Genomic DNA, 57,671 nt, shown 5'->3' with positions numbered 1-57,671 from the left:
AGGGCCTTCCAGTCCATTGATATGAATATCGCCGGTATTACAAACACTGCAATTCAATTGTGGTCTTACACCGTTTACATTTTGCAATGATTCAAAAATGCTTGGAGAAGGATTTTTCTTAAAGAACTGTGGTGTATAAACTTCTACCGAAACCGGGCTCTCTAACTTTGTAATGGCCCTCATGGTTCCCGTAACGACTACAGCATCTATTTCTTTTTGGGTTGGTGATAATAATATAGTCATATTATCCTTTGCAGCCGGCAGCATTTTTTTTAACTCATAACCAACAGCCGAAATAATCAATGAATCATTGGCTGGCAGCTGAATGGAAAATTTCCCCTGGCCGTCACAGCTCACCGAATATGACGAATCTCCCCGTTGAATAGTGGCGCCGGCAACCGGTTCTCCCGTTGCCACACTCAACACTGTACCGTGAATGGTGCGCTGTGCCCAAACATTTACACTAAAAAAAACACCCAGGAATAGTACCAGTATTTGTTTCATAAATTAAGAGTAACTAAACTAATTTTTAGGCTAGACTAAATATTTATTTAGCCAAATGTAAACAAAATATGGGCATTTGCAAGCCTGGGTGAAAAAAAATTCTGTACTGCTTTGCAGGATGCCTTCATGACTTGAAATTATTCATGCAAAAATTGTTATGATGGTGTTGCTGCTTAGATATTTCTAAGACATATAAAGGATAATAGTTGTCCGGCATCACCAGATCGGTGGGCGAAATTTATTTGACAGCTTACCCATAAGGGCGGAATTCCCTGCTTATCAATGATAATGTGAAGATAATCCGGCGATAAAAGATTTTAGGCCATTTTAATTTCCTAAGCAGCAGTTCCTCCTGCCCTCTTGTCTCTTTTGAAGTAATAATCCCGCCTTAGCTGCAAAACAGTTTGGAATTGACCACATGAGGGACCGATCCTAAGGTCGCATATACATGGATCCTGCCTAATCGCTCCACCCCGAACTATTTTGATATGTGACAGCTTTTTCGATCAGTCCTGTTGTTATTTATTTGTTCACTTCAAAATTAACAACATGCAAAAGTTACATCTTAGGCTATTTCAGTTGCTGATGTGCCTGCTAGCCCCTTTATGGCTATTTGCCCAGGTAAATGTTTCTGGTACCGTTACCAATAATAAAGACAATCCTGTTGAAGGCGCATCGGTAAGAGTGAAAAACTCTAATTTGGGTACATCCACAAATGCCAACGGAAAATTTAGTCTCACTCTCCCTGCTGAGGGTGGAGTGCTGGAAATTTCCTACATCGGATTAAAACCGCAATCCGTCCCTGTAAGCAATAGTATTGCTGATCTCGTTGTAAAGATGGAAGAAGACGTAGGCAACCTGGAAGAAGTTATTATCACAGGTTTGGCCTCCTCCGTTAGACGAGCCAATCTTGCCCATGCTGTCGGTACTATTTCAGCGAAACAATTGGTTGGTACCACAACACAGCCAACGGTTGATGGAGCATTATACGGCAAATTTGCCGGAGCAAATATTTCAGCTAATTCGGGGGCGCCAGGAGGTGGTATTTCTGTAAAGCTGCGGGGAATAACATCGCTGGTGGGCAACTCGCAACCGCTGTTTATCGTGGATGGCGTTTACTACGATAACTCCTCTATCCAGGCAGGCCTAAATTCTGTTTCCAAAGCAGCCGGCCAGGGCAGCACCGATTTCCAGGACAATCCATCAAACAGGGTGGCGGACCTGGATCCGGAAGATATAGATCGCATTGAAATATTAAAAGGTGCCTCTACTGCCGCTATCTATGGCGCTAGAGCGGCAGCCGGTGTAGTGATCATCACCACTAAAAAAGGAAAAACCGGTAAGCCAAAAATTGAAATTGGTCAGTCAATAGGCTGGCAAATGCAATTGAAAGAACTGGGACAACGCCAATGGGATACCACAAAAGTTCGGGCTGCTTATAAACAAGCGGGTGTTGATGTTTATAATGCAAACGGAGGAAAGATTTATAACTACGAAGAAGAATTATATGGCAATAATGGATTTATGAGCAATACCCGGTTAAGTGTCAGCGGTGGAAATGATAAGACATCTTACTATGCAGGGTTTACCTATAGAGATGATGAAGGGATAGTAAAACATACCGGTTATCAAAAAACGTCCTTTCGTCTCAACTTGGACCAAAAGGTTACTAAATTCCTGGATGTGTCTCTTAACGCCAACTACGTAGAGTCAGAAGCAGATCGGGGATTTTTCAATAACGATAATACGAGTACTACATTAGGCGTATCGTTTGTAGCCACCCCTTCGTGGGTTAATCTTTACCCCGATGCAAATGGCAACTATCCCAATAATCCTTTAGCGCCTTCTAATTTTATTCAAACCCGCGACCTGATGACGAATAATGAAAAAGTTAATCGCATTTTATTAGGAGGAAGGGGCACATTAAAAATTTTCGATACAGAAAAACATAATATCAAATTGATTGCGTTGGGCGGCATTGATTATTATACACTAAATACAAATGGCATATTCCCCGCCGTATTACAATTTCAAAAAGATGGTAATGGTACCAACGGCGCTTCTATTCGTGGAACAACTGTTACCCGCAATTCAAATATTTCTGCTATTGCCGTGTATGATTTCAAACCCGGCAATGACATGAAGTTTACTACCCAGGCCGGCATTAATGCTTTGAATGTCGATTTGAATACAATTGTCAATACAGCCACACAGCTAATTGGCACACAAACCAATATTGATCAGGCCGGTTCTTTACAGGCGGAACAAAACCGGATCATATCAAAAGACCGTGGCTTTTTTGTGCAAGAAGAATTTTCCTATAGAGATATTCTGATTGCCACACTTGGTTTAAGAGGCGATAAATCGAGCCGTAATGGAGATGCTGACAAGTTATATTATTATCCAAAGGCATCCCTGGCTTTTAATATTCTTCCGCTCACTTCCTGGGAAATCGTCAGCCAGTTGAAAGTTCGTGGCGCTTATGGTGAATCGGGAAACTTCGCACCTTTTGGCGCTATTTATACGTCATTAGTGCCCACTAATTTTAATGCCACTACCGGGTCCATAGTTGACGTAACCCGGGGAGCCGACAACCTGGTGCCGGAAAGACAAAAGGAATTGGAACTTGGTTTTGACGCCGGTGTCCTGAAAAATCGTATTGGCTTGGAATTCACTTGGTATAATAAAGATGTAGAGGACCTGCTGTTAAAAGTGGAGACGGCCAGTTCATCAGGTTTTACAAATGAATGGAAAAATGTTGCTGCTATTGAAAACAAAGGTGTTGAGATTGGTATAAACGCAGTTCCGGTAAGCAATAAAGACTTGAGATGGAGTCTTCAGGCAAATTGGTGGAAAAACAAGGCAAAAGTTACGCGGCTGGATGTGCCTGCATTCAATGACGGGGCCTTTGGCGCTACATTAGGTACTTACCGGATTGAAAACGGTAAAAGCCCCACACAATTAGTAGGTATTGGCGACCCTGCCATTGATAAAGTTGATCCTGTTACAAACCTGGCTGTGTATGGTGATGCGGAACCGGATTTCAATCTTTCTTTCTCTAACAATGTTGTGTGGAAAAATCTTGAATTATCTGTCTTAATGCATTGGAAGAAGGGTGGTGAAAATATCAACCTGAGCACATTGCTCAGCGATATTTTTGCTACATCGCCCGACTATGATAAAATATCGCAGGATCCAACCGGGCAAAAAACAAATGGTGCATACCGGCTTTCAATTTTGGGTGTTACTGCCCGGCCCTGGATAGAAGACGCCTCCTATTTCCGGGTTCGTGAAATAGGGCTAAGCTATACTTTACCCGGCAAGTGGTTCAAAGATATTGCCCGGGTAAAAGTTGGTTTTTCGGGTAGAAACCTGATCAACGTTTTCGACTACAACAGTTATGATCCGGAAGTATCCAATTTTGGTATTGATGCTATTTCAAGCAATGTAGAAGTAACACCTTTCCCATCCGCCAAGAGTTTTCATTTCAATGTGAGTGCTACTTTTTAATTGCTAACACCAAAAACTTGATTATGAAATGAGCCATGATCCGCCACGGCCGATCACTAACCTGGATGATTATTATGGCGAACCTATCTGCCGACAGGCAAGATTCCATTTGGCTAAAAAACAACAAAAAATAAACAAATGAAACAGCAAATTAAATTATACCGGTTTATCATTTTAGTGGGTCTTTTTTTCTTAGTCCTCATGTGGACGTCCTGTGAGGTTGAACCAATTTTAGATCCAAACAACCCCAGCATTAGCGGTATAACGCAAAATGCATCATTGGGAGAAATACAAAACCTGGTTGTAGGAACCGAAGCCACCATGAGAAATGATATTAACTTTTATTTCGATGGGGTTTCAGTGATAGGCAGAGAATATTATCGCTATTCTACTTCAGATCCACGATTTACTTCAGACCTGTTGGGCAAAGGAAGTGCTACGCTGGATAACAATACTTTTTATACCACTAACCCTTTCGATGCGCGGTATCGTGTTGTAAAAAATACAAATATTCTCATCGAAGCATTAACAAACACAAAGGCCGCTATTACTGATGCGCAACGAAAAGCTGCCATCGCCTATGCGAAAACTGTAAAGGCACATGAACTGCTGCTGGTGTTCAATCAGCAATATGATAATGGCATCCGGGTTGACGTGGCTGATCCTGACAATTTAGGGCCTTTCCTTTCAAAAGACGAGTCCCTGAATGCGATACAGAGTTTACTGGATGAAGCCAATGCTGATTTAAAAGGGAATGCTGCTTTGTTTCCCTTTTCAACCACATTGTATAGCAACACAGCAAGCGAATTTTCAAAATTTAACCGTGCTTTAGCTGCCAGGATCGCAATTTATCGCAAAGACTGGGCCCTCGCCAATACGACTTTGACCGAATCATTTTATGACTTAAATGGAGATTTCAAAAAAGGAGTCTATTATCTTTATTCAACAGCAGGGGGAGACTTGTTAAACCCGATGTTTTTCCCACTCAATACTCCGCCTGCTGAAGCCCGCGTAGTGCAGCCAACGTTTATCACAGATGCTGCAGCCGGTGATACGAGATTGAATAAAGCACCCAAACGCACTTCTACCGCAGCACAGGATGACTTATCAAGCGACTATGATTTTTTCGTTTATAAGTCTAATGTAGATCCCATTCCTATCATACGCAATGAAGAACTGATCCTCATCTATGCAGAAGTACAGGCACAGCTAGGCAATACGGCTAATGCCACATCAGCAATCAATAAAATCCGGAATGCGGCATCATTGGGAAATTATGGAGGAGCAACAGATCTAAACAGTCTTATTACAGAAATACTAAAGCAACGACGTTATTCTTTATTTGGTGAAGGCCATCGCTGGATTGATATGCGACGTTATGATCGCCTGAGCCAGTTGCCCATCGACAGGCCCGGTGATGATGTATGGCCACAGTTTCCACGTCCGGCAACTGAGTTATAAATTATGTAACAAAAGCTTTAAGGGATTTCATTGCCTGTTTTCATCACATGACTAGTAAGCCATGTGATGAAAACTTGCAGCATGTTTAAAACTCATTCGCCCCTCAAATTTGTTTTCAATAGCTGTGCATTAAAGGCAACGATGATTGTACTGAGCGACATCAGCACCGCACCCATTGCAGGGCTCAATATAAACTTAGGATAGAGAATACCGGTGGCCAATGGAATAGCAACCAGGTTATAGCCCACAGCCCAAGCCAGGTTTTGGATCATCTTATTGTAAGTGGCTTTCGCAAATGCGATCATCCCAACTATATCTTTTGGATCGCTGTTTACAAGGATAACGTCGGCTGTTTCGGCTGCTACATCCGTTCCCGAACCAACAGCAATACCTACATCAGCCTGGGCCAGTGCCGGCGCATCATTCACACCATCGCCTGTCATGGCTACTAATTCACCTTTAGCCTGAAACTCTTTTAGCTTTTCCTGTTTTTCATGCGGCAACACATTGGCGAAATAGCCATCCATCCCAAGCTTACCGGCAACAGTTTTAGCGATCGCATCATTGTCACCTGTAAGCAAATAAGATTTAATTTTCATTTGCTTCAGGTCAGCAATCGCTTCGGCTGAAGACTCCCGTACAGCATCAGCCAGTGTAAATATTCCTGCAGGTTTGCTGTCAATAAGCAGGTAATTAATTGTTTCAACCGACGGATCAACAGAAGAAGGAGTATTGGGAACAACCAGGTTGTTTTGTTTAAAATAATTAGGTCCTGCCGAAACAACCGACTTGCCGTTTACGGTTCCTGTTACGCCGATGCCCTGAATATAACTGAAGTCTTCGACGGGCCAGCCTTGCAAACCTTTTTCTTTTGCCTTTTTTGTCAAGCCATGTGCAATATGATGTTCAGAGTTTTGTTGTACCGACGCAGCATATTTCAAAAGTTCATCCTCCGTAAAACTGTTACCCAATGGGATTACCTGCTGTACTTCATGAGAGCCTTTGGTAAGTGTCCCGGTTTTATCAAAAATGATAGTATCTAATTTTCTTGCTGATTCAAAAGCGGTACGGTTGCGAATTAACAAGCCATGTGTTGCTGATAAGGTGGTAGAAATTGCAATCACCAGTGGAATGGCAACCCCCAGGGCATGTGGACAGGCGGTAACCATTACTGTTACCATCCGCTCTAACGCAAAAGCGAAATCGCCTTTCTGCGTCAACCAATAAATAAACGTGGCAACACCTACTGTAATAGAAACGATGGTTAGCCATTTGGCCACTTTATCTGCAAGGTTTTGTGTCTTTGACTTAGAAGCCTGGGCAGATGAAACCAACGTAATGACCTTGTTAAGATAACTATCATTACCCGTGGCCGTAATTTTCAATTTCAATGCACCATCGCCATTAATCGAGCCGCCAATCACTTTCTGATTTTTTTCTTTTTTCATCGGCACACTTTCCCCGGTTAACATACTTTCATTCACATAAGAGCTTCCTTCCATTACCTCTGCATCAGCAGGAATTTTCTCGCCGGGCTTCACAAGAACCACGTCGCCATTTCGCAAGTCTTTTAAACCAATGTCCACCACTTCTCCGTTCCTCTCCACATGCACCGTTGATGGCAACAGGGCAACAAGACCTTCCAGCGCTTTGGATGCGGCCATCTGTGACCGCATTTCTAACCAATGACCGAGCAACATAATATCAATCAGCGTGGCCAGCTCCCAGAAAAAATCCATCCCCTGCAAACCGAATACAACCGCAACACTGTAAATAAACGCTACACTGATAGCAAGAGCTACCAGCGTCATCATGCCGATGGCCTTATCTCTTATTTCACTTACCATGCCTTTCAGAAAAGGCATGCCACCATAGAAATAAATAAAACTGCTGAGCAGCAATAAAAAATATTTATCACCGGAGAATTTTAGTTCAAACCCCAACCATTGCTGGATCATGTGGGATAACAATAATACCGGGATAGTAACAAGCAGGCAGATCCAGAAACGTTTTAAAAAATCGTGGGTATGGTGACCCGCATGTTTGTCGTGAGTTGCATGCATTTCATGCTGCGCATGCATGGAGGAAGTTTCAGGTTCATGACGGCGGCTATGGGAATCATCACCATTTTCATTGCGTTTAACTTCGTCAGCCGGTACCAAATTCATTCCACACAGGGGACATTTTTCCGGGTTTGGTTTAATTATCTCAGGATGCATGGGGCAAGTATACTTCTGCTCCGGATGCCCGTGATGTTCGTCGTGATGGTTACTTTGTTCCATAAATAAAGGCTGTTACCAGGGTGTTCTGTAATTTCCAACTACAAGTTATTCGTATTAATGTTTATGAATACCAGGCCGTAGTTGAAGATAAACCTGGAAGCCGACAGGAATATCACCATAAAGCGGCTTCAATTCCTTTGCCGGAAAATTTATAGTCGCCTTTGTTCCGGCTGTCAATTCAAAAATACTTTTTTGTAATACACTTCGGTTATATCCAAGGGAAAACACATGCACATTGAACGTTTCATGCCCTAATTCATCCTCCAGATCGAGCTCCTCTGTTGACTTTTGCAAAAACTCGTATCGGCTAAACAATGCATTTTTTCCAAACTGGTAGTTGTCTTCCAGTAATAGCGAATGCTCTTTGTGATTCTCTCCTTTATCGTTCAAACCCCATATTAATGCAGCGCTGTAATGTTTATCGGTGCTGATTGATTTAGCATATAAGACAGATGCAGTAGTACGGGTGATATCAACGCCCGGCTCCAGCGCCTCAGGTTCTTTGATAAAACCCTGCGAAAATTGCAGTGCCCAGTTGGCCGTTGGGTTATACGACAAACGATAAGAATAGCTATTGAATCTTGCTTTATCAAAATCGTAACGATCTTCATCCGGTTCCCGCCCGGTAAATGACGAGCCTTCCACTTTAAAGTTTTTATACCGGAAGCCCAGGGTAGCTACTCCAAAGCTAATATGCGTGGCATCCTGCCAGTGATGCCCCAGCGGGGCATCGGGATTGTTCATCGATGATACGCGGTGCATAAATGCAGGTGAACCCAGGGCCGGTTCACCGGGATAACCGATATAGCCAAACACATCCATGTCCTTATTGATCATTTGTGTATAGCCAATACTCAATGCCGAGAAAAGATCATGCGGATGTTGCTTATCAACCAATCGCTTTCCATTCCATCTTTCACCTGACTGCAATAATAACGGGTAACCGTCACCTCCTTCTGTCAGGCGGTCAAGACTGATCATTGCAGTCAAGTTGAATAAACCTTTTTTCCCAACCTTTCTGTTCATCATTGTCATAAACCAATTGGGTGCATCGAATTTACCATCGCCTCTATTACCGCTGTTGAAAATATCAGTCTTAGTATAGCGCAGAAAAATATTTCCATGAAACATCCAGTCTGTTTTCGGCGTTTGCTTCATCCACATATACATCGGGCTACTGTCTGGGTTCCAGGAAGTACCTGAGGCATTGCGGTTCATGGAAAGATTCCTGGAAAAACTATGTGATGGGGTTGATTGCATGTCATTCATATCATGCGTAGTATGGCCTGCATGATCTGTTTCTTTCTTTACAGGAGCTTTCTTTTTTACTGTGCTCTTTTTAGCAGGCACTGTATCTTTTACCGGTTGATGATGTTCATGTTGAGAAAAAACCGGCTGGATCGAAAAAAACAATCCGGTTATCAATATCAAAAGACTTTTCATTTGCAATATTTTTTTCAGTTAATAATTTTAAAAAGCTTAATCAATTTTATAATTCCCTGTTTACTTTATTTTATACCTCCATCCTATGTAGAACAGTCTTCCACTTACAGGTCCCCAGACCATGGATGCATCAAAATGAGGGCCGAAAGGCTGATCCGCAGCTATAATAGCATCTTTCTGAAAAAAGTTGGTGAGGTTTTCACCACCAACATATAAGTCAAAGGGGCGTTTTTTCCCAAAGGTTTTGCTTACCTGTGCATTCATCAAAAAATAATCAGGGGATTTTGTTCCACGCTGGTATACTTCAGGATTGCCATTGGTCCTTGTTATTCTTTTACTGCTGTTGTAGTTGATGGTATAATCAAATTTCCATCCATTCAGATCATAAGCGAGGTTGGCAAATGCCCTGTGAGGCGAGGTAAACGGTTTCTGCAATAGCTTATCACCATAAGTTGTTTTCACATCGAAATAGCGATAAGCCAGCCTGACATCCAGCTTTCTTACCGGTTCCATATTCAGTTCAGCCTGGAAACTGTTGGAGTACGATTTTCCCTGCAGGTTATAAAAATTTACTTCCCTGATATTTTCCATATCAACCACTACCTGTTTATCAAAATCATTGCGGAAATAATCGACACTAATCATTGCATCACGCTGAAACAGTTTTAACTTCTGATCGATAGTGATGCCCTTGTTCCAGGCCACTTCGGGATCCAGGCCATAGGCTTTACCAGTCAAAGCTCCAATAATGTTTACCTGTCTTGCACTCACAAACAATCCTGAATTTTCCGCGAAAATATTAGCAGTGCGCTGACCTCTGCCTGCACTAAAGCGAACAGTAGTACCTCTCACCGGTTCAAAACGGACATGCAGACGTGGTGTGGCAAACCAACCAAACAAACTGTTATGATCGGCCCGCAAACCCGCTACAACATTTAGTTTCTCCACAGGTGTATAAGTATATTCAAAAAAGGCACCCGCCACCTTTTCGGTTCTTTTGTATGCGTTTGCATTAAATATTTCATCGTAGTTATCGGCTACAAAACTCATCCCCGTTCTGAATTTATGCGCTGTGGTACCAATGATGGATTGGTAAATAAGATTGGCATAAAAATTCTTTTGTTCCGCGTTGTAAGTTGTTAACCCAAAATAAGAATCCTGGTCATGCTGAAAAGCCGACAATTGCAAACCAATACTCTTGTATTTTTTGCCCGGGAATACATAACCAATTTTTGCAAAGCCTTCATATCGCCGGGTATCAATTCCCAGCCCGTAATGATGGGTTGAAAATTTATGCTCCCGGGGTTTAAACATCACATCACCACCGGTTCTTGTATCATCTAAAAACTTTACGCCAATTTGTGCCATGAAACCTTTATTGTCTTCATATTTCCAGCGATTGATGGCACTGAACAAATTTCCAACAGGCAGATCACGAAAACCATCCTTATTAAAATCGATTTCCTTATTGTTAAGAAAAGCATTATGCAACAATAAGGCAGTGCTCCATTTCTTGCCGATCTTTTGCGAAAGAGTCAGGTTCAGATCGGTTTTGCCCATATTATTGACGTAGGCGTTGGCATAAAGCTTTTCCATTTTTTCAGGCTTTCTTAATTCTACATTAATCTGCCCTGCTATGCTTTCGTAGCCGTTTGCAACCGATCCAATTCCTTTGGTTAACTGTATCGATTCTACCCAGGGGCCGGCGATGGTGCTTAAACCCATTGGCGTAGCAATACCTCTTGGTCCGGGTAAATTTTCAACCGTAAGTTGGGTGTAATTGCCACTCAAACCCAATAGCTGAATTTGTTTGGCCCCTGTCACTGCATCGCTATACGAAACATCAACAGAAGGATTGGTCTCAAAACTTTCACTCAGGTTGCAACAGGCCGCTTTGAATAACTCTTTTTCTGTCATTACTTGTGTGCGGATGGGATTGATAGCAGATAAATATGTTGCCTTCTGCCTTGCTGTAATTTTAACCTCGCCCAATTGATTGCCCGACGCTAATACCACCATCAGGCTCCTGCCGCCGGTCACCATGATCGTATCAGGCTTGTACCCTACATAACTTATGACAAGACGATCGGAAGCTCCGTCCTGTTTAATTTTAAATACACCAGAAGAATCTGTCATAGTTCCATTTCCGGTATTCATCCAATTTACACTGGCTCCCTGCAATGGTTTAAACACCCCCTTTTTATCTTCCTGCAGCACCACACCTTTCACGGGGTCAGGCACATTATTCGCTCCGCTTGTGACCTCGCCTTCTGTTTCCCGGTAATGGCAGCAAGCGGGCAGTTCATTGTACACAGCATCATTTGCTTTTCCCAATTCGGTATCATGACCTGCTGCTGCTATGCGTCTATGGACTTTTTCAAGTGTAGTAGCTGATGGTTCATACACCAGCGACAGAATTTTCGTATTTACATCCCAGCTGGCGGAGCTTATCCCTTTTCCTTTGGCGGCCTCTTCAATACGATGCTTACACATTTCGCAGGCGCCCTGCACTTTTAAAAAAGCAGTATTATCTTTTGTTACTGTAGTTTTCTTGCTTTCCTGCGAATAAGAAAGGTGATTTGCAAGCAGGAGCAATACAATAACTGCAGCGATATATTTAAACAATTTCATTGTATGTTTTTTGATTTTATTAAATATGATTTACAGGCAAGCATTCATAGATGCATGCATAAGAGTCTGATAAATCACCAAAATCAATTTCTGTAGATACAATGTTTTTTATAGAGTGGAACAGAGGAACCAGGAGAAGAAAGGGTTTGCCGATAACCGAAACCGCAATTATCAACAATGGAGGCAACGGGAGAAAATTCATCCCTGGATGGTTCTTCAGTGAAACTTTTAAACTTTACCAGGGAAGGTGGCTCGTTTTTATAATCTGTCTTAATTTTAAACTCCACCTGCCTGTCATCACAACAGCCTTTCTTTTTGATATTGTCCTTCACCCCGCAGCCGTGGTCATTGGCAGGCATAAATTTTACTGTATCAACCTTACCGCAGCAATAGTGAACATGCAAGGTCATTCCAAAAGAAGAAAGACCGTAGCCCAACAAGAGTAATATGACAATTAGTTTTTTCATCCTGTGTTTTATAACATGACTACGATCATAATCGCACTCATCGCCACCATCAATAAGTCTTCAAACAATGTCACTTTGCTGAGTGGTAGTTTAATAACGGTACCTAAACATGCACATTGAAAAGTTGTTTTTTTCAACAAACTTTGAATGACGCCAATGCTGCTTACTCCCATTATAATCAGTGTTGCAATATTTGTACCTACCGGAGCAAAACCGGTAAAAAAGGAAATACCGAGAAGCAGTTCAACAAAAGGATAAAGAAATCCCCACGCCGGTATCTTTTTTGCCACGATATCATAGGTTTGATAACCCGCCGCGAAGCCTTTCAGGTTCATCAGCTTGAAAAAGGAAAACACCAAAAAGAAGCCTGCCATAAAATGGCTCATCCATTGCATCCAGTTAAATGACCCCTGCACATATTGTATCAACAAGGTAATTCCGGCGATGTAGCCAAAGATCAGGAAAATGGGCAGGTAAGATTTTCCCTCCTCTACGTCGGCCACCGATGACTGCATAGCTGTTGCCATAGCATTACCATCTTCGGCAATGGAATAATTCCCGGCTTTGTTTACTGCCTGTTGTAATACAGCCGTTGAAACATGCTTACTCATTGTAATAGTCGCTTGTGGCGATTGTAATTGTACATCTGCTGATAAAATATCGCCCAACTTTAATAATTCGCTTTTGACCCTTGCTACACAACTGCCGCAGGTCATCCCGGTAATCTTGTATTCGTGTGTCATACTATTGTTATTTTGATAGGACGAATTTCACGCAGAGATCGCCTGGCACTGTTACACAATCCTGAGGATATGTTATATAATTTTTAAAGGCTCAAACCTTATCGAGAGGCTTACGGTGGTGCTCTTTTAACTGCCTGAACTGAGACACGGTGAAGCCCGTTACTTTTTTAAACTGGGCAGATAAATGTGCCACACTGCTATAACCAAGTTTAAAGGCCATTTCGCTTAAGGTAAATTCATTGTAAGCCAACCACTCTTTGACTTTTTCTATTTTTTGCAGAATAAAATACTGTTCGACTGTTGTATTCTCAATGGATGAGAAAAGAGTGCTGAGCCAATGATAATCTCTATGCAGCTTCGATGACAAATAATCAGAAAGATTCTTGTTCATTTCATCCAGTTCACCGTAATGTACCAGTTCGATAATGATTCGCTTAATATCATCAATCAGCTTTGCCTTCTGGTCGTCAATCCAGGCAAACCCTTCTGCTTCGAGAGCTACTTTTATCTTTTGGATTTGTTCCTCGCTTAACTCTTCTTTCAACTCTACCACGCCTAACTGAACAGATTCGGGAACTGCACCTGCCTGCTGAAAAATGTTGGTCACCGATTTGATACAGCGATCACAGACCATATTTTTAATGTGTACTTCCATTGATTTTTTTCTTCCGTAATGCATTCAGAAAAGTCCGTTCAAAACTAACAAGCCAGCTATTGTCGGTCATACGCTGCATATCACCCTTCAACTGGAAGCGGTAACCGATGTTCAATTTTGCATTACTGTTAAAGATGAGCTGAATGGCTGGCGCCATATCAACAAAATAAGCTTTCCTATCCAGGGATTGTTGCGCCAGTATCTCAGTGTACAAATTCAGGTTAGTTTGCCGGTAATCGGTATACTGGAAAGGCAATAATAAATAGCCTCCCGACAGAGAGTAATTCATTACCTCGTAAATACGGGATGGAATGTAAACCGCTTTGTCATTTCTCGATTCATCCAGTACCTGCGTATGGCTCACTGTTCCCGATAAGGCAAACTTGTTCCAGAGTTGTGTAGCAATTACACCCAACTGTACCCCGGTCTTATCTCCCTGTAATGTTACTTCATCGTAATGGAAAGGGCTTCTGGTATAACCGGCATCGGCAAATACAGCCATTCGGAAATGGGAATGCAATTCATCCTTTGACAGGAAACGATACTTCGCATACAGGTAAACAGACTCCCATCTGAAATCCCGGGTATGCATATCGGCAAAGGTTCCACCTACATGCAGCATCCAGTTTTTATTGATCCCAAACATTAACTCGGGAATATAACGTTGCATAAAGCGGTTGCCCGTTTCAGGTCTTTTTCCTACATAGTTGGCGGTGATCTTTGCACCTAACGAATGAGCAGGCATATTGGAAGCCGGCTCCGTGTAAACGTACAACTCCTGTGCCCTGACAACTGAAGAAAGAAAAAATAGAAACAGTACAGCGGTTGTCTTTTGCTTTTGTGTTTTCATGATCATGTAAGCATCACTCCTCCAATAACTCCTGGATTCCTTTTTCCAATTCCTTTCCTTCCGGGTCGATGGCTACCACATCTCCTTTTTTATTGATTAAAAAGGTAGTGGGCAACACGGATATATTCCAGTCAGCTGCGGTTTTAGCATTCCAGCTTCCGCGGGGATCATTTACCTGCACCCAACTGATCTTATCTTTTGCAATGGCTTTTTTCCAATCACTTTTATCTTCATCCAGCGACACACTGAATATCTCGAAACCTTTTGCCTTATACTTGCCATATAACTTCACCAGCTTTTTATTGGCAGCACGGCAGGGCATACACCAGCTGGCCCAAAAGTCGAGCAATAAAACTTTTCCTTTTAAAGAAGCCAGCGTAACCGAATCACCTTTAACATCCGGTAATTTTATTTGCAGCCGGGGATCGTTTATGTTCGCTACTTCCTGGGCAATTGAATAAAAAGCCGAAAACAGGAGAACTATGATAGGAATGATTTTTTTCACTATTTAAAAATGTTTAATTTAATTTCTGCATTTGAAAATTAAGCTTCCGGCATTCCTAAATTTAAAAAGCTCTATTTCAACCTTACAATTTTGATACTTAGATCGTGACGTGATATACTCTTGCTTCGGCTGGCACTCCCTCCTTTACACAACAAGCCGCGGCCTTACCCGTTTGCAGGCAACTCATCTTAGTGGCACTGCTGATTTTTTTGAATTGCTTGCCCGTCAGGAAATTCTTGTCCACTATCGTAATTGTTTTTTCACCTGTCAACAACTGGTCACTGACATTCAGGAAATGAAAAACAATTTTGCCGATTGCTATATGTTTATCATTTTCAATTTTCACATCATTGAAATTCCCTGTCATTTTAAGGCTGCCGATGGAAAAACCTGCATCCTCTACGGCTTCCCGCAGCTCATCTATTTTTACTTCCTGTCCTTGCTTAAATACTATATTGAAAGCAGAGTTCTTAATGTCCGATTTCACTGATTCAACAAAAGGCACTTCCATCAATGCCTTGTTGATAGCATTGCTGCACATGGCGCATGTGAGGCCTGTCGCTTGAAGATTCGCCTTTGTGAATTGGGCCTGAGATGAAAACACCTCCAGCGAAATCATCACTAAGATCATTATCTTTTTCATCTGGTTATCTTTTTATTGTCTTACCGAATACAATTGATCAAAGAATTATGACGGCCGTTAACCAACACATCGTCGCTCATTTCACCCCGAAAAATCTGTTGACCTGAAATATTATTTGTATCACCAAAAGAAAAGTATCCCCTACCGAATAGGGTATGGTAAAGAATACTTTTCATTTCGATCAGGCTATACCTTAATGACTATGTGAAGCCTTGCAGCATTCTTTACCGTCATGGCCGGGCTTTGTGCATTTGCCATCTTGGCAACAGTCCATTTGAGCATCTGTTTTTTTGCAGCAATCTTTACCATCGTGGTCCTCTTTACTGCATTTACCATCCTTGCAGCAATCTCCGTCCGACCCAGTCTTCAGGGCGGGCATTTTTGCATCATCGCCGCTTGCGGCTGTACGATCATATTGGCAACAGCCATGCAACTTATTATAAGCTTCATTGGTAGCTTTTACATCTCTTGTGTCATAACCCACTGCGGCAACAGCTGTTTGAATTTTTGCGGCATTGGTGGTAGAGCTATTGTATTTTACTGTAAGCGTTTTTGCATCCACATCCCATTTGGCATCAGCAGCACCAGCTGTTTTTGCAGCTTTTTCAATCTTGGATTTACACATACCACAGTTACCCGATACCGGGATGGTTTCCGTTTTTGACTGTGCGAAAGAAGCCGTTGAAACCATTAATAAAGCGACGAAAGAAAATATTTTAAGTGTTTTCATTTGTATATTTTTTATTTTTTTGAGGTATAATAATAGATAAAATATTGCACTAATTAAAGTACACGACACAAGCCTGCCGGTCAATAGTTTACTGTCATTGGCTTACTAAGCGTAGCCTCTAGTGACTAACCGTCTTAACTGATCAATGACATATTATATCTCAAATTCTGAAAACTCCGTTTTGCAGGTATGTATCCTGCGCGGATAGTAAAGGTGGGGAATGATTCTGATGATGTCTTTGATCACCGGTATTATAGAAAGAAGTGACAATAAATTCAGATGGCTTTTGAACGAGAGCCGTAAAAGATGGAAAATCAAAACTGATTACAGCATTTGTTTTCTGATCGTCATCGATCTTCACGATTTTCACCTCATCCCGGCAGCAACCATGCGATGTTTCGATATGCATGCCGCATTTGGGGCACTCTTTTGTTTCAGCAGCAAAAAGTTCAGTGGAGGCCAGCCGGTTCATACAATAGTGAAAATTGACGATCACGCCTGTACTTAAAGCGAGATAGCTCAATAATACTATGGATACCAGTATCTTTTTCATGAACAATACAAAGATAATCGCAATTATGGATAATTAAAATCCACCCTTTACACTTTGTCTTTTTTGGGGATCAGTTAACAAAACTCCAGTAAACGCCCAGGCGCAACAATAGACCGGGATAATAATAGCCGGGGGCGGCTAAATTATTGTTGGTGAAGCCAAATTCACGATTCACAAATTGAGCTGTATTCAGGTTTTCAGCCCTGAAATAAAGCTTAAATGATTTAATGCGGAAATGTACATAGCCGGCTATATCCGGCATGGTGTTTTCGATACGGGTGCTATCCTGGTAATAAAATTGTCCCAACACCGGCGAATAACCATCCGCCTTATATGACGTATGATAGCGAATCTCTGAGCCAAAAGCGATGTCCAGGTTTTTAAATCCAAGATTTCCTTCATAGCCAATCCTGTTGCGGGTAAAGATCAATGGTGTATTGACCGGTGCATTCCCGATCTTTCGCTGGAAATACACATCCGCATGCCACCACCAGCGTCTTCCCAGGCGTATTGATTTTTGCACGGCGATCTGCAAAAAGTTGAACAAGGTAGGCTCCTGCTGCAACTGGTAATAGTTCGCCAGGTAAGTATAGTTTGTAATAAGGTAGTAATGACCGGTTAATTTCAACCGGAGAGCAGGTTGTAATAATGAAGCAAATAAATGCGTCGTATTCTCTTTTTTAAAATTGGCAGGATCGGCTAAATAAAATTGGCTGCTTTCATTAAAAATAAAAGAAGGCGTCCTGTTTACGTTCTCAAAAGCCAATTGCGCATAGCCCATTCTTTTACCTACAAAACGTTGCAGGCTGGCATAGGCGTAATAATCGCCTGCATTCTCGCCGGTAAAATACAATTTTCCATTCGCCTGCATATCCCACTTTTGGTTGCGGGTCCTGTTTCTATATTCTGCATGGCCGATCAGATTGTAGAAATTTTGATTGCCTGTACTCTTTGTCAACGAGATATTCTGGACCGCTGCACCCACTTTGAAAAACTGGTGCAGGTTCTTTGCATCGGGGAACTGATAAATAGAAAAATCATTGATCATTTCTTTCCACTGGTCCCGCAACTGGAACGTATCAACTGCTGCACTTAATGTCGTATCATAATTATCTTTATAGTAGGCAGAGTCTACTCCATAATTACTGAAATCATATTTACGCTGGCTGTATTGGATGGTATGTTCAAAGCGCAACCTTGGATAAAACAGCGGAACAACTGTTGAGTCGGTTACCAAAGAGTCTTTTTGTCCAAAATCATACTGCTGGCGCAACAAAACACTGAACTCACTATAACGGTTACCGGTGCCAACATCCGTACTGAAAAAATTGGTGGTGTATGAATTATCGCCGCCAATCCTGGTTGGAATATTAAACCGGTCTTTAAAATCAGGATTATCCAGTGAAGATTCATCTATGCCACCATTTTCGCCGGCCTGCAATTTGTTACCCAACAAAATAAGGTAAGCATTATAACGCTTGTTCACCGTTTCGAATCTCGACGTTAGCAGGTAATTATTATGATTAGTCTTTTGATTTTTAAAAGCTCCCGGTGCATTGATCAACCGGTATTGAAAGGCAAAATTGAAATTGGGCTTCACATTTTGCGTATGCATCAATTCAATCACCTGTTCCGACCGGCTGGCCAGCATATAATTGAGTTCTGAATAAGGCCGGGTGGTGTTGAAAAACCTGGCTTTCTCCAATGTCCATTTATAAGTATCAAAAGCATGAAAGCCCGGATCCCAGCCTGGGTGCATCTGCGGTGAAAACAGGATAGATCGGGATGCAGTTCCGTTATTTCCCAAAAAAATATTGGTAGCCGGAATTGGAAAGCGTTTTGAAAAATCCACTATCGAAGAATCGAGTGTATAGTTGCGGGTAGAGTCGAGATAACGAAAACGGATGGTAATGGAATCTTCATTTTTATCCCGCCGTTTCAAGCTATCGGTGCTGGCGCCTCCTGAAAACTTGCCACCCAACTGACCGAGACGGCTGCTACCCTGTCTTATCAGATTGCGTTGAGAAAAAGCATCTACAGCCGAGAGAAGAAGCAGGGTTACTAACAGGTATGTAATTTTCTTTACCAGTTTTTATAGGTTTAAAGTTTACCGGCCCATTCAATAAGATTCTGAAGCCTGTAATGATCCGCATGCAAATTAAGGCGGCAAATGTAGAGTTCTTCTATTAAAATGTTAAAGGGAGCCATTTAAAAATATTGCGTCTTTTCAACTATCACCTGCGGGCCAATTCTCCCGGATCAAATAACTGCTATCAGTTCCTTAAATAGCAAAGCCAGTTTCGGCTCCGCCTCTTTGGCTGCCTGCAACACTTCTTCGTGGGTGATAATATTTTCTTCTTCACGGATACCCAGGTCCGTTACGACACTAATTGCAAACACCTGCATGCCCATATGATTGGCCACGATATTTTCCTGTACCGTACTCATACCTACCACATCGCCACCAATCACTTTGATGAGTTGGTATTCGGCCCGGGTTTCAAACGTCGGACCCGTGACACCTACGTATACCCCTTCCTTAATATCAAAATTATTTTGAATGGCAATGTCCTTTGCTTTCCTGATCAGCGACCTTTTATAAGGTTCGCTCATATCGGGAAAACGTGGACCGAGTTCAGCGATATTTTTTCCAATCAGTGGATTTGGTGTAAAAAAGCTGACATGATCTTTGATGATCATAATGTCGCCAACTTTATAAGATGGATTTACTCCTCCAGCCGCATTGGATAATAATAATGTTTCTACGCCCAGCTTCTTCATCGCCCGAATGGGATAAGTCACCTGTTCGGCTGCATAACCTTCGTAAAAATGAAACCGTCCGGCCATGGCCACAACTGATTTGCCATTGATCTTGCCAAACACCAGTTTGCCTTTATGGCCTTCCACCGTTGATACGGGAAAATGAGGGACATCTGCATAGGCTATTTCTTTTTCTACCTCTATTTCATCCACAAAGTTGCCGAGACCGCTGCCCAATACTATACCTATCGAGGGTTTGTTTGCATATTGGTTTTGTAAGAATTGTACCGTTTCATCTAATTGCCGTAAAATATCCGTAGCCATGTTTTGATAATTAAGCACTGCCAACCATCAGGCAGGCAGCAAACGTAATGAAAATATGCGAGTCAGGGCTTGGAGGCCAGAGGTTCGAATGAAAACGTCAACTACCGGAAATTCCAGGGCTCATACTTCCGACTTCCGACTTCATCTTTCCCTTATCTTCGCAGCAAATTTTTTTAGACCATGAATCTCCACGAATACCAAGCGAAAGAATTACTGAAAAAATACAATGTTACCGTACAGGAAGGATATGCCTGTACCTCCGTACACGAAGCCGAAGAAGCCTATCGGCAGATCAAGACACAATACGGCAGCAGCTTTGCCGTAGTAAAAGCACAAATACATGCGGGTGGCCGTGGTAAGGGCACAGTAAAGGAAACCGGAATCAATGGAGTAAAAGTGGGAAAGAACCTGGAAGATGTAGCCGATATTGCTAAAAAAATACTGGGCGGCACCCTGGTGACTATTCAGACAGGATCTGCCGGCAAAGTGGTAAATAAAGTGCTGGTGGCACAGGACATGTATTATGATGGACCTAGTGACAGGAAAGAATTTTATCTATCCATCCTGCTGGACCGCAGCAATGGTCAAAATGTGATCATGTATAGCACGGAAGGCGGTATGAACATCGAGGATGTGGCACATGATACCCCAGAAAAAATATTTAAGGAATGGGTGCATCCTTCCGGTGGCCTGCAAGGTTTCCAGGCAAGAAAAATTGCCTTCAATCTTGGATTGAGCGGCGAAGCATTTAAGAACTGCGTAAAGTTTGTTACCAACTTATACAACGCTTATGTGGGTTTGGATTGCAGCATGCTCGAAATAAATCCGCTGTTCAAAGCAGCTGATAATAAAATCGTGGCCGTTGACTGCAAAATGAATTTGGATGATAACGCTTTGATGCGTCATGCGGACCTGGCTTCTTTACGGGATACAACAGAAGAAGATCCCACCGAAGTAGAAGCTGGTAAATACAATCTGAACTTTGTAAAACTGGATGGCAATGTAGGTTGCATGGTAAACGGTGCTGGTTTAGCGATGGCTACTATGGATATGATCAAACTGAGCGGTGGTGAGCCTGCTAACTTTTTGGATGTAGGTGGTACCGCTAATGCACAAACCGTAGAAGCCGGTTTCAAGATCATTTTAAAAGATCCTGCCGTAAAAGCAATTCTCATCAACATTTTTGGCGGTATCGTTCGTTGCGACCGGGTGGCACAGGGTGTGATCGATGCTTATAAAAATTTAGGCAATATCAATATCCCGATCATTGTTCGCCTGCAGGGAACCAATGCTGAAGAAGCCAAGAAGCTGATCGATGAAAGCGGGCTGAAAGTTGAATCAGCCATCCTGTTGAGTGAAGCAGCTGATTTGGTGAAGAAAGCGGTGGCGTAAATACGAAGTAAGAAGTATGAGATACGAATCCCGTTCATAAAAGTGGACGGGATTTTTATTGGATAATTGCTCTGTTGAAAATTCAACTAGATTTGAAGCAGCTATCTATGTAAACGCTAAAGGCAGATCGCCATACCTTTATTTTAACTATGCAGAATGGAAAACGTCAACTTTAAACAATTACTTGAATTCATGAAGAGGATTCCGGCAATAAAACATTCAATAGCTACTGGCGTTTATGATAATCAAAATTGGTGGCTTAAATTTTCGATTGATATAGAAGATGAGTTAGCCTGGAATGTAGTTCAGGAATTTGGACATATCATAAACTATCTGTCACTAAATGAACGATTACCGGTAGTGTTTTATCCTGCTTCAGCGCCACCTTATTTAAATGGCGGTCCAAAGGATTTTTTATATTGGATTATTGAATCAAATAGTATTGACTTTACTCCACAAGATTTAAAGGAATGGCTTGAAGGCAGGCTCCCAGATCCAGTTGACGATATTAAAGAATGGACTATGGATGTTTAATTATTTTTGAATGACAGTTGATCTAATTCTAAAAAACGTTTCCAAACATATTACCCTTGAGGGAAAGGAAGCGGCTTTATTTACGTCTCTCCTGATTTATAAAGAAGTTCCCAAAAAGACTTTGCTGCTGACCGAAGGACAGGCCTGCAAATATTTAAGCTATGTACATTCCGGCGCCCTGCGTTCTTATTGCCTCGACAAAGAAGGCAAAGAATCGACGATCATGTTTGCCGTAGCCGATTGGTGGCTGACAGATATGTATTGCTTTTTGAACAATAAGCCCGCTATAATGTATATCGAAGCGATTGACGACAGTTGCATCCTGCAGATCAGCAAAGAAAATTTTGACAAGCTGTTTTACAACATTCCCAAATTTGAACGCTTCTTCCGCATCCTCATGCAAAACGCTTATACAAGAGAACAACTGCGCATTATCGAAAACTTAACGCTAACCGCCGAGGAACGATATGATCGCTTTTTAAATAAGTATCCACAGATTGCACAGCAAGTTACCCAGAAACAAATTGCTTCCTACCTGGGCATAACGCCGGAATTCTTAAGTGCTATCCGCAAGAAGAAAAGTGGCAAATCTATTTCTTAATCTATCTTAATTTTCTCTTACCATTTTCTTGCTTGTTTTGTAAAAAAATCAACCATGCTTATTCTCATTGCAGGACCTTACCGCAGCGGAACAAACGATGATCCCAAACTGATGCAACAAAATCTTGACCGGCTGGAATCGGTATCTCTCCCACTCTTTCGCAAAGGACATGTGCCCATGATCGGCGAATGGGTGGCTTTGCCATTGATTCACCTGGCGGGTTCTGCCAAACCCGGGGATGCTGCCTGGGAAGAAATTCAATATCCTGTTGCTCACCGCCTGCTCGACAAATGTGACGCGGTTCTTCGCCTGGAAGGCGCCTCCAAAGGAGCTGATGAAGATGTAAGAAAGGCAAAAGAGAGGGGGTTGAAGATTTATTACAGCATCGATGATGTTCCTGAGGAAAAATAAATCCGCTCTGCGAAACTTCTAGTTTCGCAGCTTTATTTTATTGCCTTTGGCAATAATCCTCCCCCTTGGACCTGCTCTTTAATGAAACGAGCCTTTTTTTAAAACATCGCATACCATAATTTCTCACCAACTTTGCAACAGGTCAACTCTTTTTAGATATTGACCCAACGTTTTTGCCCGGTTTATACTACTATTTCAATATCGTAACCGGTATGGACCATCCAACCCAACTGATACAGGCTTGTATTGCAGGTGACCGTCATTCGCAAAACCTGTTGTATAAGTTGTATGCGGGCAAAATGCTTGGAGTTTGTCTGCGCTATACAAAAAACAACCAGGAAGCAGAAGAAATATTGCAGGAAGGATTTGTTCAGACATTTAAATCGCTAAAAAGTTTCAGACAGGAAGGCTCCTTTGAAGGATGGATAAGAAAAATAATGGTGCATTGCGCCATACAACATTACCGGAGCAAACCCAAAATGCACCTGGTACTAAATATTGAACCTGTCAATACCGAAGACTCCGCAGCAGAATCCGTCATCAGCCAGTTATCAAAAAAAGAATTATTAAGCATGGTGCAGTCATTGCCGCCGGCCTGCCGGATTGTTTTTAACCTTCATGTATTTGAAGGAATGAAGCACCGCGAAATCGCGGAGCTGCTAAACATTTCGGAAGGCACATCCAAATCCAACTTATATGATGCAAAAATTATTTTACAAAGAGCGGTAACTAACAGTTTAAAAATTGCGAAACAAAATGTTTAACATGGAAAAAAATCTACATCATATTGAAGAGTTGTTCAAGTCAGCATTGGATGATCATGAAGGAGTTCCATCTCCAAACCTGTGGAGCACGATGGAGAACCGGCTTGACAAGGATAATATCGCCGACATAAAAAGAAAATACACCAGTTTAAAAAGAGTTGCCCTTTTGATCCTTCTCCTCTTAATCAGTATTGGCATTTATGAACTAAACCGGCATAGTGGCAACGATATAGCAAAAAGAAAACAGTCCAATTATGAGAATGAAAATTTACCTGGCAACACTAAAAAAACTTTATCGTCATCAAAAGATCACTCTTCAAAACAACCAACTACTCCAAGTATAATTCCTGGAAATTCTCAATCATCTACCTTAAGCGATCCTATACTATCCATAGATAAACCAATAAGCAACAAAGAAAATATTTCACAAAAACCGGTTACAGTAAAATCCAACTGGCCAGGCGATAATTCGACAACAGCAATAAACCCAGTTGATCCAAATAAGTTAACTAAACTACACGGTTCACAGGCCGACAGTAAGGTAACTCTATCCGGCTATTTTATCCAGCAACTACCATTGATCCATTCTTCCGTTCAGCATTCTTTTACATTACCCATTGACCCTGTAAAACAATTGCCGCAACCGATAAAAATAAACAGACCTAAGCCATCCCGGTTTTCCGTTACCGCCTTTCTTTCACCTGATCTTGCATCGTACCGCCTGGAAAATGATGATCACGGCAATCAACCTGATGATGTCCAAAAAATTGAAACCACCGAAAATCATGAATCTTCATCCACAGCCGGGATATTGATTGCATACAGGCTAAACAACAGGTGGAGCATCCAATCAGGAGTTAGCTTTTCCAATATTAATATTTTATTAAAACCTAAAACCATTTATGCACAGCCCGACAATAGTGGCGTGATAAAATACCGGGTAAACATTTCGTCGGGTTACGGGTATATACTTCCCTCATTTCAAAACACACCGGTTATTGGTGATAGTTTGACCGCAACGGCTGCTGCGCATAAATTACGATATACAGCTATTCCAGTAGCCATCAGTTACCAGTTGTCAAAAGGTAAGTTCAGCTTTGATGTCATGAGCGGCGTTTCGGTTAATTTCTTAACAGCAGGTGTGCTGGAAACAGAAGTTAAAGACGGCGCCAATAATGAAATAGATATTTTAACGGATATACAGGGATTAAAACCAACTTATTTCACCTGGCTGGCAGGAGTCGGCACAGAATATAAATTGACCAATAAATTATCTCTGACCCTTGCACCAACAGCAAGGTTTGCCCTCACATCTATTAATAAAGGTTCTGTCGTCCGGTCATATCCCAACTCAATAGGCCTGGTGGGTGGTTTGAAAATACGTTTCTGATTTTTTATCCTGCTACGGATAAACACAGCAATTGAAAGGTACAATAGCATTTTATTGCGCAGGTAAGACAAAGTTGTGTCCACCTGTTTCAATAACTGTTTTAGTAGAAAATCATTCAGGTGAATAATATTTATCAAAGAATCTTTTCCCTTTCCCAACCTGATACCTCACTTCCTGCCACTATTCATATAAACAGTTTTTATGAAACGCGAATCTCTTTTACTGCTTTTGCTGATCAGCATTTTTTTGAATGCCCACACACAGGACACGAATAATTCAATTGGTATTCCCTCCTATCTTAGGGACAGGGGAACCGGCATGCGCACATCTATTTTTGGCACCTATATAAGAAAAAATGAGTTGGTAGTCTACCCTTTTTTCGAATACTACAGCGACAAAAACTTTGAATACAAGCCGGAAGAATTAGGTTATACTGTTGCTACAGATTACCGCGGCCGTTTCAGGGCACATGAAGCTTTGATTTTTCTTGGCTACGGATTTACCGACTGGCTGGTAATGGAGGTAGAAGCAGCCGTTATTTCATCAGCCACATTACACAAGTCGCCATCCGATCATTCTGCTATGCCTTTCCGGTTAAAAGAAGAAGGGTTTGGTGATGTGCAGATACAATTTGATTTCCGCTGGTTGAAGGAAACAGCTAACCGGCCCGAAATAAACAGCTATTTCGAAATAAATTTTCCATTTCAACGCCATCGCAAAATCATCGGCACGCAGGACTGGGAATTTAAGTTGGGCGCCGGCCTTATCCGCGGTTATTCCTTTGGCACCATTGCTGTCAGGATTGCAGCGGAATACCCGGTAGAAGAGAAAAAAATAAAACCCGGCGAATACGCTATTGAATACCTGAAACGCATTTCACCGGTTGTAAGAATTTACGGCGGTGTTGAAGGCAATGAAGATGAAGTGGAATTGATAACAGAAGTACAACTACATGTAAACAAAAAAATGTACTTCAAAATAAATAATGCTTTCGGGCTTAGTTCCAAGGCTCCGGATTGGGCACCCGAGATAGGCGTCGCTTTTTCTTTTTACAAAGGCAATGATTAATGGTAACAATCCTTCTTGACAGATAGAGATAATTAAACAGCTTCAATTTTCTTTTGGCCTTCTTCAAAATTTAAAGGAACTTAATGATGCCTTAATCATTAAACCTTTTAACCATGGCCACTACTACACGCTATGTGTCGCAGGACACTATTCCTCTTTTTACTAACAAAACAACCAACACAAAAAGCATCTCCCTCCTGTGGGGTGATTCTGTTCAGTTGCAGGAGCCACAGCCTGCAACCGGCAGGGTAAAAGTAAAGGCCCGCGGCATCAACGGTTATGTAAACGTGGACCATATCGGTGATAAAGCCTTGCTGGAATATTATTTTATTGATGTGGGCCAGGGAGATGGTGTATTGATCGTGACACCTGACCGTAAGCATATTTTAATCGATGGCGGCTACATCCGAAAAAAACAAATCACCAAACGAAATGCCGCCGATTTTGTTGACTGGAAATTTGACCGTGACTATGGCAAAACAAAGATTACCCTCGATGTCATGATGAGTTCACATAATGACGAAGATCACTATGGTGGGTTATGGGATATCATCAATCCGAATGAAGTGAATGAATTAAAGTTGACAAAGGTGGAAGTAAAAAACTTTTACTATGCCGGCATCAACTGGTTTGAAAAAAATGGCAAACGAGGCCTTGGGCAAAACAAAGATGGATTCTGGACACCGCTGTTGGATAACAAAACAGCATTGAAAAAATATCTCCCCGGTGGCAGTGCTGCTGGCAGTACAGGTTATAGCCTGCAGGGTCAATGGAAAGATTTTATCAGTTTGATCGTGAATACAGCCGGTACCTGCGAACGATTGAGTAATAAACGAAACAGCAACGGTTATGTTCCCGGCTTTGAACCAAAGCCGAATAAACCCAGCATCAAAGTGCTGGCGCCGATCGAAGAGACACTGGATGGTAAACCGGCTTTAAAAAAATTCACTAATGGCGATGATATCAATACCAACGGCCATAGTTTGCTATTGAGAGTGGATTATGGAAAAACAAGGGTATTGCTCACAGGCGATCTCAATTCACAAAGTCAAAAACATATCCTGAATTTTTACCAGCAAAATTTAAGCGAACTGTCCTGTGACCTGGCAAAAGCCTGCCATCATGGTAGTGATGATTGCTCGTTTGAATTTTTATCTGCGCTATCTGCGTCAGCAACCGTTATTTCTTCCGGCGACAATGAAGGACACAATCACCCCCGGCCAAAGATTGTAGCCGCCAGTGCATTAACAGGTCATAAACTCATTAAAGATGACCGGGTGGTTACGCCACTCATTTATTCCACTGAAATTGCGAGGAGCTACAAAATAACGCAACCGGAAAAACTAATCCTTGACGAAAATGGTGTGCACAAAACGTATAATTCTTCAAACAAAAAAGCTAACCTGCAATTTACCTCCGGCGGCCAGGTTCGGACAAGGAACTTCTGGCAAAGCATGTTTGTAAGTGGTATTGTGTATGGACTTGTCAATGTCCGTACCGATGGCGAAAAAATATTATGCGCCACGATGAGCGAAACAAAAAGAGAATGGGAGATCGAAACATTCATGTCAAGGTTTAATTGATTCGTGGGAATTAAAAACCTGCCGGTAAACTTTTCTGTTTGCTATAGAATGTTCCTAACTTCCCTGAAATCGCCGGTATGAAAATAAATATGATTGCGGGTGTCTTGTTTCTCCTTTTTCTCATTGGTTGTAAAATAAAATCCACTGACTACTCCGGCTGGCGAACATATGCCGGTAACAAAGAAGGTAATCGCTATTCCTCCAATGACCAGGTCAATACGGGCAACGTAAGTTCGTTGGCGATTGCGTGGACATTTTCTTCGGGTGACAAAGACACAGGCAACCATTCCCAAAATCAGTGTAACCCTATCATGGTTGATGCTGTGTTATATGGCACTTCACCGAAACTAACTTTATTTGCCCTGGATGCCGCTACCGGACAATTGAAATGGCAATTCTTTCCATCATCACTTGATACGTCGGCGAATAAGGATCCCTTTGCTTATTTTAAAGTCAGTCGTGGTGTCATGTATTGGCAAAATGAAACCGCTACGGATAAACGCATTCTTTATTCTGCCGGTTCAAAAACTTTTGCCATCAACGCCGTTGATGGAAAACCAATTACCAGTTTTGGTAAAGGTGGTTTTATTGATCTCACTGAACACCTTGACCGGGAACCCGGCACTTACAATCCATTTATAGCTGGCACAACACCCGGTGTTATTTTTAAAAATACCTTGATCATGGGTGGACGTGTGGCAGAATCAGCTGATGCTGCACCCGGCGACATAAGAGCCTTCGATGTAATGACGGGAAAATTAACCTGGACCTTTCATACCATTCCCCGGCCCGGTGAAAAAGGCTACGAGACATGGCCCGATAAAGATGCCTGGAAAAAATTAGGCGGCGCTAATAATTGGGCCGGTATGTCATTGGATGAAAAAAGAGGCATTGTCTATATTCCCACCGGTTCTGTAGGTGGGGATTTTTATGGTGGCATCCGCAAAGGACAAAATCTTTTTGGCAATTCACTCATCGCACTCGACGCCGAGACTGGAAAATATATCTGGCATTACCAGGTTATCCATCATGATCTCTGGGATCGTGACCTGCCGGCCAACCCAAATTTAATCACCATAAAAAAAGATGGCAAATCAATTGATGCCGTGGCGCAGATCACCAAGCATGGCTATATTTTTATGTTTGACCGTGAGACGGGTGAGCCCATCTTCCCAATAGAAGAAAGGCCAGTACCTGTTTCTGCATTACCGGGTGAAGATCCCTGGCCAACACAACCTATCCCTACACTTCCGGAACCATTTTCAAGACAAACATTTACTGCCGCCGATGTGTCTGATCGTACACCCGAAGTGCATGCTGCTATGATGAAAATATTCAATACAGTAAAAGACGGGAGAATGTTTGTTCCACCCAACAAAGAAGGAGTTTGGATCTTTCCCGGTTTTGATGGTGGTGGTGAATGGGGCGGCGCGGCCGTGGATGATGAGTCGGGGATACTCTATGTCAATTCAAGCGAATTGCCCTGGCTGTTAAAGATGATTGATATGCCCCGTAAAAACACCGGATCAAATTCATTGAAAACAATTGGACGATCTGTATATGGTAAATATTGCATCAGTTGTCATGGACCGGAATTAAAAGGCAACGGCACTTCGTTTCCTTCTTTAGTAAATCTTGAAAAAAAATACACGGACAAAACCTTATCCAATATCATTGAGAACGGCAGAAATATGATGCCAGCATTCAAGCAGGTGACTACGGATGAAAAAGAAGCATTAGCGGCTTTCCTGTTGAACAAACCAGACAAGAAACCAACAAGTAGCGGCTCACAAGCCAAAGAGCCGGCATCAAAAAAACAATCGCTTACCAAAACCATTTTGGATGAAGTGCCTTATACGATGACAGGTTACAATCGTTTTTTGGATGCAGATGGCTATCCCGGCATTAAACCACCCTGGGGTACATTGAATGCTGTCGATTTAAATACCGGTAAGTTACTATGGAAAGTGCCGCTGGGTGAATATGAAGAATTAACAAAAAAAGGAATGCCTGTTACCGGAACAGAAAACTATGGCGGCCCTTTGGTAACAAAGGGTGGATTGATTTTTATCGCCAGTACCAAAGATGAAAAGATCAGGGCTTTTGATAAAAAAACAGGCAAGCAGCTATGGGAACATCAATTACCTGCCGCTGGCTATGCCACTCCTGCTACTTATTTACTAAATGGCAAACAGTATATCGTGATTGCTTGTGGCGGCGGTAAGATCGGCAGCAAGTCAGGAGATCAGTATGTAGCTTTTGCGTTACCCGGCAATTAATCACCTGATCGCTATCGTGAACTTTTCGGATCTCTAAACTCCTTCAATTTATCGTTAATGTAAATCAACATGCCCTGCCTGTCTGTCTTCCGGCAAAACTTATACGATGGACGATAGCGATACATAAATACTGATAACGAGTCGCCATCTAAACCCGTTACTTTTTTTACCCATGGCATAGCAAAGGAATGATCAATATAATTTTCCTTTTCCTCCTTTTCAAGACGTTTACGCAAACCTCTTTTTTGTTTTGATTCTTTGGAGAAAAAACTAACCGGGCTGAGAGTAACTCCTACCCCATTTGCCGGCCGGTTACGACCCGTAATACCAGCCTGCTTTGCATAAATATGGCTATAATAATTTCGCCTTACCAATGAGTCTGCCTGGTAGCTCCCCGTAACTCTTACTTCTTTTAATGACACAACCTGCCGGTGCAGATTCAAATCAAATGGTGTCAGCAATAAACTAAAACTTACTTCGATGGTATCCGTTCTAAAACCGCTTGCCGAAAAAATAAGGATATCGCCTTCTGAAGCGGCGATGCCATAACTTCCATCCGCTGCTGATCTTACAGAATTTTTCGTATGCGTATTAAAAATATTAACTGCTGAAAGAACGGAATCAGTAAAAGCTTCGTACACTTTTCCTTTTAGAGTTTGTTGAGCACTCACCAGTTGACAAAGACTCATCATCACCAAAAGAAAAAGAAAGCGGTATAAATACATCTTTAAAAGTAAAAGTGATTTCAGTACAGCTCATCCTGTGCCAGGCAAACTTTTGTTAAACTATTTTCCGGAACTTTTTTATTTACAATTAAATTTATGCACATGAAGCTGATCACCTGGAACTGCAATATGGCTTTTCGCAAAAAGGCAGGACTGCTATTGAGCCTGAATCCGGACATTGTGATCGTACCGGAATGTGAACACCCGGACAAATTAAAATTTAGCGCTGGCATCCGGCAACCATCCGACATGTTGTGGTTTGGTAATAACCAAAACAAAGGCCTCGGCATTTTTTCTTACAGTGATTTTCGCTTCAGAGTGCATAAAAAACACAATCCCGATCTCAGGATGATCATTCCTGTTACTGTTACGGGTGGCACTACAAAATTTCTACTTTATGCTATCTGGGCTAATAACCCTACCGATCCGGATGGCCAGTATATAGAGCAAATATGGAAAGCCATTCATCATTACAAAAAATATATTACCAATAAACAAACCATCCTTATTGGCGACTTTAACAGTAACACGATCTGGGATAGAAAGAGAAGAGCAGGGAATCATTCCACTGTAGTAAGGCACCTGGAAGAAAAAGGCATTTATAGCTGCTATCACCTGCATCATCAGCAGGTGCAGGGCAAAGAACAACATCCTACCTACTACCTGTACCGGCACCAGGATAAACCTTATCATCTTGATTATTGTTTTTTATCTGCTGACTTGAGTGAAAAAATAAAATCGGTTGAAATTGGCGACTATGACTATTGGTCCCCGTACAGCGATCACATGCCGGTGATTATAACGCTTGACTAATGCAATAAATATTTTCAAACTGGTTGATTCTTTATTTCTCTTATTTTGCATCATCCGTCAACTTAGTATGAGCAAGCGACAAAAAGTAAGAATAAAAGAAATCATCCGGGAAACAAATGATGCCAAAACTTTTGTACTGGAAACTGTTGACGGGAAAAATATACCTTATAAACCGGGACAATTCCTGACTTTTATTTTTGAAACACCATTTGGCGAACAAAGAAGAAACTATTCTATCTCTTCTTCTCCTGCCTTAGGAGAGTCATTGCAAATCACGATCAAAAAAGTAGTCAATGGCCTTTTCTCCAGGAAATTGGTTGATACCACTAAACCGGGCGAAACATTAACTACGATAGGCGCCAGTGGCTTTTTCACCTTGCCCCATGATGTTCACGTATACGAACAATTATTTTTATTGGCAGCGGGAAGCGGCATCACTCCCATATACAGCCTGTTGAAAACCGTTCTGCACCTGTATCCGAAAATAAGCGTTGTACTTATCTATAGCAACCGTTCAAAAGAGGATACTATATTTTATGACAAAATCCAGCAACTAAAAAAACAGTACCCGTCCCGCCTTGAAATTGTTTGGCTATTCAGTAACGCAACCAACTATAAGCAGGCAAGACTCAGCAATTGGTTATTGGGTGAACTTTTAAAAAAACATGTAACAGCACCAACCAAAAAATGCCTGTTTTATTTATGTGGCCCTTTTGCTTACATGCGGATGATCACAATCACTTTATTATCTGCCGGAATAAAAGCCGCCAATATCCGAAAAGAAGAATTTGTCATCCCCATACAACACATACCAACGCTACCGCCGGATATCTCACCGCGGAAAGTAAAACTAACACTGGATAAAAAAGAGTATGAATTCCGAAGTGAATACCCGCAAACTATTTTACAATCAGCAAAGCAGGCGGGCATTGAGTTGCCCTATAGTTGCGAAACAGGACGATGCGGCGCCTGTGCTGCAATATGTATGGAAGGTAAAGTATGGATGAAATACAATGAAGTACTGACCGATGAGGATATAAAAAATAACCGGGCACTTACCTGCACCGGTTATCCTGTATTTGGCAATGTTGAACTTGATTTTGACAATCTCTACTAAAATCTAGGTAAGGTTCTCAAGGTTGATATCAACCCGCAAAGCCTTCAATCCACTAACGCCCTGCAATTCTTCCAGCTCCAGCATTTCCAACCCGGGGTTTAGTATCTTTTTACTTTGTAAAAATTGGATATACTCCTGGTACTCCTGCGCTTCTTTCTGATTGGAATAAACCATAGCTATTTTGCCGGGCTGTGTCAATCTTTCACTCGTCTCTTTTATATGCACTTTATCCAATCTTTTTTTCATGATCTCGTAGCGAATATTGTATGACCCTTCTACATCAAATCTTCTTTCGTCCCTGCGGAAGCTGATAGAGATTGGCTGACTATGGATCAGCAGCAGTTGCGTTGTCTGCAGACGAACAGGGAGTGAGGGGATCATTTCGTTCGCTATCCTTGCGATATTAGCCATCGATTTCAATTGCCACAAACGGATATTCTTCAAATAAAGCTGGTCGAATGGATTATTCGGCGATATGGATTGGCCAATGTAAATATTATACTCAACACCATCGGTTCGGTATTTTTCAAAGTAGTGCGGGTAAGACTGCTGCAGGGTTTCTTCTTCTTTCTGCAAATAATTCAGCACCGCCTCATTTATGGCTGCCAATGTTTTTTCATACTCGTTACGGTGCTTATACAAGTATCCATCGCTATCGTTCACAATAGCAAAATACTCACCAATCACTTCATTGGTTTTGCTGTTGCTTTTGTTGAGATGGAGCAACACGGGGTTTACTTCATTGGCAAAAAAATCGTTGATCCTGATTTCATCTTCCGCCTGCATGCTTTTGTCAATAGCTCCTTTATAATTGAAGATTTTAAACTTCAATCCTTCCAGCAATGGCAGGTGCATAATAGCATCCAGTTTATCAAACGTAGTGTCGATCAGCTCCAGGTGAGCCTTCACATCTTTCTGAATAGCTATACTTCTTTCCAGTGATGAATTGCGTATATCGATTGCCCCGTATAACGGATACACATTTTCAAAAATCACATTGCTCGCGGTGCTGCTGCCATTACCATTCGGGCTTTTCATATAGTTCCAGGCTACTTCCGCAAACTTCCATTCTACCGATGGTTGCAAAGCGGTGAACTTTTCCTTGATCAACTTTTCAATTCTTTCCGTAAAAGAGTCCCTGTTTTTTAACAGGGCCAGCGAAATAAGTGGCATCGCCGGTTCCAGCTTCGTCATAATATCAAGCGTAAGCTGGTTGGACACCGGGGATGCCAATTCAAGTAAGCCCAGCAAGCCATCATTATTTTGAACAGGATAAATCAGGTAACTCCTCATTCCCCTTTTTAAAAGATCCCTGAAGAATGGCGCAACATTCATTAGATTTTCATCCACCACAGGAATGGGCATCGGTTCCGGTCGTTCAGAAAGAAAGGCAACGCTGCTCTTAAAATCATTTATATCCTCCTCGTTTGACGCCTTCCAGTTTTTGCCCATCAGGCCATGACGTGTACAAGTATCATCCAGCACAAATTCATTGTTCAGCTTAACAAAAGGGGCTATTCCTACCTCCACTTCATTTAGGCCGGTCAACGCATGAATACATTCTTTCAGCTCATGAATGATACCGGGGCTGCAAGTTTCTTCTCTCAGCAATAATTTTTTGATAGCGTCGAGTGATTCCTGCACTGTCACATCTTCGGCGACCCAAACACCAAAACCTTCTGCTTTAAACAGTTCAAGCGGCATTTTTTTCATCTGGTGTTCCAGGTCAAGTATTCTGAAAGTATTTAAACAAACAGCACAATCTTTTATTGGCGGCAAATCTCCCTTGGCATGCAGGTCAATAAACCGGTTGTCATACCGCAATTTGTAATATCGCTTCAAACCGGTTGCAGGATCAGCAATTGGATAGACGAGATCCGTATTGGCATTCAGTTTTATCCCATAAAATTTTTGCAGAGCATGCTCGTAAATAAGCGAACATTTTATTTGCCGGATCTGTTCCGACAAACTGTCCTGGGGCAACAGAAAGTGCTCCTCTTTATCCACAAATAATTTCTTGAAAGGAGCCGACTCATTAAAGATGGAAAACTGGTAAGGAACACCCAGAGTAAAAATATTTTTTTCCGGATCGGTAACAACGGGGAAAAGCGCTGTTCCCAACAGTTCGAGGAGATTACTGTGCTCATCCAAAAGCCTGTTGTCATCGATCGGCATCAGCAGGGCTGGCTCTGTCTCAAATCTTTCAATCAGGTAATGATAAAATCTCGATCGGGTATCATCAATGCCCGTTAAATGGTCTTTCAGGTAATTGACAAAGGGAAGAAAAGAGATACTGCTGTCAAACGCAAAATTTCCTTCTGCACTGCCAGGTAAAGCGGTTAGCACTTTTACCTTCTCTGAAGAACCGATGGCAGGAGCTATATCTTGTAGCATAGCCTTGATGTTTTGGTTAAAAAAATCAGACCGGGAGCTTTATAAAGTTAGTCATTCTGACACGGAAATTTATCTTAAAAAATGCCGGCTTTTATTTTGCCGGCAATGAGTTATCCGGCACCGTTTGTATTTTTGAAGGATGAGCAAAATAGTTATCCGCACTATAGAGCCTGGAGACAACCCACATCTTGCAAAAATTGTAAAAGATACCCTCGCTGAATTCGGCGCCAACCACCCCGGCACGGTGTATTACGACGAGTCCACCAATGCACTTTATGAATTGTTTGATCATAAAGGTGCGGCTTATTTTGTTGCGCTGCTCGATGGGAAAATTGTTGGCGGCGGTGGCATCTATCCTACTGATGGTCTTGCCGCTGACACCTGCGAGCTGGTAAAGATGTACCTGCTGCCTGAAGCACGGGGCATGGGCCTGGGACGTGAATTGATTGAGAAAAGCCTCGCTTTTGCCAAAGAGTATGGCTATCAAAAAGTTTATCTTGAATCGATGCCTGAACTCAAACAGGCGCTGAAAGTGTACGAAAAATTTGGTTTTGAATATTTAAAAGGGCCGATGGGCAATAGCGGTCATACCGGTTGCAGTCGGTGGATGCTGAAAAGTTTAAAGAGTTGAATAAGTTCAAAAGGTTTAAGAGTTTCACGCAGCGAACGCAAAGTGAAAAGCGACGCAAAGATGAATCATAGTTTTCAAACCGTTGTGTCCTTTGCTTTCTTAGCGGCCGTTGCGAGAAATACTTTTGAGGCAGCCTCATTTATAGAAGACTTATTTCCCCCTGACCTTGTCCATTTGGCGTTTAAGAATATAAACCTGGAAGCCCACCGTCATAGCAAAACCGCCGCTGCCATCCTCGTTTTCATACTTTGTGTGATCATACCCCATCAGGGCATCAATAGATACCTGGTCGCTGATAAAAATAGCGGCACCACCACCAAGGAAGTAATTAATACCAGTGCTGGTTGAAGATCCGAGCCCTATAATTTTTGTCTTTGAAGTTAGAAAATCGAAACTGCCATGAAGAATAGGTCTCACGTTGGCATTTGTAAAGTAGTAACGTACAAAGGGGCCAATGCCGAAATCAGTAACTTTCGTGTCTTCTGCTTTAACATAGGAAAACCGAAGATTTCCGCCAAGTGCCAAATTATTAATGAGAAATATGCCCGCATTCGGCGTCAATGCTATGATAGTGTTATTACCAGATGTATTGAGTTGAAAACCGCCCCCAACCATCCAGTCACCTTTTTCTGTTTGTGCATTGGCAATAGTAACGCCTAAAATAAATGTAAGAGCTGTTAAGATCTTTTTCATAATCAATGGTTTTTGATTAAACAAAGCTAATCAAACCACGATGCCTAAAAAAAATCTTACCCGGCATTCAACCACTCTACTTCATAAACGGGACTGAATAAATATACTTTACCCGTCTTAACTTCAATACACCGAAATCGCTTCCGGAGCCTTTCCTGCTTTTTAAAGATCCTCCCGTCGCTGGTACGGAAATATGCATCCATGGATATTTCTTCCACCAGCCGATGATGGGTTTGCTTCGAATCATACTTTCTTAACACTCTCAATAAGCCATCCTCAGCACAGGTGCTGGCAGCAGGGTTATTGAGTGATAAAATTAACTCTGCCTCAATATCCTGCGGAAAAATTTTATGTTGAAGAAATTGTGCCAGCATTCTAGCATAAATGGTTTTCCATTCACGACCATGTGCCAAAACCTTATTGCCGAATTGTTCAAAGGTTAGCAGGTGAGCTAATTCATGCAGCAAGGTGATAAGAAAAGAATAAGGATTCAGGTTTCCATTCACACTGATCCGGTGGTTAGTATGATGAGTGCGGTGCCGGTAGTCCCCAAGGATGCTTTTGCGTTCGCGGGCAATTGTCAAATGAACTTTATGTTGCCGCAAATAGTCAAGCACAGCCTCGTAGGTGCCTGGTGGTAAATAATCCTGTAACTGGCCGATCGGGACTTCTTTTTTAGGCATTCTTTTTTTGCTTCAATATCCGCAAAAGAGTGTTTACTTCAATAGTCGAGTAAACAATATACAAACCCATCATACAAAAAAGCGCTGGCTTATTCAGGTTTTGTTCAGCCAGCAAAATGTAGATGAATGCTGCCAGCGCTATGGCGAAAAATTTTACTATAAAACCGGTATACAAGGCGCGGACAAAGACATGTGTATTGTCAGACTTCAGGCTGCGACAGGTGAGCCAAAAAGTCAATATGGAAACAGCAAACAAAACAAGGTTGCCAATAATCAATACCTCCTGGTCAATTCCTTTTTTTTCCAACCACGACCTGCCCACAATAAAAAACCCATTCAATAAAATAAAAACAAGGATCATTGGCCGGAGAAGCTTCAACATGGTTTGGTTCATCTTTTAATCATTAATATAAACTGATTAGTAAGTAGCGGGCAGCAATAACGATATCACGTTCACTTTTCACTTATTACTTTTCACTTCTTACGTCCTGTCTGCCTGGCGACCTGGTAAAGAATAGCCCCAAGGACGAGCAAAGGTAATACACAGGTCAGCAATGGCGAACTATGCAACCACTGATCGGCTTTGAGGCCGGCAAATATAGCAATGCCAATAGACACCAGCATCTGGGCGCCTAAACCGGCATAACGTAATAAATCTCTTGTACTATTATTGGAGAACGGCTTCCTCTTCATCAACTTTACCTGATTCCACCATTTTGATACCGGCGGAACCCATGTGGCATTGGCCGTTGAATTTAGCTGAAGGCTCTACCTGCAATTTCTCTGCGTAAAGATTGCCTGTCACTACAGAATCACCTCTTAATTGCAACAGGTCTTTTGCTTTGATATTGCCGGTTACTTTGCCGATAATGTCAGCCTGGTTTCCGGTGATATCACCTTCTACCACTCCATTAGCGCCGATCACCACTTTGGCCGTGCTTTGAATGTTACCGATGACCGTTCCATCGATACGGAGATCGCTATTGCTACTGATATCTCCTTTTAAAGTTGTTCCGGCACCGATGAGGGTGGTGCCATTGCCATTAGTTGGTTTTTCAAGTGCCATGTTAGTTTTGTTTTTTGAGTTAAACATAGATATTTGATTTAATACTCAGTCAGCCCGAGTCTATATTGGATATTCTTTAAAGCTATACTTTTTCAACTGCATTTCATATCCCTCTCTTACTCACTAATCTTCCGACAACTCATCTTTCGGTACCTTTAAGACCGTTGTATCAAGGGCGGCCGCATCTCCGTTCAATACTCTCTTGATATTATCAATGTACCTGGTCTGGTGATCCATTTGTTTTTCCAGTGAATCTACCCGGTATTTCATTTGCCGGTATTCCCTTCCCACTCTTAGGTCATCATAGCCAGGGATATAGTATTTTAACGGCGTAAAAACAATGAGTGCTACTGTCAGGCCAACCAATACAACAAAAATTGTGCTCAAAACTATGTAAACGCTAAGCCGGGATAATTTAAAAGTCACTACTTCTTCATACGTATCATCATTCATTACTACCAACCGATAACGATTTCGCAACCGTTTTAGCGTGTCACCTGCATCCAGTTTTGCCATGAATTTATTTTATGGCGGCTAAGGTATGAAATGAGGTATAAAATCCTTCGGGCATCTTTTCTTAACCACGAGGCAAAACTTCTGATCAAATAATGCCAGGCTATCAGTAAAAAGTAGCCAGGCTTTAACCGGAGTCTTTTACTCTTTGGTATGAATCAGCAGGCTAAAAAAAATTTTCCTCTATTTTCGTTTTCCCGGTTCTTATTTTTTGAAGCTTCAACAGGTTGGGTTTACCTTTACAAGTTGTACAAAAAAAGATAGCCCGTTTTATACTAAAATGTTTGAATTTCAGTTAATAAGAGTCTAGCTAGCGCATGTCACTGACCCGATATATTATCCTGGTATTATCATCTTTTTTGTTGAGCCAACTGGCAGTGCCGGCTTTTGGCCAGTTAGGTATCGCACTCGACGTAAAAAAACCGAAAGAGTTTGAGAACAGGGTGTTGCGATCAGAAAAATCAGATCAAAAAAAATTTACCACCCCTAAACGATTCATTCAAAATACCATTACGCATTACAATTATTTCTTCAATGCGAATAATAAGCTGAACGAAGTGCTCGACAGGGCCAAGTCAAATTTTAAAGAAGACTATGCTGAGCTGCTCCCTTTTTATAACTATACCCTTGATGAAACCGCTGCAGACAGCATTCAGTTGGACTCTATTTCGTATAAAGCTCAAACCGGTATCGTATTGCATGACCTCCGGAACGACTGGGTTGATAATCTTTACCTGCTGTGGGGCGCCTCCTATTACCTGAAGCAACAGTTTGATTCAGCTCATTTGATGTTCCAGTTCATCAATTATGCATTTGCCGAAAAGGAAAAAGATGGGTACTACAAAACAATCGGCAGTGCCAGGGACGGCAACAGTGCTATCGCTATTTCTACAAAAGAAAAAAATACGCTTAGCAAACGCATATTTTCCGAGCCGCCCAGCCGGAATGACGCCTTTATCTGGCAGATCAGGAATCATTTGGCACAGGATCAATTTGCTGATGCCTCCAGCCTGATACAGGCATTGAAAAATGATCCTCAATTTCCGGCCCGTTTGCACAACGACCTGGAGGAAGTACAGGCCTACTATTTTTATAAACAAAAAAATTGGGACAGCGCTGTCGTACATCTTGAAAACGCGTTGAGCAATGCGACCCGCAAAAGTGAAAAAGCAAGATGGGAATTTTTACTCGGACAACTTTATGAACTTACGGGCAAAAGAACAGAAGCAGAAAAATGGTACAATGAATCAGTAAATCATACTACTGATCCGATCATGGATGTATATGCCAGATTAGGTATGGTGAGGGTGAATAAAGACAGCAGCGAAGATTATATTGATAAAAACATCGCCACTCTATTGAAAATGGCAAAACGCGATAAATACCTGGACTATCGTGACATCATTTACTATATGGCGGCTCAAATGGAACTGGAGCGAAACAATATTGACGGAGCCTTGCCATTGCTTTTAAAAAGCACGAAATACAATACTAACAATCCTTCCCAGCGCAACAGAGCTTTTTTACAACTGGCCGATCTTTCCTTTATCAAACGACAATATCGCCAATCGTACAATTTTTATGACAGCCTTCAACTGGGCGATCCAACCATCGAAGATCCCCAGGCCATCACTGAAAGAAAGGAACTGTTGGCAAGACTTGCGGCCAGCATTGAAATCGTGGCAAGACAGGATAGCCTGCAACGGATAGCTGCCATGCCTGAAGATGAAAGAAAAGACTTTATAAAAAAACTGGTACGCAAGCTGCGCAAGGAACAGGGACTGAAAGACGAAGGTGTTGTACTTAAGAAATTTAACACCAAAGAGGAAGCTGCTCCGTCACTCTTTATCGACAGTGACAAAAAAGGGGAATGGTATTTCTATAATAAGAATTCACGTGACAAAGGTCTTGCTGATTTCGAATCCAGGTGGGGTCGCCGGCAAAATACTGATAACTGGCGGCGCATGGCCACGCAAAATGCCGGCATCAGGCCAAAAGCAGGACATCGACCTACGGTAGTGAATCAAGCTGCCACTTCAGATCAGTCGCAGGAAATTACATACGATCTTCTTTTTGAAAGGCTTCCGCTGACGCCGGAAAAAATTGAACTCTCAAATGACTCCATTCAAAACGCATTGTTTGAGACTGGTCTTATATACATTAAAGAACTGGAAGATTGTGCAGGCGGCACTGAAACACTTGAAAAGTTGAGAGAACGTTTTCCTCAATTCAAAAAAATGTCTGAATTGCTCTTTAACCTTTATTACTGTTACAATAAAAATGGGGAAACGACGAAGGCTGGTGAAATAAAAAAATTGATGAGTGAAAAATATCCCGGTCAACTCTTTACCACAATCATTACCACCGGGAAAAACCCGATAACAAAAGGCCCTCAGCCAGAAGCGACAAAGACATATGAAAAGATCTATGATCTTTTTATTGAAGGAAATTTTGCTGAAGCCCTGGCGATGAAAAAAAGTGCGGACAGTACGCACGGCAGTAATTACTGGACACCTCAATTACTGTATATCGAAGCGGTATATCACATCAAACAAAGGGATGATAGCACGGCAGCTGTTGTTCTGAATAATATCCTGCGAACGTTTAGCAGTACACCATTGGCAGCCAGGGCTGAAACCATGCTGAATGTATTAAAACGCCGCAAAGAAATAGAAGATGAGCTACGGAATATGGTGATCGTAATGCCGGCAGAAGATAGTGTGGCAAGACAACCGATAAAAATTATTCCGCGAACAGTAACCCAATTACCCACAAAAGATACGGTTGTTATCAAGCCGGTGCAGCAACCATTAGTGGTCAATAAACCCGCTGTTGATAGTGTCAGCAAACAATTCTTCAAGCAGACTTCCGACCCAACAGCTTATAGTTTTGAAGCCAATGCCCCGCATTATGTGATCATTATTTTAAACAAAATCGACCCCATATTTGTCAACGAAACAAAGAATGCTTTTGCACGGCACAACCGGGACAACTACTATAACAAACAAATGCAGGCTGAATTGATCGATATCGATGCCGACAATCGCCTGTTGCTGATCAGTCCTTTTCAAAATGCCGTTGAAGCTATCACTTATGTAGATCAAACCAAACCAAGAACTGCTACAGAAATTATTCCGTGGTTAAAGGGTGGTAAGTACAGTTTTTCGATTATTACGGAACGGAACCTCGAAATTCTAAAAAGCAGTAAGGACCTGGAGAAATACAAACAGTTTTTGGATAAAAATCTTCCGGGAAAATTTTAAGTATTTGCGTAAAAAGATCATTGCTTTTTACTACTACCAGTAATCATCTTTTAACTAATTTCGGTTTGCTTTTTGCTAACCTATTTATTTATCGTCCCGTTGAATTTAGGCAAGCCACAGCAATAAAAAAATATTCAAATGACAAAATCAGTTCGCATTTTCTGGCGCATTTTTCTTTTTGGCTTATTGGCATTTGCTTTACTGATCGCATTGGCCAATTTTGGCGTGTTTGGAAATATGCCTTCCCTGCAAGAATTAGAAAATCCATCCATACAGCAAGCTTCTGAAGTAATTGCCAATGACGGTACCCTGATGGGCAAATATTATACAGAGCGGGGCAACCGCAGCAATGTAAAATTCCGCGATATTTCTGGCAATGTCACCAATGCGCTGATCGCTACCGAAGACGAACGTTTTTACAATCATGCGGGTATTGACTTCAAATCTACCCTGCGTGCCGTATTTACTTTAGGCGGCCAGGGCGGTGGCAGTACTATTACCCAACAATTGGCCAAGGCATTGCTGGAGCAGGGAAGTAAAAACAGGGCATGGCGGGTAATTGAAAAATTAAAAGAATGGATCATTGCAGTAAAGCTAGAAAGAAATTTTACCAAAGAAGAGATTCTGACCTTGTACCTGAATGCGGTTCCGTTTGGTAATAATATCTATGGCATTCGTAATGCCTCCCGCACTTTTTTTCAAAAAGAACCGGATCGCCTGAAAGTAGAGGAAGCTGCATTGCTGGTGGGTATGTTAAAAGGAAATACAATTTATAACCCCGTACGAAACCCGAAGGCAGCATTGGATCGTCGCAACGTGGTAATTGGTCAAATGGAAGTGAATGGAAAGATAGCTGCGGCTGAAGCGGCAAAATTAAAAGCATTGCCGATCGATATAACACGTTATAAAAAACTGGATGAGAATACCGGTTATGCTCCTTATTTCCGCGAAGTATTGAAAGATGAAGTGAGGGCCGCATTAAAAGGATTGGAAAAACCCAATGGAGAACCGTACGATATTTATAAAGACGGGTTGAGAATTTATACGACCATCAATCCGCGTATGCAGGAATATGCAGAAGAGGCGACTGCCTCCCAAATGCCTGTTCTTCAAAAAGCATTGAATGCACAGCGGATGATAAAGACCGGGTCCGTATGGAAGGGCCATGAGAATGTGTTGCAGGCTGAAATGAAAAAAAGTGATCGCTGGCGATATTTAGCGGATGAAGGCTTTACCGACAAAGAAATAAAAGCAACTTTCTACAAAAAAGTGCCGATGAAAGTTTTTGCCTGGAATAGCCATCGTGAAAAAGATACGGTGATGACGCCCTATGATTCCATCAAATACCACCGGCAAATGGTACAAGCGGCTTTTATGGTGATGGACCCGTTGACCGGCGAAGTAAGAGCCTGGGTTGGCGGCATCAATTTCAAAACTTATAAATACGATCATGCTAACCTGAAGACAAAACGCCAGGTTGGCTCTACCATCAAACCGCTGCTGTATGCGCAGGCCATGGAAGAAAGAGGTTTTACTCCTGAAACAGAGGTGATAGACCAGCAACAAAGTTTCGGTAAGAATCAGTTAGTACCTGCTACTACCAAAACCTGTAGTGGAAGAACCATGACAATGGCTTCAGCATTGGCCTGGTCAAAAAACTGTGCAACGGCCTATATCATGAAGCAGGTTGGTGCTAAACAGTTTGCCGATTTCCTGGGACGTATCAATATCCCGACTAAAGTGGAAGCCTTTCCATCTATCGCCCTTGGAGCCTGTGATCTTTCACTATTTGAAATGTTATGGGGCTATTCCATTTTTGCCGGTCGCGGGTTTTCAACCAAACCATTTTTTATCAGCCGCATTGAAGATAGAAATGGGAATGTCATCAAACGTTTTGATTACAGTGTAAACCGTAAAGAAGCAATCAGCGAGATCACTGCTTACCGCATGGCAAGAATGATGCAGGGCACTGTTGATGTGGGAACTGCTGCAGGCCTGAGAAACAGGTTAGGCGCTGCAGAAATGGCCGGCAAAACAGGTACCACCAATGACAATGCAGATGCCTGGTATATGGGCTATACTCCTCAACTGTTAGGTGGCGTTTGGGTGGGTTGTGATGATCGTTTTATCAGGAACGAAAGTGCAGGTGGCTTTGGCGGTGCAGCGGCCAGGCCAATTTGGGAAGCATTTTTTAAAAAAATATATGCAGATAAATCGCTGGGAATAGAGAGAGACGCACATTTTGTACAGCCTGCTGATTATGACAATCAAATCAACAGCGCCGATATCATGCCCGTGGATACTGCCCCCAATCCGGAAGCAGAGGGTGCTGACCAGGGAGTGGGTACAGCCGATGATTACAATTATATTGGCCCCGAATCAAAACCAGTGGTTGAAGATGATGCACCCAAACCGACAAAAAAAGATTCATTAGGCAACCAAAATCCTGGCGATAAAAAAAAGAGTGAAAGCAAGCCTATCGGTTCACCCACCGATGAGCCTAAAAAAAAGAAAGGATTCTTGAAAAAAATATTCGGTAAAAAAGAAGAACAATAAAAAGGACATAAAAAAAACCGGCTCTGATGAGGCGGTTTTTTTTATTGGGTCATTGTAATCTTTATTCTTTTATCCAATATTTCAACAAGTTATTTACTTCGCTTCCTCCCTCCAGATAACCCGGCGGCAAAATATCATCCATGCCATGAAAAGTGACAACCCTGGTGCCGGATGGCTTTCTGGATAACTGCCGATAGAGGTATCGGCTATATTGGTTATATAACTCTATGGAATAATTGACGTTCTCATCGATCTTATGGGTATGAATAAGATTTTCATAAAATGAATTGTAAAAGTAAAAGTGATCATAGTGAGAAAAATCCAGCTCCATGAAATTGCCTTTGACAAAAGACACATTGGTCATACCCAAAAAAAGCCGGGCTTTCTCAGCATAAGCCACCAGGTCTTCCCGCTGCTCAATGCCGTAATAAAATGCATTGGGTTTGTAGTAGGCGGCAGCGAGGCAAAATTTGCCAATGCCGCTGCCAATATCCAATATCTTCACACCAGCTTCCGCTGCCAGGAAATCAGCCGCCTTCTGTGCTATCCGCAACGGTGTCCAATGATTGCGGGCCAATTCATGAACGGAAGCAGGGAATAAAGCATGAAACTGGTTGTCGGAACTAAACCATTTATCTAAATCCTGTTTCACGTCATCGGTCATTTTATCTTCTAATTAAATGCAAACTTAATCTTCCCTTCTTTCTAAAAGTATTTTACAGGCTAAACAAATTTTTGATTTTTGATGACTTTCTTTATTTTCAGTTTCTTTGTTTACGAAACCAACCAACCCTTTATAAAAACTGAGAAGCTTATGAGGGACTCTAACCAGCAAACATCTTTAATATGAGAGACATTATTATTCCGGTAGACTTTTCCGAAACTTCTTTAAATGCGGTTCGCTACGCTACTAAAATGCTAAGCGGAAAAGCAAATGCCCGTGTCATCCTCTATAATATGTTCAAAGACGAGGAAGAAGCTACGACAGCGACACAATATCTTGAAAGTCTTAAAGCAGAAATGGAAGAAAGTGGTGTAAGCAATATTGAGATCATAAAAGAGCTTGGCTCTGACCTGATTGATAACCTTAGCCGGTTGGCCTACCAGAAAACCGCTGAAATGATTGTGATGGGCATCACTGAAAAAGATGAGTGGAGGCAATTCTTCATGGGCAGCAATACGGTGAAAATGGCGGAAGAAGGAATATGCCCGGTGATGATCATTCCACCGGCTGCCAAGTTTAATGGCATTAACAATGTAAGCCTGGCTTCTGATTTTAAGGATGTAGATGCAACACCTGTTTTAGCAATTAAAACGGTGCTGGGAATATTTAATGCCAACCTGCATATTGTGAATGTAGACAACGAGCATTATGTAGCGCTGACTGAAGAATACCTCACCGAAAGAGCCAAAATGCAGCAGATGTTCGCTGAATTCAATCCTGAATTCTACTTTATCGGTATGAATGATTTTTATGAGGCGGTGGATCAATTTTCAAGGGATAAAAATATCGACCTGCTGATCGTTGTTCCCAAGAATCATACATTTATGAACAGCCTGTTTAGCAGCAGTCATACTAAAAAACTTGCTTTTAATAGTTCAGTTCCTTTGCTGGCCGTGCATCAATAATCACTAAAAGTTGATATTCCGGGTTTGATGTTTGAGGGTTTAAACTTCAAACATCAAACCTCAAACAATCATCACCCCATTTGCCCTCGGGCCGTTATTCCTTACCTTTACAGTACGATTGCAGGTTTTATGCGCCGAAACACTGATATCCGCATGAACAGATTTGCCGGTTTCATCCCGGCCAATTTTTATATCCCCGATTGATATATCTGCGTAAGCACTCTTTAGAAGCACAAGCTTCTTACATAAATTTTTGGGTTAAAAAGATTGACTGTATGGCAAAAATGAAGAATAAGATTAATGTCACTTCTGAAATTGGCACTTTACGACGCTTATTGGTACACAGTCCTGATAGCGGCCTGGGAAAAGTAGTTCCGTCAAAAGCCCAGGACTGGCTATTTGAAGATATTGTCCATCTCGAAACTATCCGCCGTAAAGAATATGACTATTATACCAAACTATTACTTTACTTTCTTGATCCCGAAAAGATCAGGGGTCGATTAAAACATATTGATGACAATGAAAATGAGTTTAGTTTTTATAAACCGGATCACAACCATTTTTTTAAGTCCGATAAAGTAGTAGAACTGCAATGGTTGTTGGGTGAAATACTGGAAGACCATGAAATCAAACTGAAGCTGGTTGCTTCCGTGTGTGCCATCGAAAATTGCTCATACGAGCTACAGGACCAGCTGGCACAGTTAGACGGAAAAGAATTAGCGAAAGTCTTTATCAGCGGCACCTCCAACGATAAGGAAATGCTCTTCCCTCCTATTCCCAACCTGATCTTTACCCGTGATATTGGTATCGTTATCAATGATCATATTCTGCTAAACAAGCCGGCAAAAAAAGCAAGAACCCGTGAAGCATTGCTCGTAAAATATATTTTCTATTCGCATCCACTCTTTGCCGACTATCGTAACAACATTATTGAACTGCCCAATACTTCTTATCATTTTTTATTACCCCGCGATGGAGATGATAAAAAGGTGACGCTGGAAGGTGGTGACATAATGGTTGTCACCAAAGATCACCTGCTGGTGGGCATCAGTGAAAGAACAACGATGGAAGCGGCACATCAGTGTATTAAAATTCTGTTTGAAAAAAATATCGTCAAGAAAATCACGATTGTAAAAATCCCCAAGAAAAGGGATTACATGCATATTGATACGGTGTTCACCCAGGTAAAACGAAACGTTTGGGTATTACTTGGCGCTTTTTCCCGCAAAGCTATTAAGATGGAAGATGCCGACCCGGTACAGAGAGTTTTGGAGGGAAGCAAAAAAGAAGATAAAATAAGTATCATCCAGTTCCGGAAAAAAGATCCTTCAACACCGGAATATTTTGACAACCTGGAAGAACTATTGATCGATATAAGTAAGAACGACCTTGGCTGTGATGAAAAAGTAAAGTTCATTTACTCGGGCAATAACGAATTTCCTTTTGATGCAAGAGAGCAGTGGACCGATTCCTGCAATCTGCTGGCATTAAAGGAAGGTGTTGTGTTAGGCTACGACAGGAACGACAAAACAATGGAAGCCTTTAAGCAAGCAGGATTCGGCATTATCCATGCACACGAACTCGTCAATAAACTGGAAAATGGCGAGATAGAAGTCAAAGAAATTGAAAATACGCTGATCACTATGCCGTCCGCAGAATTGTCGAGAGCAAGAGGAGGTTTTCATTGTATGAGTATGCCGCTTTTGAGAGATGATGTCTGAGGACAGAAGCCTGAAGCCCGATGTCTGGAGCCAGAAATAAACTCCAGCCTTGGGCTCTGACTCCCGACCTCTGACATCCCGATTCTTACTTCCAACTTCAATCTTTTTTATGCAAACGACATCCCACTTACTAATGATACAACCGGTGAATTTTGGCTACAATGCCGAAACAGCCGTTAACAATGCATTCCAGGTAAAAAGCAATGAAGCGGATATACAACAAAAAGCATTGACTGAATTCGGCGATTTTGTCAATGTTTTACGAACAAATGGAGTTGAAGTAACAGTTGTGGAAGACACTCTCCTCCCCCATACTCCGGATTCTATCTTCCCGAACAACTGGGTTTCGTTTCATCACGATGGAACATTGTTGCTTTACCCGATGTATGCAGTCAACAGGCGGGCTGAAAGGAAAGAACATGTACTGGACACCATCACCAAAAAATTTTCCATTGCTAAGAAAATTGATCTTAGCAATTACGAAAACGAAAATATCTTTTTGGAAGGAACAGGAAGCATGGTGCTGGACAGGGACAATCATATCGCCTATGCCTGCCTTTCTCCGCGAACCAACGAAAAAGTGCTCGCTGACTTTTGCACAAAAATGGGATACAGACCGGTAGTGTTTAATGCAACCGACGGCAATGGACAGGCTATTTATCATACCAATGTGTTGATGTGCGTAGCGGATAGATACGTGGTGATCTGCCTCGAAAGTATTTCCGATCCTGAACAGCAAAGAATGGTAGCAGATACAATTATTAACAGCCATAAGAAAATCATTGCTATTACCCTTCACCAGGTCAATCATTTTGCCGGTAATATGTTGCAGGTAGAAAATGACAAGGGTGAAAAGCTGCTTGTCATGTCGACACAAGCCTATGATGCGTTGACAAACGATCAAATAGAAGAACTTAGCAGGTACAACAGGATCATTCACTCACCGCTTACTACCATAGAAACAAATGGTGGTGGTAGTGCCCGCTGCATGATGGCCGAAGTTCATTTGCCACTCTTGTAAACACATGCAACGAAAATCAAACCGGCGCTGTCAGCGAAAAAAAAGCTATGCGGCAGTCCTTACTTCCTATTTTCACCCTTTTGTTTTTAAGCCTTTCGTGCACAAAAAACAATGACGATTTCGTAACCGGAAGAGTTGAAGTAAAAGGCGGATGCTTCGCCGATTCGTGGCTGGTATCGATTGATAACCCGGACCCGGATAAATATTCGTTCTTACGGGCTACTGTCCTAAGCGGTACAGCCTTTAATTGCAGCAATGCGGTTTTTATCAATTTGCCATCATCTCTTGGGACAACAGGTACAAGGATCCGGTTTAAGTATATCAGCACGGAGGTTTCCTGTCTTTCCAGTTCCGAAGCTCCCAATCATATAATGGTAAAAAACCTGGCCCGTCGTTGATAAAAAGCGAATCAGTATTTTCGACTTATGAAATGAGCCGTGATAATGTCTATCACCCGCTGTAAGTTCTTTTGGCGAACCTGTCTGCCGGCAGGTAAGATTCCATAACTTGTCCCGAAATGCTTCGGGATGGCCAAAAAACAATAAAAATGAACATATGAAAACTATAGTTTATAGCATTTTTATTTTGATCGCATTCACCAGCCAAGCCCAGGACAGCTATAGGGATTCGTTGCAAAAGTATTTGACTGATTATGTAAAGAAACATGAAGTGGTGACGGGTGAAGACAAGCAGTTTTTAAGCTTCTACCCTATTACTGAAAAATATAAAGTAACAGCCTTGTTTGAAAAAAAGCCTGACAGCAAATGGTTTTCGATGGAAACATCGGGTATCATTAAAAAAACGTTCCGGGTATACGGTGTTGCACATTTTACTATTAATGATACCGCTGTGAGTCTGAACATTTACCAGTCGCAAAACCTGATGAATACCGACGAATATAAAGATCACCTGTTTCTTCCCTTTACCGACCTTACCAGTGGGGAAGAAACCTATGCGGCCGGACGTTATATTGATATGAGCACTTCAGATATTATTTATAACAAAGTGATAATCGATTTCAACAAAGCTTACAATCCTTACTGTGCTTATATCAGCGGGAAGTACAATTGCCCCATTCCGCCCAAAGAAAACCAACTGCCTGTTATGATTGCAGCGGGTGAAAAAGTATTTGCAAAAAACCATTAGCATTCAGGCAAAAGTTTTCTTCAACCCTTCGTCAAATGAAATTGGGTCAAAGCCTAGCTGTGTTTTGGCCTTATCTATGATGAATCCTGTTTTGGGGGGCCGCCTGGCAGGTTGAGTGAAGTGAGTCGCCGTTACCCTGGTGATTAAATTTTTATCCAACCCAAGATGATCGGCTGCCCTGCAGGCCATTTGGTAAGGCGTCATAATATCTTTCCCTGACAAATGGAAAATACCTGTCGCTTTTTTTTGAATGATCTGCACAATTCCCCTGGCAAGGTCTTCTACATAAGTTGGCGTCCTTATTTGATCATCCACCACATTATATGTCTCGCCTTTTTCAAGTTTCTCTTTTACTATCGTTAAAATATTGGAACGGTTGAATGCAGGCTTTCCATACACCAGCACCGTTCTTACAATTGCCCAGTCAAACTCATATTCTCTTACTGCTTCCTCGCCTTCCTGTTTCGTTTTTCCATAATAATTGACAGGCGCGGGACTATCTTCTTCTGTATACATTCCCTTCTCGCCGTTAAAAACAAAATCGGTTGAAATAAAAACGAAAAAGCTCTTCCATTCAGCCGCATTCATCAGCACATTCACCGTTCCTTCCACATTTACCAGGTAGGCCTGCCACTGTTGCAATTCACATTCATCGGGTTTACTCATGGCGCCTGCATGTACCACTATCTCCGGGTGAAAGTTTTCAAACACATCATGTACCCTGTAGGGGTCTGTGAAATCCATTTGAACGTAGGTAAAATTATCCTTGTCCGTAAATGGCAGGCGGCACTCGCCTTTGCCGCTGGCAATTACATTAAATCCCGCCTCCAGTAGCTGTTGCACCAAGTAATATCCTAAAAATCCGTTTGCGCCGGTTATCAATATATTCATAGCTCAAAAATAAAAGAGGATGCCCAAACAATTGGACGAATCAAGGATCACAACGGGCACAAAAAGACACGAACCTGCCTGCGGTAGCTAATCGTTACCTAAATTTTTTTTAATACTTCATAAAGAGCTACGGCTTGCAAAAGCGACTCATATAGAATATAGATTACATTTTTGTTCAAAAAATCAATTCCCTGATCCTTTTATGGTCATTTTGAAATTAAATAATCAGAAACCCGACTAACACCTATTCGTATAGTTTTTTAAGGAATATGTTGCACCCACACACAATGCGAACAAAACCTTACTTTTGGTGCGTTTTTTAAGGACCATTTTGAATGGGACTGGTATTAAAAACAAGATTTATTTATAAAACAGCTATTTACAAAATCTAATGTCAAAAAAAGTCACAAAGATTGGGGTTCTAACATCAGGAGGCGATTCACCGGGCATGAATGCGGCAATCCGGGCGGTAGTACGTACAGGTATTCATCACGGTCTTGAAGTTTACGGTATTATGCGCGGATACCAGGGCATGCTCGAAGACGATATCTTTAGAATGGAGTCAAGATCAGTAGCCAATATAATTCAGCGTGGCGGTACTATATTAAAAACAGCACGTTGTAAAGAATTTATGGAATATGAGGGCCGTAAAAAAGCATATGCCAACCTTAGCAAACGGGGCATTGACGGCCTTGTGATCATTGGTGGTGATGGTAGCTTTCGCGGCGCACAAATTTTCAGCAATGAGTTTGATATTCCCTGTATAGGTCTTCCCGGTACAATTGATAAAGACATGGCCGGCACCGATGTTACTATCGGTTTTGACACAGCCGTCAATACAGCCATCAGCGCCATCGATAAGATCCGGGATACCATGGATGCACACGACCGTCTTTTTATAGTAGAAGTGATGGGGCGTGATGCTGGTTATATCGCCCTGCATAGCGGTATTGCTACCGGCGCTGAAAATATCCTGATTCCGGAAACAAAAACAGATATTGAAACAATCATTGCCGGGCTTACTGAAAAAGAGAAGAGAAAGAAACTGGTAAACCTGATCGTGGTTGCCGAAGGCTATGACGAAGCGGGTGGCGCCAGCGGCCTTGCCGAAATCATTAAAAAAAGACTGCCGACTGCTGACGTACGTATTTGTGTACTCGGTCACATTCAGCGTGGCGGATCACCTACCTGCGACGACAGACTAATCGCAAGTCACATGGGCTATTATGCGGTGGAGAGTTTGCTGGTTGGCCGCCGGAATGTAATGGTAGGTGTAATTAACAATAAAATACATTACACACCACTTGATAAAGCAGTAAAAGAAAAACAAAAGATAGGGCAGGAATGGATGAAGATCGTTAAGATTCTTGCATCTTAAGAGAAGAAAACGTAACCCAGGAATCACTCTAATAACTAACTACACAACATGACTAAAAAAGCTCAAAAATATTTCCATAAAGAAATGGATAAGGATGCCGGCATTTTGCATACTTATCATAAAACCAAAATCGTTGCAACGGTTGGACCTGCCTGTGATACCTATGAAAAATTATTGGAACTCGTAAAAGTAGGCGTCAATGTATTCCGGCTCAACTTTTCTCACGGCACTCATGAGAACAAGGCGATGATTATCGATCATATTCGTAAAATCAACAAAAACGAACCGTATAACATCGCTATTTTGGGAGACCTGCAGGGCCCTAAACTTCGGGTGGGCGATATTGAAAACGGGGCATTGAAAATAGAACCCGGTGATATCCTCACTTTTACATCCAAGGAAAAAGTGGTGGGCACTAAAGAAAAAATTTATATTTCTTATCCCAACCTGCACAATGATGTGAAAGTGGGAGAAAAAATAATGATCGATGATGGTAAACTGGAAGTAGTAGTGGTTGAGGTTACAGCATCCGGTGATGTAAAAGTGAGAGTGACCTACGGCGGCATGTTACTTCCCAAAAAAGGCGTGAATCTTCCGGATACAGCTATTTCGCTGCCGGCTATGACGGAAAAAGACATGGAAGACTTTGAGTTCATCGTTGAAAATGAACTGGATTGGATAGCCTTGTCTTTTGTTCGTAAAGCAGAAGATATCATTAATCTGAAAAAGTTGGTAACGGACAAGAAAAGCTCCATCAAGGTGATGGCGAAAATTGAAATGCCATCGGCTCTTACAGACCTACGCAATATTATACTTGAATCGGATGGTGTGATGGTGGCACGTGGCGACCTGGGAGTAGAGTTGCCCGTTGAAAAAGTCCCCATGGCACAACGGGATATCATCCGCAAATGTATTCACCGCGGCAAACCTGTGATCGTTGCTACGCAAATGATGGAAAGTATGATCGACCGGGTGAAACCCAACCGTAGTGAAATCACCGACGTTGCCAATGCTGTACTGGAAGGAGCTGATGCCGTGATGTTAAGCGGAGAAACAGCAACAGGACAGCACCCGGCATTGGTGGTAGAAACCATGCGTAAGATCATCATGGAGGTTGAGCGAACGGAGTATCGTTATGACCGTGAACAGGATTTAAAGCCTATTGCCCACTCCCCTTCATTCCTGAGCGATGCTATTTGTTACAATGCCTGTAAGATCGCCAGCGATATTTCAGCCAACGCCCTGATCGGAATGACGCAAAGTGGTTATACCGGCTGGATGTTGAGTAGCTATCGTCCAAAATCTCCTTTATATATATTCACCAAAAAGCGTACGCTGGTGAATCAATTAAGTTTGAGCTGGGGTGTTAGGGCATTCTACTACGACGAGGAAGAAAGTCTGGATGATATCTTTCATGATCAAATAGTTATTTTAAAAGAACGTGGTTTTTTAAAAACAGGTGATATCATTGTAAGTACAGGTAGTACTCCGGTTCACCTGCACTTGCCTACAAACGTGTTAAAGATCACCAAAGTAGAAGATTAAGATTTTATAGTTAACGGATGACAGTCGACCGGTTATTGGGAAAATCAATTTTCTCCTTACTTGTCAACTGTCATCTTTTATTATAATTACCTCCAAAGCACCAGTATAATGGCTGCTAGTATATGACCCGCAAGGTGATAGCCGCAATCAATAAAGTATAATGCGGTAGGCCGGCTTTCATAGATAAATGAAATAGCAACTGAAGTAGTTGCAAAACAAATTCCTGTTATCAACCCCAGCTTAAGCCCTGAAGGAAGAAGGTGCAAATCGATTCGGTTGATCAGCAACGCAAGACCAACACTGGTGAGCAGGATAAGAACAAATGTTCCAATCATCATTTGGGCCATTCCCTTTCCTTTTTCCGGATCATTCATCTCAATCCCTACCAGTGAAGCCCATTTGGCGCCAAATAGGGCTTTGGAATACCAGATTGCCCCTAACATAAAATAAGTAATAGTGGCAACTAATACTGCCAGCCAGTTAATGTTGGACAAAATCGCTGTGTTCATAATAGTTGGTTTTAGTAGTAGAAAAATACCTCTATTTTTTGCATAAAAAAAGAGGGACTATCAGTCCCTCCTTTTTCATTTCTTTTTAGGAAAGCTTACAGTTTTCTCACCTTAATATTTCTGTACCACACATTATTACCGTGATCCTGCAAAGCGATCTTTCCCTTTTTATAGGTGCCAAAATCGGACAGGCTCTTGAATTTACTACCGGCAACCATTTTTTTCCAGTTATCATCCCACATAGTAGTTGAAACTATGTTTTCCCCGTTGAGATATAAATCCAGCTTGCCATTTACACATTTGATTTCAGCCGTGTTCCATTCCAAAGCTGGCTTCACTGTTTCTTTTGAACTGGAAATAAGGTCATACAGATCACCCGCTCTGTGTTTAATAATTTTGGCATCGGGGTGGCCATTATTATCCAATACCTGCATTTCAGGACCAGTGTACCAGGGCCATTTATATTTCGCCGCATCTTCATGCACATAAAAAATAACACCGCTATTTCCATTTGTGTCGATCTTCCAGTCATACTTGAAATGAAAATTATCAAACTCCTGCTCAGTGACGATATCTCCACCTGCATCTTTTATTGCTGCATTCAAATGAAGCGTTCCATCCTCCACACCCCATGCAGCACCAACCGGGCTGTTTCCATACTTATGCCAACCGTTTGTAGTTGTTCCGTCAAACAGCAATTCCCAGCCTTCTTTTTTTTCTTGTTGCGTAAGTGTATTGGGCGACATAGCAGAAGCTTGGGAAGTCTTTTTGGAGGAAGCATTATTACAGGCAAACAGCAGCGCTGACGAGCTAATAATCAGAATGTGTTTTAACATGAAGGGGTATTAATTTTTTAATAAAAGAATGTATTTAACCATCTGTTCAGCATCTGCCTGGGACAGGGTGGGATGTGCCGTCATGGGTACCTGACCCCAAACTCCTACACCTCCTTTGATAATTTTTTCAGCCAATTTGGGAACGATGTCGGAACCTTCACTTGCATATTTATTAGCTACTTCCCTGTAAGCAGGACCTGTTAACTTTTCATCCACTTTATGACAGGTTAAACAATCGCTTTTTGCGATCAATGCTAAGCCAGCCTGGTAATCGGGATGTTCAGAAATGGGAGTCTCAGCCGGCGCTGCTTTTTCTTCTTTTGATTCAGTAGCAGTATCCTTTTTCTCTGTGTTGCCACCGCCGCAGGATGCGAGGGTTGCAAGTGTTATAACCGTAACAAATATTCTTTTCATGGTTTGTTTATTTTAGTGACACAAAAATATTAACTCAATCCTAATAATGAGCGATTAAATGCTTCATCAGCTTTTACACCGGCAAAATCATCAAATGCTTTTTCCGTAACCCGGATAATATGCTTTTGAATAAACTCAGCTCCTTCCCTTGCACCATCTTCGGGATGTTTCAAACAACATTCCCATTCCATCACGGCCCAACCTTTGTAATCATATTCGGTCAGTTTGCTGAAGATAGTCTTAAAATCAACCTGCCCATCACCCGGAGAACGATAACGTCCTGCCCGGTTCAGCCAACTTTGATAACCACCGAATGTTCCCTGCTTACCGGTTGAATTGAATTCTGCATCTTTTACATGAAAAGCTTTTATTCTTTCATGGTAAAAATCGATGTATTGAATATAGTCTAACTGCTGTAATACAAAATGCGAAGGATCGTAAAGCAGGCATGCACGGGCATGATTATTTACCTTTTCTAAAAACATTTCATATGTAACGCCATCAAATAAATCTTCCCCGGGATGGATCTCATAGCACACATCTACACCGCATTCGTCAAAATAATTGAGAATAGGCAACCACCTGTTAGCTAATTCTTTGAATCCTTCGTCGACCAATCCGGCGGGACGTTGCGGCCATGGATGAAATGTGTGCCACAATAACGACCCACTAAATGTTGCGTGAGCTTTCAATCCTAAATTTTGCGAGGCTTTTGCTCCATATTTCAATTGCTGGATGGCCCATTCTGTTCTGGCCTTGGGATTTTTCTTTACAGCATCCGGTGCAAAAGCATCAAACAGGTCGTCATAGGCAGGATGCACGGCTACCAGTTGTCCCTGCAAGTGTGTGGACAATTCAGATATTTCCAATCCACATTCGTTGATGATGCCTTTTATCTCATCAGCGTAGGTTTTGCTTTCAGCTGCCTTTTGTATATCGATGCATCGTGGATCCCAGGTGGGGATCTGAACAGCTTTGAATCCTAAACCCTCTGCCCATAAGCAAATGGATCTAAGATTATTGAATGGCTGCTTATCGTCGAGAAACTGTGCCAGGAAAATTCCGGGTCCTTGAATTGTAGTCATTGTTATATCTAATTGTTGTTTTTTTGACGATTATTTGTTACCAGTTACCGGTAACTGGTAACCGGAAACATATTATTAACTTAATTCGATCCACTTCCTCTCACTCTTCCCGCTTTCAATCACCTTTTCCACAAAAGCCATTCCTCTTACACCTTCATCGACACCGGGGAAATCAAGCCATTCAGGCTGCGGTTCGCCGCCACTCATTTTTGCTTTCACACATAATGCAAAATTTCTGTAATGATTGGCAAATGCTTCCAGGTAAGCCTCAGGGTGACCAGCAGGAACACGGCAGTTATGTTTTGCATAACTGGTTAAATAAGGAGTGCCTGTTCTGTACACTTCTGTTGGTTTATCCAGCCATTTTACCAATAATGTATTGGCATCTTCCTGTTGCCATTCCACACCGCCTTTTTCACCATACACTCTTATCTTCAAATTATTTTCTTCACCGGCGGCGATTTGTGTGGCAAATAAAACGCCGCTGGCCCCATTGTCAAATTTCAACAAAACATTTCCATCATCATCCAACTTTCTTCCTTCCACTACAATATTAATGTCAGCACAAAGTTTTGTTACGTTCAAACCACTAACGTATTCTGCCAGGTTAAATGCATGAGTGCCTATATCACCCATTGCACCGGCGATTCCGCTTTGAGCAGGATCTGTACGCCAGGCTGCCTGCTTGCGTGAGTGATGAGTTCCTCCCTGCTCTTCTAAAAAATCAGACAACCATCCTTGCGGATACTCCACATACACTTTACGAATTTTTCCAAACTTATCGCTTAATACCTGTTGTCTTGCTTCTTTAACCATTGGATAACCTGTATAGGTATGTGTGAGGCAAAAAAACAATTGACTTTTTTTCGCTATTTCTTGTAGAATTTTACCCTCTCTTAAATCAAATGCCAAGGGCTTGTCAAGCACTACATGAAATCCATTTTCTAATGCCAGTTTGG

52 protein-coding genes (2 of these 52 cut by a window edge) are annotated in these 57,671 nt (G+C 41.9%); 23 read left to right on the top strand and 29 right to left on the bottom strand.

Translation table 11 applies throughout. From position 1 onward, the window contains the following. Positions 1 to 504, bottom strand: partial view of a TonB-dependent receptor gene (locus ACFEL9_RS08060; protein ID WP_385888145.1) — the 5' end (the start) only. 1,806 nt of this gene lie to the left of the window's left edge; the window shows 504 of its 2,310 coding nt (coding positions 1-504); its start codon is at positions 502 to 504; its stop codon lies off the left edge, out of view. A 549-nt stretch (positions 505 to 1,053) separates the two neighbouring features. Here ACFEL9_RS08060 and ACFEL9_RS08055 point away from each other — a divergent pair. Together ACFEL9_RS08055 and ACFEL9_RS08050 are read left to right on the top strand one after the other, a co-directional pair. Then, positions 1,054 to 4,014 (top strand): SusC/RagA family TonB-linked outer membrane protein, encoded by a 2,961-nt coding sequence (locus ACFEL9_RS08055; RefSeq protein WP_385888143.1) that lies wholly within the window; start codon positions 1,054 to 1,056, stop codon positions 4,012 to 4,014. Between the two features lie 138 nt (positions 4,015 to 4,152). Then, positions 4,153 to 5,475 (top strand): RagB/SusD family nutrient uptake outer membrane protein, encoded by a 1,323-nt coding sequence (locus ACFEL9_RS08050; protein ID WP_385888140.1) that lies wholly within the window; start codon positions 4,153 to 4,155, stop codon positions 5,473 to 5,475. A gap of 92 nt (positions 5,476 to 5,567) precedes the next feature. Here ACFEL9_RS08050 and ACFEL9_RS08045 read toward each other — a convergent pair whose 3' ends face one another. The 13 genes from ACFEL9_RS08045 to ACFEL9_RS07985 form a co-directional block, all read right to left on the bottom strand. Then, positions 5,568 to 7,757: a copper-translocating P-type ATPase gene (locus tag ACFEL9_RS08045; RefSeq protein ID WP_385888137.1), complete on the bottom strand. Its 2,190-nt coding sequence runs from the start codon at positions 7,755 to 7,757 to the stop codon at positions 5,568 to 5,570. Positions 7,758 to 7,811: 54 nt separating this feature from the next. Continuing rightward, positions 7,812 to 9,200, bottom strand: a complete 1,389-nt coding sequence (locus ACFEL9_RS08040; protein WP_385888134.1) for a hypothetical protein — start codon at positions 9,198 to 9,200, stop codon at positions 7,812 to 7,814. Between the two features lie 60 nt (positions 9,201 to 9,260). After that, on the bottom strand, positions 9,261 to 11,831 hold the full coding sequence (locus ACFEL9_RS08035; RefSeq protein ID WP_385888132.1) for a TonB-dependent receptor domain-containing protein: 2,571 nt from the start codon (positions 11,829 to 11,831) through the stop codon (positions 9,261 to 9,263). Positions 11,832 to 11,914: 83 nt separating this feature from the next. After that, positions 11,915 to 12,298 (bottom strand): HYC_CC_PP family protein, encoded by a 384-nt coding sequence (locus tag ACFEL9_RS08030; RefSeq protein WP_385888130.1) that lies wholly within the window; start codon positions 12,296 to 12,298, stop codon positions 11,915 to 11,917. A gap of 8 nt (positions 12,299 to 12,306) precedes the next feature. Then, positions 12,307 to 13,041, bottom strand: a complete 735-nt coding sequence (locus ACFEL9_RS08025; RefSeq protein ID WP_385888127.1) for a heavy-metal-associated domain-containing protein — start codon at positions 13,039 to 13,041, stop codon at positions 12,307 to 12,309. A gap of 91 nt (positions 13,042 to 13,132) precedes the next feature. Continuing rightward, positions 13,133 to 13,696: a helix-turn-helix domain-containing protein gene (locus ACFEL9_RS08020; protein WP_385888124.1), complete on the bottom strand. Its 564-nt coding sequence runs from the start codon at positions 13,694 to 13,696 to the stop codon at positions 13,133 to 13,135. Beyond that, positions 13,680 to 14,546 carry a hypothetical protein gene (locus ACFEL9_RS08015; protein ID WP_385888121.1) on the bottom strand — a complete coding sequence of 289 codons (867 nt, stop codon included), beginning with the start codon at positions 14,544 to 14,546 and terminating at the stop codon, positions 13,680 to 13,682. Before ACFEL9_RS08015 ends, ACFEL9_RS08020 begins: the two co-directional genes overlap by 17 nt. A 13-nt stretch (positions 14,547 to 14,559) precedes the next feature. Beyond that, positions 14,560 to 15,051: a TlpA family protein disulfide reductase gene (locus tag ACFEL9_RS08010; protein WP_385888118.1), complete on the bottom strand. Its 492-nt coding sequence runs from the start codon at positions 15,049 to 15,051 to the stop codon at positions 14,560 to 14,562. A gap of 97 nt (positions 15,052 to 15,148) precedes the next feature. After that, positions 15,149 to 15,694 carry a heavy-metal-associated domain-containing protein gene (locus ACFEL9_RS08005; RefSeq protein WP_385888115.1) on the bottom strand — a complete coding sequence of 182 codons (546 nt, stop codon included), beginning with the start codon at positions 15,692 to 15,694 and terminating at the stop codon, positions 15,149 to 15,151. Positions 15,695 to 15,887: 193 nt separating this feature from the next. Then, positions 15,888 to 16,424 carry a heavy-metal-associated domain-containing protein gene (locus ACFEL9_RS08000; protein WP_385888112.1) on the bottom strand — a complete coding sequence of 179 codons (537 nt, stop codon included), beginning with the start codon at positions 16,422 to 16,424 and terminating at the stop codon, positions 15,888 to 15,890. A gap of 160 nt (positions 16,425 to 16,584) precedes the next feature. After that, entirely contained in the window at positions 16,585 to 16,977 is a 393-nt protein-coding gene (locus tag ACFEL9_RS07995; RefSeq protein WP_385888109.1) for an HYC_CC_PP family protein, read from the bottom strand. Positions 16,978 to 17,047: 70 nt separating this feature from the next. Next, complete coding sequence (locus tag ACFEL9_RS07990) at positions 17,048 to 18,958, bottom strand: putative porin (protein ID WP_385888107.1); 1,911 nt, start codon at positions 18,956 to 18,958, stop codon at positions 17,048 to 17,050. 278 nt (positions 18,959 to 19,236) lie between these two features. Beyond that, positions 19,237 to 20,061, bottom strand: coding sequence for a purine-nucleoside phosphorylase (locus ACFEL9_RS07985; protein ID WP_385888105.1), 825 nt, complete (start codon positions 20,059 to 20,061; stop codon positions 19,237 to 19,239). 180 nt (positions 20,062 to 20,241) lie between these two features. On the opposite strand from ACFEL9_RS07985, the gene sucC reads away from it, so the two are divergent. From sucC to ACFEL9_RS07940, 9 genes are all read left to right on the top strand, one after another. Further along, positions 20,242 to 21,453: an ADP-forming succinate--CoA ligase subunit beta gene (gene sucC / locus ACFEL9_RS07980; RefSeq protein ID WP_385888102.1), complete on the top strand. Its 1,212-nt coding sequence runs from the start codon at positions 20,242 to 20,244 to the stop codon at positions 21,451 to 21,453. 156 nt (positions 21,454 to 21,609) lie between these two features. Further along, on the top strand, positions 21,610 to 21,987 hold the full coding sequence (locus ACFEL9_RS07975; RefSeq protein ID WP_385888099.1) for a hypothetical protein: 378 nt from the start codon (positions 21,610 to 21,612) through the stop codon (positions 21,985 to 21,987). A 10-nt stretch (positions 21,988 to 21,997) separates the two neighbouring features. Beyond that, positions 21,998 to 22,588 (top strand): Crp/Fnr family transcriptional regulator, encoded by a 591-nt coding sequence (locus ACFEL9_RS07970; RefSeq protein WP_385888096.1) that lies wholly within the window; start codon positions 21,998 to 22,000, stop codon positions 22,586 to 22,588. Between the two features lie 54 nt (positions 22,589 to 22,642). Beyond that, positions 22,643 to 22,999 (top strand): hypothetical protein, encoded by a 357-nt coding sequence (locus ACFEL9_RS07965; RefSeq protein WP_385888093.1) that lies wholly within the window; start codon positions 22,643 to 22,645, stop codon positions 22,997 to 22,999. Between the two features lie 212 nt (positions 23,000 to 23,211). Then, positions 23,212 to 23,763 (top strand): RNA polymerase sigma factor, encoded by a 552-nt coding sequence (locus tag ACFEL9_RS07960; RefSeq protein WP_385888091.1) that lies wholly within the window; start codon positions 23,212 to 23,214, stop codon positions 23,761 to 23,763. A 1-nt stretch (position 23,764) separates the two neighbouring features. Next, positions 23,765 to 25,153 (top strand): hypothetical protein, encoded by a 1,389-nt coding sequence (locus ACFEL9_RS07955; RefSeq protein ID WP_385888088.1) that lies wholly within the window; start codon positions 23,765 to 23,767, stop codon positions 25,151 to 25,153. A gap of 201 nt (positions 25,154 to 25,354) precedes the next feature. Beyond that, on the top strand, positions 25,355 to 26,221 hold the full coding sequence (locus ACFEL9_RS07950; protein WP_385888086.1) for a hypothetical protein: 867 nt from the start codon (positions 25,355 to 25,357) through the stop codon (positions 26,219 to 26,221). A gap of 113 nt (positions 26,222 to 26,334) precedes the next feature. Next, positions 26,335 to 27,804 carry a ComEC/Rec2 family competence protein gene (locus ACFEL9_RS07945; protein WP_385888084.1) on the top strand — a complete coding sequence of 490 codons (1,470 nt, stop codon included), beginning with the start codon at positions 26,335 to 26,337 and terminating at the stop codon, positions 27,802 to 27,804. Positions 27,805 to 27,881: 77 nt separating this feature from the next. After that, complete coding sequence (locus ACFEL9_RS07940) at positions 27,882 to 30,083, top strand: outer membrane protein assembly factor BamB family protein (RefSeq protein ID WP_385888081.1); 2,202 nt, start codon at positions 27,882 to 27,884, stop codon at positions 30,081 to 30,083. A gap of 11 nt (positions 30,084 to 30,094) precedes the next feature. On the opposite strand, the gene ACFEL9_RS07935 is transcribed toward ACFEL9_RS07940, so the two are convergent. Further along, positions 30,095 to 30,808: a peptidase associated/transthyretin-like domain-containing protein gene (locus ACFEL9_RS07935; RefSeq protein WP_385888079.1), complete on the bottom strand. Its 714-nt coding sequence runs from the start codon at positions 30,806 to 30,808 to the stop codon at positions 30,095 to 30,097. A gap of 102 nt (positions 30,809 to 30,910) precedes the next feature. On the opposite strand from ACFEL9_RS07935, the gene ACFEL9_RS07930 reads away from it, so the two are divergent. Together ACFEL9_RS07930 and ACFEL9_RS07925 are read left to right on the top strand one after the other, a co-directional pair. Continuing rightward, the gene (locus tag ACFEL9_RS07930; protein WP_385888077.1) at positions 30,911 to 31,621 is read left to right on the top strand and encodes an endonuclease/exonuclease/phosphatase family protein; all 711 of its coding nucleotides are present in this window, start codon (positions 30,911 to 30,913) and stop codon (positions 31,619 to 31,621) included. Positions 31,622 to 31,688: 67 nt separating this feature from the next. Next, positions 31,689 to 32,738: a 2Fe-2S iron-sulfur cluster-binding protein gene (locus ACFEL9_RS07925; RefSeq protein WP_385888074.1), complete on the top strand. Its 1,050-nt coding sequence runs from the start codon at positions 31,689 to 31,691 to the stop codon at positions 32,736 to 32,738. Between the two features lie 3 nt (positions 32,739 to 32,741). On the opposite strand, the gene ACFEL9_RS07920 is transcribed toward ACFEL9_RS07925, so the two are convergent. Then, on the bottom strand, positions 32,742 to 35,132 hold the full coding sequence (locus ACFEL9_RS07920; RefSeq protein WP_385888072.1) for a hypothetical protein: 2,391 nt from the start codon (positions 35,130 to 35,132) through the stop codon (positions 32,742 to 32,744). A gap of 139 nt (positions 35,133 to 35,271) precedes the next feature. On the opposite strand from ACFEL9_RS07920, the gene ACFEL9_RS07915 reads away from it, so the two are divergent. Continuing rightward, on the top strand, positions 35,272 to 35,763 hold the full coding sequence (locus tag ACFEL9_RS07915) for a GNAT family N-acetyltransferase (protein WP_385888069.1): 492 nt from the start codon (positions 35,272 to 35,274) through the stop codon (positions 35,761 to 35,763). Positions 35,764 to 35,913: 150 nt separating this feature from the next. Here ACFEL9_RS07915 and ACFEL9_RS07910 read toward each other — a convergent pair whose 3' ends face one another. From ACFEL9_RS07910 to ACFEL9_RS07885, 6 genes are all read right to left on the bottom strand, one after another. Next, complete coding sequence (locus ACFEL9_RS07910; protein WP_385888066.1) at positions 35,914 to 36,456, bottom strand: hypothetical protein; 543 nt, start codon at positions 36,454 to 36,456, stop codon at positions 35,914 to 35,916. Between the two features lie 56 nt (positions 36,457 to 36,512). Further along, positions 36,513 to 37,139: a SprT-like domain-containing protein gene (locus ACFEL9_RS07905; RefSeq protein WP_385888064.1), complete on the bottom strand. Its 627-nt coding sequence runs from the start codon at positions 37,137 to 37,139 to the stop codon at positions 36,513 to 36,515. Beyond that, on the bottom strand, positions 37,132 to 37,521 hold the full coding sequence (locus tag ACFEL9_RS07900) for a hypothetical protein (RefSeq protein ID WP_385888061.1): 390 nt from the start codon (positions 37,519 to 37,521) through the stop codon (positions 37,132 to 37,134). Before ACFEL9_RS07900 ends, ACFEL9_RS07905 begins: the two co-directional genes overlap by 8 nt. Positions 37,522 to 37,613: 92 nt before the next feature. Then, on the bottom strand, positions 37,614 to 37,832 hold the full coding sequence (locus ACFEL9_RS07895; protein ID WP_385888059.1) for an AtpZ/AtpI family protein: 219 nt from the start codon (positions 37,830 to 37,832) through the stop codon (positions 37,614 to 37,616). Then, positions 37,807 to 38,205: a bactofilin family protein gene (locus ACFEL9_RS07890; protein ID WP_385888056.1), complete on the bottom strand. Its 399-nt coding sequence runs from the start codon at positions 38,203 to 38,205 to the stop codon at positions 37,807 to 37,809. Before ACFEL9_RS07890 ends, ACFEL9_RS07895 begins: the two co-directional genes overlap by 26 nt. Positions 38,206 to 38,328: 123 nt before the next feature. Further along, positions 38,329 to 38,721 carry a hypothetical protein gene (locus tag ACFEL9_RS07885; protein ID WP_385888053.1) on the bottom strand — a complete coding sequence of 131 codons (393 nt, stop codon included), beginning with the start codon at positions 38,719 to 38,721 and terminating at the stop codon, positions 38,329 to 38,331. 314 nt (positions 38,722 to 39,035) lie between these two features. Between ACFEL9_RS07885 and porW the strand changes: the two genes are divergently transcribed. Together porW and ACFEL9_RS07875 are read left to right on the top strand one after the other, a co-directional pair. Further along, positions 39,036 to 41,981 (top strand): type IX secretion system periplasmic lipoprotein PorW/SprE, encoded by a 2,946-nt coding sequence (porW, locus tag ACFEL9_RS07880; RefSeq protein ID WP_385888050.1) that lies wholly within the window; start codon positions 39,036 to 39,038, stop codon positions 41,979 to 41,981. A 138-nt stretch (positions 41,982 to 42,119) separates the two neighbouring features. Next, the gene (locus ACFEL9_RS07875; protein ID WP_385888047.1) at positions 42,120 to 44,537 is read left to right on the top strand and encodes a transglycosylase domain-containing protein; all 2,418 of its coding nucleotides are present in this window, start codon (positions 42,120 to 42,122) and stop codon (positions 44,535 to 44,537) included. 61 nt (positions 44,538 to 44,598) lie between these two features. On the opposite strand, the gene ACFEL9_RS07870 is transcribed toward ACFEL9_RS07875, so the two are convergent. Then, positions 44,599 to 45,189 (bottom strand): methyltransferase domain-containing protein, encoded by a 591-nt coding sequence (locus ACFEL9_RS07870; protein WP_385888044.1) that lies wholly within the window; start codon positions 45,187 to 45,189, stop codon positions 44,599 to 44,601. Between the two features lie 194 nt (positions 45,190 to 45,383). Between ACFEL9_RS07870 and ACFEL9_RS07865 the strand changes: the two genes are divergently transcribed. The 5 genes from ACFEL9_RS07865 (at position 45,384) to ACFEL9_RS07845 (ending at position 50,054) form a co-directional block, all read left to right on the top strand. Then, entirely contained in the window at positions 45,384 to 46,166 is a 783-nt protein-coding gene (locus ACFEL9_RS07865) for a universal stress protein (protein ID WP_385888042.1), read from the top strand. Positions 46,167 to 46,441: 275 nt separating this feature from the next. Continuing rightward, on the top strand, positions 46,442 to 47,887 hold the full coding sequence (locus ACFEL9_RS07860) for an arginine deiminase family protein (RefSeq protein ID WP_385888039.1): 1,446 nt from the start codon (positions 46,442 to 46,444) through the stop codon (positions 47,885 to 47,887). Between the two features lie 109 nt (positions 47,888 to 47,996). Next, a complete protein-coding gene (gene ctlX, locus ACFEL9_RS07855; protein WP_385888037.1) occupies positions 47,997 to 48,908 on the top strand; it encodes a citrulline utilization hydrolase CtlX in 912 nt (303 codons plus the stop codon). Between the two features lie 47 nt (positions 48,909 to 48,955). Further along, positions 48,956 to 49,306, top strand: coding sequence for a hypothetical protein (locus ACFEL9_RS07850; RefSeq protein ID WP_385888035.1), 351 nt, complete (start codon positions 48,956 to 48,958; stop codon positions 49,304 to 49,306). A gap of 157 nt (positions 49,307 to 49,463) precedes the next feature. Beyond that, a complete protein-coding gene (locus ACFEL9_RS07845; protein WP_385888032.1) occupies positions 49,464 to 50,054 on the top strand; it encodes a DUF1684 domain-containing protein in 591 nt (196 codons plus the stop codon). A gap of 3 nt (positions 50,055 to 50,057) precedes the next feature. Here ACFEL9_RS07845 and ACFEL9_RS07840 read toward each other — a convergent pair whose 3' ends face one another. Continuing rightward, positions 50,058 to 50,945, bottom strand: coding sequence for an SDR family oxidoreductase (locus ACFEL9_RS07840; protein ID WP_385888030.1), 888 nt, complete (start codon positions 50,943 to 50,945; stop codon positions 50,058 to 50,060). A gap of 391 nt (positions 50,946 to 51,336) precedes the next feature. Between ACFEL9_RS07840 and pfkA the strand changes: the two genes are divergently transcribed. Both pfkA and pyk read left to right on the top strand, forming a co-directional pair. Further along, entirely contained in the window at positions 51,337 to 52,323 is a 987-nt protein-coding gene (gene pfkA, locus ACFEL9_RS07835; RefSeq protein ID WP_385888027.1) for a 6-phosphofructokinase, read from the top strand. Between the two features lie 48 nt (positions 52,324 to 52,371). Further along, the gene (gene pyk, locus ACFEL9_RS07830; protein ID WP_385888026.1) at positions 52,372 to 53,868 is read left to right on the top strand and encodes a pyruvate kinase; all 1,497 of its coding nucleotides are present in this window, start codon (positions 52,372 to 52,374) and stop codon (positions 53,866 to 53,868) included. Positions 53,869 to 53,954: 86 nt separating this feature from the next. Here pyk and ACFEL9_RS07825 read toward each other — a convergent pair whose 3' ends face one another. From ACFEL9_RS07825 to ACFEL9_RS07805, 5 genes are all read right to left on the bottom strand, one after another. Next, entirely contained in the window at positions 53,955 to 54,377 is a 423-nt protein-coding gene (locus tag ACFEL9_RS07825; RefSeq protein ID WP_385888023.1) for a DUF1761 domain-containing protein, read from the bottom strand. Between the two features lie 95 nt (positions 54,378 to 54,472). After that, entirely contained in the window at positions 54,473 to 55,213 is a 741-nt protein-coding gene (locus tag ACFEL9_RS07820; RefSeq protein ID WP_385888021.1) for a 3-keto-disaccharide hydrolase, read from the bottom strand. 9 nt (positions 55,214 to 55,222) lie between these two features. Then, positions 55,223 to 55,627: a c-type cytochrome gene (locus tag ACFEL9_RS07815; protein ID WP_385888018.1), complete on the bottom strand. Its 405-nt coding sequence runs from the start codon at positions 55,625 to 55,627 to the stop codon at positions 55,223 to 55,225. Between the two features lie 29 nt (positions 55,628 to 55,656). Continuing rightward, a complete protein-coding gene (locus ACFEL9_RS07810) occupies positions 55,657 to 56,712 on the bottom strand; it encodes a sugar phosphate isomerase/epimerase family protein (protein WP_385888015.1) in 1,056 nt (351 codons plus the stop codon). Between the two features lie 75 nt (positions 56,713 to 56,787). Continuing rightward, positions 56,788 to 57,671, bottom strand: the 3' portion of a protein-coding gene (locus ACFEL9_RS07805) for a Gfo/Idh/MocA family protein (protein ID WP_385888012.1). The gene runs 289 nt beyond the window's last position; the window shows 884 of its 1,173 coding nt (coding positions 290-1,173); the start codon falls outside the window, past its right edge; it ends in the stop codon at positions 56,788 to 56,790.

It is taken from the genome of Terrimonas alba (assembly GCF_042434975.1).
GTDB classification, from domain to species: Bacteria; Bacteroidota; Bacteroidia; order Chitinophagales; family Chitinophagaceae; genus Terrimonas_B; species Terrimonas_B alba.
Note: the sequence above shows the minus strand (reverse complement) of the source record. Positions and strands in the feature narration are given on the sequence as shown.

Coding starts and splice junctions, on each gene's coding strand:
- ACFEL9_RS07820 (WP_385888021.1), bottom strand. CDS start 55,213: ATGTTAAAACACATTCTGATTATTAGCTCGTCAGCGCTGCTGTTTGCC.
- ACFEL9_RS07845 (WP_385888032.1), top strand. CDS start 49,464: ATGAAAACTATAGTTTATAGCATTTTTATTTTGATCGCATTCACCAGC.
- ACFEL9_RS07890 (WP_385888056.1), bottom strand. CDS start 38,205: ATGGCACTTGAAAAACCAACTAATGGCAATGGCACCACCCTCATCGGT.
- ACFEL9_RS08005 (WP_385888115.1), bottom strand. CDS start 15,694: ATGAAAAAGATAATGATCTTAGTGATGATTTCGCTGGAGGTGTTTTCA.
- ACFEL9_RS08035 (WP_385888132.1), bottom strand. CDS start 11,831: ATGAAATTGTTTAAATATATCGCTGCAGTTATTGTATTGCTCCTGCTT.
- ACFEL9_RS08045 (WP_385888137.1), bottom strand. CDS start 7,757: ATGGAACAAAGTAACCATCACGACGAACATCACGGGCATCCGGAGCAG.
- ACFEL9_RS07945 (WP_385888084.1), top strand. CDS start 26,335: ATGGCCACTACTACACGCTATGTGTCGCAGGACACTATTCCTCTTTTT.
- ACFEL9_RS08040 (WP_385888134.1), bottom strand. CDS start 9,200: ATGAAAAGTCTTTTGATATTGATAACCGGATTGTTTTTTTCGATCCAG.
- ACFEL9_RS07965 (WP_385888093.1), top strand. CDS start 22,643: ATGCTTATTCTCATTGCAGGACCTTACCGCAGCGGAACAAACGATGAT.
- pyk (WP_385888026.1), top strand. CDS start 52,372: ATGACTAAAAAAGCTCAAAAATATTTCCATAAAGAAATGGATAAGGAT.
- ACFEL9_RS07915 (WP_385888069.1), top strand. CDS start 35,272: ATGAGCAAAATAGTTATCCGCACTATAGAGCCTGGAGACAACCCACAT.
- ACFEL9_RS08000 (WP_385888112.1), bottom strand. CDS start 16,424: ATGAAAACACTTAAAATATTTTCTTTCGTCGCTTTATTAATGGTTTCA.
- ACFEL9_RS07995 (WP_385888109.1), bottom strand. CDS start 16,977: ATGAAAAAGATACTGGTATCCATAGTATTATTGAGCTATCTCGCTTTA.
- ACFEL9_RS07930 (WP_385888077.1), top strand. CDS start 30,911: ATGAAGCTGATCACCTGGAACTGCAATATGGCTTTTCGCAAAAAGGCA.
- ACFEL9_RS07905 (WP_385888064.1), bottom strand. CDS start 37,139: ATGCCTAAAAAAGAAGTCCCGATCGGCCAGTTACAGGATTATTTACCA.
- ctlX (WP_385888037.1), top strand. CDS start 47,997: ATGCAAACGACATCCCACTTACTAATGATACAACCGGTGAATTTTGGC.
- ACFEL9_RS07975 (WP_385888099.1), top strand. CDS start 21,610: ATGGAAAACGTCAACTTTAAACAATTACTTGAATTCATGAAGAGGATT.
- ACFEL9_RS07940 (WP_385888081.1), top strand. CDS start 27,882: ATGAAAATAAATATGATTGCGGGTGTCTTGTTTCTCCTTTTTCTCATT.
- porW (WP_385888050.1), top strand. CDS start 39,036: ATGTCACTGACCCGATATATTATCCTGGTATTATCATCTTTTTTGTTG.
- pfkA (WP_385888027.1), top strand. CDS start 51,337: ATGTCAAAAAAAGTCACAAAGATTGGGGTTCTAACATCAGGAGGCGAT.
- ACFEL9_RS08055 (WP_385888143.1), top strand. CDS start 1,054: ATGCAAAAGTTACATCTTAGGCTATTTCAGTTGCTGATGTGCCTGCTA.
- ACFEL9_RS08030 (WP_385888130.1), bottom strand. CDS start 12,298: ATGAAAAAACTAATTGTCATATTACTCTTGTTGGGCTACGGTCTTTCT.
- ACFEL9_RS08015 (WP_385888121.1), bottom strand. CDS start 14,546: ATGAAAACACAAAAGCAAAAGACAACCGCTGTACTGTTTCTATTTTTT.
- ACFEL9_RS07985 (WP_385888105.1), bottom strand. CDS start 20,061: ATGGCTACGGATATTTTACGGCAATTAGATGAAACGGTACAATTCTTA.
- ACFEL9_RS07950 (WP_385888086.1), top strand. CDS start 25,355: ATGAAACGCGAATCTCTTTTACTGCTTTTGCTGATCAGCATTTTTTTG.
- ACFEL9_RS07935 (WP_385888079.1), bottom strand. CDS start 30,808: ATGTATTTATACCGCTTTCTTTTTCTTTTGGTGATGATGAGTCTTTGT.
- ACFEL9_RS07910 (WP_385888066.1), bottom strand. CDS start 36,456: ATGAAAAAGATCTTAACAGCTCTTACATTTATTTTAGGCGTTACTATT.
- ACFEL9_RS07955 (WP_385888088.1), top strand. CDS start 23,765: ATGGAAAAAAATCTACATCATATTGAAGAGTTGTTCAAGTCAGCATTG.
- ACFEL9_RS07825 (WP_385888023.1), bottom strand. CDS start 54,377: ATGAACACAGCGATTTTGTCCAACATTAACTGGCTGGCAGTATTAGTT.
- sucC (WP_385888102.1), top strand. CDS start 20,242: ATGAATCTCCACGAATACCAAGCGAAAGAATTACTGAAAAAATACAAT.
- ACFEL9_RS07840 (WP_385888030.1), bottom strand. CDS start 50,945: ATGAATATATTGATAACCGGCGCAAACGGATTTTTAGGATATTACTTG.
- ACFEL9_RS07970 (WP_385888096.1), top strand. CDS start 21,998: ATGACAGTTGATCTAATTCTAAAAAACGTTTCCAAACATATTACCCTT.
- ACFEL9_RS07920 (WP_385888072.1), bottom strand. CDS start 35,132: ATGCTACAAGATATAGCTCCTGCCATCGGTTCTTCAGAGAAGGTAAAA.
- ACFEL9_RS07900 (WP_385888061.1), bottom strand. CDS start 37,521: ATGTTGAAGCTTCTCCGGCCAATGATCCTTGTTTTTATTTTATTGAAT.
- ACFEL9_RS07925 (WP_385888074.1), top strand. CDS start 31,689: ATGAGCAAGCGACAAAAAGTAAGAATAAAAGAAATCATCCGGGAAACA.
- ACFEL9_RS08020 (WP_385888124.1), bottom strand. CDS start 13,696: ATGGAAGTACACATTAAAAATATGGTCTGTGATCGCTGTATCAAATCG.
- ACFEL9_RS07860 (WP_385888039.1), top strand. CDS start 46,442: ATGGCAAAAATGAAGAATAAGATTAATGTCACTTCTGAAATTGGCACT.
- ACFEL9_RS07810 (WP_385888015.1), bottom strand. CDS start 56,712: ATGACTACAATTCAAGGACCCGGAATTTTCCTGGCACAGTTTCTCGAC.
- ACFEL9_RS07885 (WP_385888053.1), bottom strand. CDS start 38,721: ATGGCAAAACTGGATGCAGGTGACACGCTAAAACGGTTGCGAAATCGT.
- ACFEL9_RS07895 (WP_385888059.1), bottom strand. CDS start 37,832: ATGAAGAGGAAGCCGTTCTCCAATAATAGTACAAGAGATTTATTACGT.
- ACFEL9_RS07850 (WP_385888035.1), top strand. CDS start 48,956: ATGCGGCAGTCCTTACTTCCTATTTTCACCCTTTTGTTTTTAAGCCTT.
- ACFEL9_RS07960 (WP_385888091.1), top strand. CDS start 23,212: ATGGACCATCCAACCCAACTGATACAGGCTTGTATTGCAGGTGACCGT.
- ACFEL9_RS08025 (WP_385888127.1), bottom strand. CDS start 13,041: ATGACACACGAATACAAGATTACCGGGATGACCTGCGGCAGTTGTGTA.
- ACFEL9_RS08050 (WP_385888140.1), top strand. CDS start 4,153: ATGAAACAGCAAATTAAATTATACCGGTTTATCATTTTAGTGGGTCTT.
- ACFEL9_RS07875 (WP_385888047.1), top strand. CDS start 42,120: ATGACAAAATCAGTTCGCATTTTCTGGCGCATTTTTCTTTTTGGCTTA.
- ACFEL9_RS07865 (WP_385888042.1), top strand. CDS start 45,384: ATGAGAGACATTATTATTCCGGTAGACTTTTCCGAAACTTCTTTAAAT.
- ACFEL9_RS07815 (WP_385888018.1), bottom strand. CDS start 55,627: ATGAAAAGAATATTTGTTACGGTTATAACACTTGCAACCCTCGCATCC.